54 protein-coding genes (1 of these 54 cut by a window edge) are annotated in these 56944 nt (G+C 67.5%); 34 read left to right on the top strand and 20 right to left on the bottom strand.

Annotation, left to right across the window (positions count from 1 at the left end):
- Together NRB20_RS35785 and NRB20_RS35780 are read right to left on the bottom strand one after the other, a co-directional pair.
- Positions 1-996 carry the 5' portion of a class I adenylate-forming enzyme family protein gene (locus NRB20_RS35785; RefSeq protein WP_153415872.1) on the bottom strand. It extends 498 nt beyond the left edge of the window, so 996 of the gene's 1494 nt are visible here — the first part of the coding sequence; it begins with the start codon at positions 994-996; the stop codon falls past the left edge of the window.
- Positions 993-1796: an enoyl-CoA hydratase/isomerase family protein gene (locus NRB20_RS35780; protein WP_153415857.1), complete on the bottom strand. Its 804-nt coding sequence runs from the start codon at positions 1794-1796 to the stop codon at positions 993-995. The genes NRB20_RS35785 and NRB20_RS35780 overlap by 4 nt, the downstream gene beginning before the upstream one ends.
- Before the next feature lie 101 nt (positions 1797-1897).
- Here NRB20_RS35780 and NRB20_RS35775 point away from each other — a divergent pair, with 101 nt between their 5' ends.
- Positions 1898-2776, top strand: a complete 879-nt coding sequence (locus NRB20_RS35775) for an enoyl-CoA hydratase/isomerase family protein (RefSeq protein WP_153415856.1) — start codon at positions 1898-1900, stop codon at positions 2774-2776.
- A gap of 261 nt (positions 2777-3037) precedes the next feature.
- Positions 3038-3730, top strand: a complete 693-nt coding sequence (locus NRB20_RS35770; protein WP_153415855.1) for a hypothetical protein — start codon at positions 3038-3040, stop codon at positions 3728-3730.
- A gap of 33 nt (positions 3731-3763) precedes the next feature.
- On the opposite strand, the gene NRB20_RS35765 is transcribed toward NRB20_RS35770, so the two are convergent.
- The 4 genes from NRB20_RS35765 to NRB20_RS35750 all read right to left on the bottom strand — a co-directional run bounded on the left by NRB20_RS35765 (position 3764) and on the right by NRB20_RS35750 (position 7467).
- Positions 3764-4525 carry a TetR/AcrR family transcriptional regulator C-terminal domain-containing protein gene (locus tag NRB20_RS35765; RefSeq protein WP_153415854.1) on the bottom strand — a complete coding sequence of 254 codons (762 nt, stop codon included), beginning with the start codon at positions 4523-4525 and terminating at the stop codon, positions 3764-3766.
- A 2-nt stretch (positions 4526-4527) separates the two neighbouring features.
- Positions 4528-5319 (bottom strand): enoyl-CoA hydratase/isomerase family protein, encoded by a 792-nt coding sequence (locus NRB20_RS35760; RefSeq protein WP_153415853.1) that lies wholly within the window; start codon positions 5317-5319, stop codon positions 4528-4530.
- A 96-nt stretch (positions 5320-5415) separates the two neighbouring features.
- The gene (locus NRB20_RS35755; protein ID WP_319945832.1) at positions 5416-6627 is read right to left on the bottom strand and encodes a cytochrome P450; all 1212 of its coding nucleotides are present in this window, start codon (positions 6625-6627) and stop codon (positions 5416-5418) included.
- A 54-nt stretch (positions 6628-6681) separates the two neighbouring features.
- A complete protein-coding gene (locus tag NRB20_RS35750; RefSeq protein ID WP_153415852.1) occupies positions 6682-7467 on the bottom strand; it encodes an SDR family oxidoreductase in 786 nt (261 codons plus the stop codon).
- Between the two features lie 151 nt (positions 7468-7618).
- On the opposite strand from NRB20_RS35750, the gene NRB20_RS35745 reads away from it, so the two are divergent.
- From NRB20_RS35745 to NRB20_RS35700, 10 genes are all read left to right on the top strand, one after another.
- Positions 7619-8854 (top strand): cytochrome P450, encoded by a 1236-nt coding sequence (locus NRB20_RS35745; protein WP_153415851.1) that lies wholly within the window; start codon positions 7619-7621, stop codon positions 8852-8854.
- 91 nt (positions 8855-8945) lie between these two features.
- Positions 8946-10439: an acyl-CoA carboxylase subunit beta gene (locus tag NRB20_RS35740; protein WP_153415870.1), complete on the top strand. Its 1494-nt coding sequence runs from the start codon at positions 8946-8948 to the stop codon at positions 10437-10439.
- A gap of 131 nt (positions 10440-10570) precedes the next feature.
- A complete protein-coding gene (locus tag NRB20_RS35735; RefSeq protein ID WP_153415850.1) occupies positions 10571-11779 on the top strand; it encodes an amidohydrolase family protein in 1209 nt (402 codons plus the stop codon).
- Between the two features lie 127 nt (positions 11780-11906).
- Positions 11907-13529 (top strand): AMP-binding protein, encoded by a 1623-nt coding sequence (locus NRB20_RS35730; protein WP_319945831.1) that lies wholly within the window; start codon positions 11907-11909, stop codon positions 13527-13529.
- Positions 13530-14363, top strand: coding sequence for an amidohydrolase family protein (locus NRB20_RS35725; RefSeq protein ID WP_153415848.1), 834 nt, complete (start codon positions 13530-13532; stop codon positions 14361-14363).
- A gap of 2 nt (positions 14364-14365) precedes the next feature.
- Complete coding sequence (locus NRB20_RS35720) at positions 14366-15403, top strand: acyl-CoA dehydrogenase family protein (protein WP_153415847.1); 1038 nt, start codon at positions 14366-14368, stop codon at positions 15401-15403.
- Between the two features lie 16 nt (positions 15404-15419).
- Positions 15420-16604: an acyl-CoA dehydrogenase family protein gene (locus tag NRB20_RS35715; RefSeq protein ID WP_153415846.1), complete on the top strand. Its 1185-nt coding sequence runs from the start codon at positions 15420-15422 to the stop codon at positions 16602-16604.
- A 31-nt stretch (positions 16605-16635) separates the two neighbouring features.
- The gene (locus NRB20_RS35710) at positions 16636-17442 is read left to right on the top strand and encodes an enoyl-CoA hydratase (RefSeq protein ID WP_153415845.1); all 807 of its coding nucleotides are present in this window, start codon (positions 16636-16638) and stop codon (positions 17440-17442) included.
- A 25-nt stretch (positions 17443-17467) separates the two neighbouring features.
- Complete coding sequence (locus tag NRB20_RS35705) at positions 17468-19282, top strand: thiolase C-terminal domain-containing protein (RefSeq protein WP_319945830.1); 1815 nt, start codon at positions 17468-17470, stop codon at positions 19280-19282.
- Positions 19283-19377: 95 nt separating this feature from the next.
- Positions 19378-20382, top strand: coding sequence for an aromatic ring-hydroxylating oxygenase subunit alpha (locus tag NRB20_RS35700; RefSeq protein ID WP_319945829.1), 1005 nt, complete (start codon positions 19378-19380; stop codon positions 20380-20382).
- Positions 20383-20467: 85 nt separating this feature from the next.
- Here the strand turns inward: NRB20_RS35700 and NRB20_RS35695 are convergent, their stop codons facing one another.
- Both NRB20_RS35695 and NRB20_RS35690 read right to left on the bottom strand, forming a co-directional pair.
- Complete coding sequence (locus NRB20_RS35695) at positions 20468-21766, bottom strand: amidohydrolase family protein (RefSeq protein ID WP_319945828.1); 1299 nt, start codon at positions 21764-21766, stop codon at positions 20468-20470.
- Positions 21767-21841: 75 nt separating this feature from the next.
- The gene (locus tag NRB20_RS35690; RefSeq protein WP_153415844.1) at positions 21842-23062 is read right to left on the bottom strand and encodes a CaiB/BaiF CoA transferase family protein; all 1221 of its coding nucleotides are present in this window, start codon (positions 23060-23062) and stop codon (positions 21842-21844) included.
- 187 nt (positions 23063-23249) lie between these two features.
- Here NRB20_RS35690 and NRB20_RS35685 point away from each other — a divergent pair, with 187 nt between their 5' ends.
- From NRB20_RS35685 to NRB20_RS35670, 4 genes are all read left to right on the top strand, one after another.
- On the top strand, positions 23250-24788 hold the full coding sequence (locus NRB20_RS35685) for an aldehyde dehydrogenase family protein (protein WP_319945827.1): 1539 nt from the start codon (positions 23250-23252) through the stop codon (positions 24786-24788).
- A 270-nt stretch (positions 24789-25058) separates the two neighbouring features.
- Positions 25059-26237 (top strand): thiolase family protein, encoded by a 1179-nt coding sequence (locus NRB20_RS35680; RefSeq protein ID WP_153415843.1) that lies wholly within the window; start codon positions 25059-25061, stop codon positions 26235-26237.
- Positions 26238-26284: 47 nt separating this feature from the next.
- Complete coding sequence (locus NRB20_RS35675; RefSeq protein WP_319945826.1) at positions 26285-27046, top strand: crotonase/enoyl-CoA hydratase family protein; 762 nt, start codon at positions 26285-26287, stop codon at positions 27044-27046.
- A 27-nt stretch (positions 27047-27073) separates the two neighbouring features.
- Complete coding sequence (locus NRB20_RS35670; protein WP_319945825.1) at positions 27074-27844, top strand: SDR family NAD(P)-dependent oxidoreductase; 771 nt, start codon at positions 27074-27076, stop codon at positions 27842-27844.
- An 87-nt stretch (positions 27845-27931) separates the two neighbouring features.
- Here NRB20_RS35670 and NRB20_RS35665 read toward each other — a convergent pair whose 3' ends face one another.
- A complete protein-coding gene (locus NRB20_RS35665; protein WP_153415842.1) occupies positions 27932-28561 on the bottom strand; it encodes a hypothetical protein in 630 nt (209 codons plus the stop codon).
- 429 nt (positions 28562-28990) lie between these two features.
- Here NRB20_RS35665 and NRB20_RS35660 point away from each other — a divergent pair, with 429 nt between their 5' ends.
- The gene (locus NRB20_RS35660) at positions 28991-29677 is read left to right on the top strand and encodes a sigma-70 family RNA polymerase sigma factor (protein WP_153415841.1); all 687 of its coding nucleotides are present in this window, start codon (positions 28991-28993) and stop codon (positions 29675-29677) included.
- A 68-nt stretch (positions 29678-29745) separates the two neighbouring features.
- Here NRB20_RS35660 and NRB20_RS35655 read toward each other — a convergent pair whose 3' ends face one another.
- Positions 29746-30204, bottom strand: coding sequence for a DUF3237 domain-containing protein (locus NRB20_RS35655; RefSeq protein WP_153415840.1), 459 nt, complete (start codon positions 30202-30204; stop codon positions 29746-29748).
- Positions 30201-31874 (bottom strand): CocE/NonD family hydrolase, encoded by a 1674-nt coding sequence (locus tag NRB20_RS35650; RefSeq protein ID WP_153415839.1) that lies wholly within the window; start codon positions 31872-31874, stop codon positions 30201-30203. The genes NRB20_RS35655 and NRB20_RS35650 overlap by 4 nt, the downstream gene beginning before the upstream one ends.
- 199 nt (positions 31875-32073) lie before the next feature.
- On the opposite strand from NRB20_RS35650, the gene NRB20_RS35645 reads away from it, so the two are divergent.
- Positions 32074-33111, top strand: a complete 1038-nt coding sequence (locus NRB20_RS35645; RefSeq protein WP_194290131.1) for an LLM class flavin-dependent oxidoreductase — start codon at positions 32074-32076, stop codon at positions 33109-33111.
- A 190-nt stretch (positions 33112-33301) separates the two neighbouring features.
- Here the strand turns inward: NRB20_RS35645 and dinB are convergent, their stop codons facing one another.
- Positions 33302-34534 (bottom strand): DNA polymerase IV, encoded by a 1233-nt coding sequence (gene dinB / locus NRB20_RS35640; RefSeq protein ID WP_153415837.1) that lies wholly within the window; start codon positions 34532-34534, stop codon positions 33302-33304.
- A gap of 36 nt (positions 34535-34570) precedes the next feature.
- On the bottom strand, positions 34571-35194 hold the full coding sequence (locus tag NRB20_RS35635) for a TetR/AcrR family transcriptional regulator (protein ID WP_153415836.1): 624 nt from the start codon (positions 35192-35194) through the stop codon (positions 34571-34573).
- Positions 35195-35285: 91 nt separating this feature from the next.
- Between NRB20_RS35635 and NRB20_RS35630 the strand changes: the two genes are divergently transcribed.
- Positions 35286-36008 (top strand): carboxymuconolactone decarboxylase, encoded by a 723-nt coding sequence (locus NRB20_RS35630; protein ID WP_153415835.1) that lies wholly within the window; start codon positions 35286-35288, stop codon positions 36006-36008.
- On the opposite strand, the gene NRB20_RS35625 is transcribed toward NRB20_RS35630, so the two are convergent.
- Entirely contained in the window at positions 36001-36804 is an 804-nt protein-coding gene (locus NRB20_RS35625; RefSeq protein ID WP_153415834.1) for an LLM class flavin-dependent oxidoreductase, read from the bottom strand. The two genes, NRB20_RS35630 and NRB20_RS35625, sit on opposite strands and share 8 nt — an antisense overlap.
- A 199-nt stretch (positions 36805-37003) precedes the next feature.
- On the opposite strand from NRB20_RS35625, the gene NRB20_RS35620 reads away from it, so the two are divergent.
- Positions 37004-37495: a peptidylprolyl isomerase gene (locus NRB20_RS35620; RefSeq protein ID WP_153415833.1), complete on the top strand. Its 492-nt coding sequence runs from the start codon at positions 37004-37006 to the stop codon at positions 37493-37495.
- 261 nt (positions 37496-37756) lie between these two features.
- Here the strand turns inward: NRB20_RS35620 and NRB20_RS35615 are convergent, their stop codons facing one another.
- On the bottom strand, positions 37757-38623 hold the full coding sequence (locus tag NRB20_RS35615) for an NmrA family NAD(P)-binding protein (protein WP_153415832.1): 867 nt from the start codon (positions 38621-38623) through the stop codon (positions 37757-37759).
- 85 nt (positions 38624-38708) lie between these two features.
- Here NRB20_RS35615 and NRB20_RS35610 point away from each other — a divergent pair, with 85 nt between their 5' ends.
- The 3 genes from NRB20_RS35610 (at position 38709) to NRB20_RS35600 (ending at position 40357) form a co-directional block, all read left to right on the top strand.
- A complete protein-coding gene (locus NRB20_RS35610) occupies positions 38709-39440 on the top strand; it encodes a TetR/AcrR family transcriptional regulator (protein WP_153415831.1) in 732 nt (243 codons plus the stop codon).
- Between the two features lie 67 nt (positions 39441-39507).
- Positions 39508-40008, top strand: coding sequence for a pyridoxamine 5'-phosphate oxidase family protein (locus tag NRB20_RS35605; protein ID WP_153415830.1), 501 nt, complete (start codon positions 39508-39510; stop codon positions 40006-40008).
- Positions 40009-40039: 31 nt separating this feature from the next.
- On the top strand, positions 40040-40357 hold the full coding sequence (locus NRB20_RS35600) for a hypothetical protein (RefSeq protein WP_153415829.1): 318 nt from the start codon (positions 40040-40042) through the stop codon (positions 40355-40357).
- A 44-nt stretch (positions 40358-40401) separates the two neighbouring features.
- On the opposite strand, the gene rplL is transcribed toward NRB20_RS35600, so the two are convergent.
- Positions 40402-40788, bottom strand: a complete 387-nt coding sequence (rplL, locus tag NRB20_RS35595) for a 50S ribosomal protein L7/L12 (protein WP_153415828.1) — start codon at positions 40786-40788, stop codon at positions 40402-40404.
- Between the two features lie 149 nt (positions 40789-40937).
- Here rplL and NRB20_RS35590 point away from each other — a divergent pair, with 149 nt between their 5' ends.
- From NRB20_RS35590 to NRB20_RS35580, 3 genes are all read left to right on the top strand, one after another.
- On the top strand, positions 40938-41225 hold the full coding sequence (locus NRB20_RS35590) for a hypothetical protein (RefSeq protein ID WP_153415827.1): 288 nt from the start codon (positions 40938-40940) through the stop codon (positions 41223-41225).
- Between the two features lie 99 nt (positions 41226-41324).
- Positions 41325-42323, top strand: coding sequence for an LLM class flavin-dependent oxidoreductase (locus NRB20_RS35585; RefSeq protein ID WP_153415826.1), 999 nt, complete (start codon positions 41325-41327; stop codon positions 42321-42323).
- Between the two features lie 222 nt (positions 42324-42545).
- Entirely contained in the window at positions 42546-45878 is a 3333-nt protein-coding gene (locus tag NRB20_RS35580; protein ID WP_194290129.1) for a tetratricopeptide repeat protein, read from the top strand.
- Here the strand turns inward: NRB20_RS35580 and NRB20_RS35575 are convergent.
- Positions 45856-46746, bottom strand: a complete 891-nt coding sequence (locus NRB20_RS35575; protein WP_153415824.1) for an alpha/beta fold hydrolase — start codon at positions 46744-46746, stop codon at positions 45856-45858. The two genes, NRB20_RS35580 and NRB20_RS35575, sit on opposite strands and share 23 nt — an antisense overlap.
- Before the next feature lie 95 nt (positions 46747-46841).
- Between NRB20_RS35575 and NRB20_RS35570 the strand changes: the two genes are divergently transcribed.
- The 3 genes from NRB20_RS35570 (at position 46842) to NRB20_RS35560 (ending at position 48365) form a co-directional block, all read left to right on the top strand.
- The gene (locus tag NRB20_RS35570; protein ID WP_319945824.1) at positions 46842-47219 is read left to right on the top strand and encodes a winged helix-turn-helix transcriptional regulator; all 378 of its coding nucleotides are present in this window, start codon (positions 46842-46844) and stop codon (positions 47217-47219) included.
- A gap of 154 nt (positions 47220-47373) precedes the next feature.
- Entirely contained in the window at positions 47374-47574 is a 201-nt protein-coding gene (locus NRB20_RS35565) for a hypothetical protein (protein ID WP_153415823.1), read from the top strand.
- Positions 47575-47642: 68 nt separating this feature from the next.
- The gene (locus NRB20_RS35560; protein ID WP_153415822.1) at positions 47643-48365 is read left to right on the top strand and encodes a response regulator transcription factor; all 723 of its coding nucleotides are present in this window, start codon (positions 47643-47645) and stop codon (positions 48363-48365) included.
- Here NRB20_RS35560 and NRB20_RS35555 read toward each other — a convergent pair.
- Positions 48279-49688 carry a sensor histidine kinase gene (locus NRB20_RS35555; RefSeq protein WP_319945823.1) on the bottom strand — a complete coding sequence of 470 codons (1410 nt, stop codon included), beginning with the start codon at positions 49686-49688 and terminating at the stop codon, positions 48279-48281. The genes NRB20_RS35560 and NRB20_RS35555 overlap by 87 nt on opposite strands.
- A gap of 188 nt (positions 49689-49876) precedes the next feature.
- Here NRB20_RS35555 and NRB20_RS35550 point away from each other — a divergent pair, with 188 nt between their 5' ends.
- From NRB20_RS35550 to NRB20_RS37790, 5 genes are all read left to right on the top strand, one after another.
- A complete protein-coding gene (locus NRB20_RS35550; protein WP_153415821.1) occupies positions 49877-54391 on the top strand; it encodes a WXG100-like domain-containing protein in 4515 nt (1504 codons plus the stop codon).
- 11 nt (positions 54392-54402) lie between these two features.
- Positions 54403-54759, top strand: a complete 357-nt coding sequence (locus NRB20_RS35545) for a hypothetical protein (RefSeq protein WP_194290128.1) — start codon at positions 54403-54405, stop codon at positions 54757-54759.
- A gap of 79 nt (positions 54760-54838) precedes the next feature.
- On the top strand, positions 54839-55303 hold the full coding sequence (locus tag NRB20_RS35540) for a YbaB/EbfC family nucleoid-associated protein (protein WP_194290127.1): 465 nt from the start codon (positions 54839-54841) through the stop codon (positions 55301-55303).
- Positions 55304-55314: 11 nt separating this feature from the next.
- The gene (locus NRB20_RS35535; RefSeq protein WP_153415818.1) at positions 55315-55620 is read left to right on the top strand and encodes a WXG100 family type VII secretion target; all 306 of its coding nucleotides are present in this window, start codon (positions 55315-55317) and stop codon (positions 55618-55620) included.
- 68 nt (positions 55621-55688) lie between these two features.
- Complete coding sequence (locus NRB20_RS37790) at positions 55689-55865, top strand: hypothetical protein (protein ID WP_194290126.1); 177 nt, start codon at positions 55689-55691, stop codon at positions 55863-55865.
- Here NRB20_RS37790 and crcB (NRB20_RS35530) read toward each other — a convergent pair.
- On the bottom strand, positions 55827-56189 hold the full coding sequence (crcB, locus tag NRB20_RS35530) for a fluoride efflux transporter CrcB (RefSeq protein ID WP_319945822.1): 363 nt from the start codon (positions 56187-56189) through the stop codon (positions 55827-55829). The two genes, NRB20_RS37790 and crcB (NRB20_RS35530), sit on opposite strands and share 39 nt — an antisense overlap.
- Before the next feature lie 3 nt (positions 56190-56192).
- Entirely contained in the window at positions 56193-56696 is a 504-nt protein-coding gene (gene crcB / locus NRB20_RS35525) for a fluoride efflux transporter CrcB (RefSeq protein ID WP_319945821.1), read from the bottom strand.
- Positions 56697-56944: the final 248 nt, after the last annotated feature.

The raw sequence follows: 56944 nt of genomic DNA, 5'->3' as shown, positions 1-56944 counted from the left end.
GCCGGTGGGGCGGCCTACGCTGCCGCGTTTGGTGTGCCAGTAGCGCTGGTGGTCGCGCAAGGTCCAGCCTGCTACGCCGCCGCCGAATTCCGTGGCGGCATAGGAGGTCAGGACGGGGATGCCGAAACGTTCGGTGAAGGCGTCGGCATCGTCGGCTGAGAGCGGGGCGGTGCCGGAGGTGACGACGCGGACTCCGGCCAGGTCGGCCCGGGTGAGGTTCGAATGCAGGACGGTGCGTACGGCGGCGGGGACCAGGGAGACCGCGGCGGGGCGGTAGGTGCGGACCGCGCGGGTCCAGCGTTCCAGGTCGAAGCGGGGGAGCAGGACGAACGGGCGGGCCGCGGTGATGCATTGCAGGACCCGGAAGACGCCGCCGATGTGGACCAGTGGCGCGTTGACGATCGCGACGCCGTCCCGAGGGTGTTCGGGGGCCGGCGCGTTCTCCGGATCGGCCCCGATGACGCTGCGGGCCAACATGTCATAGGTGATGTCGACACGTTTGGGCGGCCCCGTGGTGCCGCTGGTCAACATGTGTACCGCCACACCGGATTGTGCTGTGCCGGTGTGCGTTCGGGCCCCGGGAACGGTGACGAGTATCGGCTCTTCCGTCACGCCCGAGATCGACAAGGTGGCCGCGCCCGGTGCCGGTGCGACCAAGGTGTCCAAATCTGTTGGCGCGCCGATGATCAGAGGCAGACGCAGTGCGGCGATATCCGCTCGGGTGCGATCGTCACCACGTGCGGGGTTGATCACCGCGACCGCGCCGCCGCCGAGCAGTACGCCCAGTAGTGCCGCGACATGTTCGGGGCGATTGCGCAGGAGTATTCCGATTCGCCTGCGGCCCACGGGATATGCGGTGACGAACAGTCGGATGCGGTGTGCGAGCTCGCCGAGTTCACCCCAGGTGCACCACATCTCATCGAACTCGATCGCTCGCGAGTCGGGGTGCAGTGCAAGGGCTTCGGCGATTCGGCGACTCAGGACGTGCGGAGTCATCTGCACTGCCATTTCGGCAACCTCTTCTCCACGAAGGCTTTCGGACCCTCGAGCGCGTCCTCGGTACGGGTGACGCGCTCGCGGAACGATTCGGCGAGCATCTCGGCCTCGTGCAGCGGGACATCCAGGCCCTTGAGGATGGCCAGCCTGGTGCCGCGAACCGCCAGGGGCGCATTGGAATTCACGATGTCGGCGATCTCGTGTGCGCGTTCGAGCAGCCGATCGTGTGCGACGATCTCGGTGATCATGCCCAGCTCGTAGGCGCGTTGTGCGCTCATCCGCTCGTGTTTGCCGGTCAGCGCGACGCGCAGTGCGACCGTGCGGGGCAGAACCCGTGCCAGGCGCACCATCTCGCGCCCGGCGACCAGGCCGATGCTCACGTGCGGGTCGAAGAACTGCGCGCGTTCGGAGGCGATCACGATGTCGCCGGTGGTCACCCAGTCCAGCCCTGCGCCGCAACACAATCCGTTGATCGCCGCCAGCACCGGCTTGGTCATCGTCCGGAACGGCGGGGTGCCCTCCTGCGGGGCCTCCCACTGCTCGTAGGTGGACAGGTACGGCCGCTCGTTGATCACCTTGCCGTCGCCGGGGATGGCCTTGACGTCCGCGCCGGTGCAGAAGGCGCGGCCGTTTCCGGTGATGACGATCGTCCAGACCCGCTCGTCCCGCTCGGACTCGTCGTAGGCGGCCCGAAGTTCGGTGATCATGAAGGGGCTCAACGCATTCAGGGCATCCGGGCGGTTCAGGGTGATCGTGGCCGTATGCCCGTCGACGCGGTATTCGATGGTGTCGAACGGCATGGTCTTCCTTCGCGTGCGAACCGATACTGATATAGATACAGTATAAGGTACCGTTGATCTCCCGCGAGCGGGGATTCCGGCATCGACGAGGAAGGCATCCGATGAGCAGTTCCAGTACCGCCGACGGCCGAGTCCGCTACGAGGTGGACCCCGACGGCCGGATCGCCACCGTCACGCTGAACAATCCGCGGCAACGCAATTCCTACGACGCGGCCATGCGGGACGGGCTGGCCCGCTACCTCGACGACGCGGCGCAGGACGACGACATCGTGGTCGTGCTGCTGCGCGGGGCCGAGGGGGTGTTCAGCACCGGCGCGGATATGAACAACGCGTACGGCTGGTACGGGGAGGGCGAGCGCAAGGCGCGCCCCAGTCAACGTCGCCGACTTACCGTGGACCGCAAGACATTCGGCTTCTACCACGACCTGCTGGGCTACCCGAAGGTCACCGTCGGCGAGATCAGCGGCTACGCCCTGGGCGGCGGTTTCGAGATGGCGCTGATGACCGATATCGCCGTCATCGCCCGCGACACCCGCATCGGCATGCCCGCGACCCGCTTCCTGGGCCCCGCCCTCGGCAGCCTGCACATGTTCTTCCACCGTCTCGGCCCCGTCCTGGCCCGACGCCTCCTGCTGACCGGCGACATCATCGAGGCGAGCGTGGTCGAGAATCTCGGAGTCTTCACCGAGACTTGCGATCCCGCCGCGGTGACCGCCCGCGCGCATTACTGGGCGGAAAAAGCTGCCAAGATGCCCGCCGACGGCGTCGTCATCGCCAAGGAAGCCTTCCGCCTGGTCGAACAGAGCCAGGCGTACCAGGGCGAAGAGGTGGCCAGCTACCTGTTCCACGCCTTCGGTACCAACCTCCAGTTCGCCCCCGGCGAGTTCAACTTCGTCAAAACCCGAGCCGAGCACGGGACCAAGGAGGCATTTCGGTTGCGCGACAAGCATTTCGAGGTTCCCGAGCCGGACGCTTACTGAGTCTCGAGTCGGATCCGCACCATTCATCGTGCACGGCTCGATTCGGGCGACGCACCTTCGATCGCGATGCTGCCGTTCGCCATTGGACCTGCGAAAATTGTGGTCTCGCAGTGCGGCGATGCGAGACTTCAAGGTGTACAGCATCTTTCGATCAGGTTGCGTCGATTGTGAAGTTGTCCGAGACTCGTGGGGTGAGTGCCATACTGGCATGGATTCGTTCGGTGAATTGCCAGGTGATCATGCGTGTGGACGGAGTCATCCATGCTCGCGAGAGTTATCGGCCGGTGGCTCGATCGCGGGCGGACCGACCCACTGCCACCTCCAGCGCAGGTTCCTGCCCCCGAAAAGCCGCCGTGGTATCGAGATCCGGTTTATCTCGCGCCGATCGCGACCGTCATCACCGGCATCATCACGGCGACCTTGGCGCTACTGCCGCAATACTTTCCGCACACGACGCCGAAGCCGCCTCTCGCTCGCTACGTCGATCCGCAGGCATGCATGACGACGACCTGGCCGCAGCCCGCGGCCGATGTGCTGTCTCATGTGCACGCCGGGAAAAATTTGGCCGGGTACGCGAAGCTGCGGGCTCAACCCTGTTGGCGTGCGGTTGATTTGACCGAGACTGCGCAGTTCACCCCCGGGACGGGAATCGCGGTGGTGTGCTGGGTCGATGCGGACTACACCTACGACACCTCCAGAGTTCCGCGCTACGACTGGTATCTGGTGGCTGATCCCGCCCGTGCGGGTTCGACGATCGGCTGGACGCAGGCGTGGCCGTACGCCGCACCCGACCGCGCGGCTGCGCAGTGCGCGCAACCGCACCTGGATCAACCGCGCTCCTGGTGGGCGCAGCCGATCCTGACGATCGTCGCGGGGATCTTGACGTTCGTATCGGCAGTTGTGGCATTCCTCGCCATCAGACGCCGCCGACACTCGACGTCTCATATCAAGTGATACGCCACCACAGCCCTGTGGTCCCTACCTCCACTAGCCCTCAGCGCCTTCATCATTGGCGTGCAGCGACCCCGGAGAGCGTGAAATTCCTACGGCGTTGTCGGCGATGAGGTGGGCGGTGTGGTCGAGGATGCAGTGGAGGCCGTATTCGAAGTTGCGGTCGTCGGGGGCGCCGGAGCGCATGCCCTTGGCCATGGCTCGGGCCAGTAGGGGGGTGGTGTCGGGGTTGATGAGGATGCTGTCGTAGTAGGCGCGGGCGGGGCTGTCCTGGTTGCGGTCGTAGAGGCGTTGCAGGACAACGGATCCGCGGATGTGGAGGTTGAGGGCCGAGTAGGTGTCCAGGGCCTGGTCGACGGAGAGGCCCGCGTTGACGAGGCTGGATACCGTGCGTTCGACCTGGTCGGCGCCGATGCGGCCGGCGTGCTGGCTCAGGGCCGAGCGGATCAGGATGAGGTCGCACAGGATGGGGTTGTCCAGGAAGGTGCGGCGCAGGGTGCGGGCGTGGGTGGCGAGGGTTTCGCGCCAATTCGCCGCTTCCACATAGGGATACGGGACAGCGTAGACGTACTGGCGCAGGGCCCGGTCGGTCATCGCGTTGAGCAGGTCGTCCTTGCGGCGGAAGTACCAGTAGATGCTGGTGACGCCGACGTCGAGGTGGCGGCCCAGCAGCGGCATGCTCAGGCCGTCGATCGAAACCGTTTGCGCCAGTTCGAAAGCGCCGTCGATGATGTCCTCGGGGTTGAGGGAGCCGCGTTCGCGCCGTCGGCGTTTGTCGGCGGCCGCGCGTCCGGACATGATCAACCTCCCGTGCCGCGGGGCCCGGTGAACACCGGATCCCGCTTCTCGGCGAACGCCGCGAACGCCTCGAGGACGTCGACGCCGGACAGATTCGCGGTCTGCGCCCGCACCTCGCCCTCCAGCGCCTCGGGCAGTGTCAGTTGGAAGCTGTTGTCCACCAACGCTTTCGTCTGCGCCAACGCCAGCGGAGGACCGGCCGCCAGACGTGCGGCGAGCACCTCGGTGAAGGCATCCACCTCGTCCTCGGGACGTATCCAGGTGACCAGTCCGAGCGCATAAGCTTCCTCGGCGCTGATCATGTCCGCGAGCAGCGTGAGACGTTTGGCCTGCTGCAACCCGACCAGCCGCGGCAGCAGCCAGGTGCCGCCGCAATCCGGCGAAAGCGCTCGGCGAGTGAAGATCTGGCAGAAGCGAGCCTCGGGCGTCGCCACCACCAGATCGCATCCCAGCGCCAGATTCCATCCCGCTCCCGCCGCCACCCCGCGCACCTTCGCGACGGTCGGCACCGAAAGCCCGTGCAGCTGTTCGATCACCGCGTTGATCGCGCGCATCTCCTGTGCGGGATCGGGAAATTCGTCCATCCCGGCCGTATCGGAGATATCGGCCCCCGAACAGAAATTGCCGTCCGCGCCGGTCAGTACGACCGCGCGAATCCCGGAATCCGATGTGATGGCACGGAATTCGTCACCCAGCGCCGACCACAGTTCCCGGGTGATCGCGTTCTTACGGTGCGGGCGGTTCAATGTCAGCGTCAGCACGCCACCGGTACGTTCGGTCGACAACACACTCATGACCGCACGCCTCGACGCTGGACTACTCGATTCGACATGATCACGGCAGTTCCCCGATCGGTTGCGGCGGAGGAGATTTCAGAGAAGGGGCAGGACTCAGCGGAGCACATCGAAGGTCACCGGGAGGCTGTTGGGAGACCGGAAAGGCTGCCCGAAGATATGCGGATCCCCCTCGGCCAGCAGCGTGAAATCGGTCAGCCGATCCAGCAGACAGTGCAGCGCGACACGAGTCTCCATGCGCGCCAGGTGAAGTCCGAGACAAGTGTGCGCACCGGCGGTGAAACTGATGTGCGGCACATGTTTTCGGAAGATGTCGAACTCTTCCGGCCGCTCCCAACGGTTCTCGTCGCGATTGGCCGACCCGAGACACACATCCAACACCGCCCCCCGCGGAATCGCCGTCCCCTCGAGTTCGGTGTCCTCGGTGACGTAACGCTGCACCAATGTCAGCGGCGTCTCGTAACGCAACCCCTCCTCGACCGCGGGCCCGATCAGATCCCGGTCCCGCCGCACCGCCTCGAACTGCTCGGGATGCGAAAGCAGCAGGTACAGCAGGTTTCCCGAGGATCGATAGGTTGTCTCCAGACCCGCCGGAAGCAGCAACCGCAGGAACGAATAGATCGCCTCCTCGGACAGCTTCTCCCCATCGATCTCGGCGGCCACCAGATCGCCGATGATGTCCTCGGTCGGCGTCCGCCGCCGCTGCTCGATCTGTTCCACGAAGTAGTCCTTCAGATCCACCGAGGCCCGCATCGCCCGCGGCACCTTGTCCGCGTAACTGATGATCGCCACCGCGGCCTCGCGGAAGAACGGCAGATCCGCCTCGGGCAGGCCGAGCAGCCGGGCGATGACGCGGGTCGGGAACTCGAAGGTGAACTCCCGGATCAGATCAGCGCGTCCGCGTTCGGCGAATTCGTCGATCAGCGCATCGCAGATCGACCGCACTATCTCCGGTTCCCAGCGCATCAGCGACTGTGGTTTGAACGCCGTGGTGACCAGCGCGCGATGCGCCTTGTGCCGCGCGCCGTGCATGGCCAGGATGGTCGGTCCCATGAAGACGCCGATGGTGGAATCGTAGAGCGCGGAACTGAATACGCGATTGTTGCGCAGCGCCGAACTCACCGCCGAATAGGAGACCGCGGCGTAGGTGTCCTTGGGGCGCAACGATTCCGGGGTGCGGGAGTAGTCCATGACCGTGCCGTGGAATACCCCGCCCTCGCGGCGTCGGGCGGCGAAATACGGGTAGGGATCACGCAATTCGAGGGTGTCCCCGGTCTGCGCGGCTGGGTCTGCGATCGGGCTGTCCACGGCTCACCTCTACGTTCGTCATGAATACTGCTGGGCTACAACTGAATCGGCGCACTACAGCTGGATCGGCGGACCGGCGAGCATCGGTGCGACGAAGCCGCCGTCCACGTGGATGTCCTGCCCGTTGATCCACCGGGCTTGCGGCGAACCGAGGAAGTCGATCACCGGCACGATGTCCTCGACCGCGGCGTGCCGCCCGACCGTCGCCTTCACCGTGTCCAGGACGTCCTTGCCCATCGAGGTCTCGAAATCGGCCAGGATAGGGGTCTCGGTCGGGCCGGGACTGACCGTGTTCACCCGGATCCCGTACTTCTGCCAGGCCGCCGGGGCCAGGCGTTTGGCGAAGATGATCGCGGCCTGTTTGGACGTGCTGTACACCGGATACGCCGGGTCCTGGCCCGCCTGCCACCGCTGGACCTCGTCGGGATCGGTCGTGTCCAGCAGCCCCGCGAGCGCGGGTATGCGCTCGGTCCATCCCAGCGCCGCGACCGAGGCCACGGTGACGATCGCGCCGCCCTCGCGCAGCAGCGGCAGCATGCCCTCGGCCAGCAGCCGCATACCGAGGTAGTTCACCTTCAACACGTCGGTCGCCGGCGCGGTCCCCGGCACGCCCGCGACATAGGCCAGCAGATCCCAACCGGGCCCGATCCGCGTCAGCAGCGCGGCGATAGCGGAAGTGTCGCGCAGATCGCACAATTCGTGCTGCGCGGCCGGAGTGTCGTTGGGGCGCAGGTCGATTGCCAGCACGTGATCGCCGTTGCGATGGAAGTGTGCGGCGGTTGCGGCCCCGATGCCCGAGCCCGCGCCGACCACGACCACCCTGCGTTGTCCGGATCCCATGAATACCACCGCTCCGTCCCGTCAGGTCGTTATAGAATGCTTGACAGTAAGGGTCACTATAAATCACTACAGTGGTCGCCACAACGGACCGATGCGCCTGCGTAGCGGCCCGATGCAGGGCGAGAAGTGCCACGTAACGAAAGAGTCGCTCATGAGCATGCCGACCATCGACGACGCCGCGAAGGTACTGGCCGATCCGAACTCCTACACCGACGAGACGGGACTGCACGCCGCGCTGGCGCGGCTGCGGGCGAAGGCTCCGATCGCCCGGGTCGAGGTTCCGGATTACCGGCCGTTCTGGGCCGTCACCAAACACGCGGACATCCTGGCGGTCGAGCGCGCCAACCGGCTGTTCACCAATTGGCCGCGCCCGGTGCTGATGACCGCCGCCTCGGACGATATGGGCGCGGCGGCCGGAATCCGCACGCTGATCCACATGGACGATCCGCAGCACCGGGTCGTGCGCGCCATCGCCGCGGACTGGTTCAGCCCGAAAGCCATGAAGGCCATGGGTGATCGGATCGAGCAGCTCGCGAAGCAGTACGTCGATCGGATGCGCGAGGCCGGTGGGGAATGCGATTTCGTCAGCGAGGTCGCGGTGAATTTCCCGCTGTACGTGATCATGTCGCTGCTGGGGGTGCCGGAGAGCGACTTCCCGCGGATGTTGAAGCTGACCCAGGAGCTGGTCGGGAACGACGACGACGAACTGCGGCGCAGTGCGTCCTCGGACGAGACGATGAATGCGCTGCTGGACATGTTCGGGTACTTCCAGCACCTGACCGCCACCTGGCGCGAAACCCCCACGGGCGACCTGGGTTCCACCATCGCCAACGCCCGCATCGACGGCGAGCCGCTGTCCGATATCGACACCATGTCGTACTACGCGATCATCGCCACCGCCGGGCACGACACCACCAGCAGCAGTATCGCGGGCGGCCTGCACGCCCTGATCGAACATCCCGAACAGCGCGAAATGCTCAGTGCCGACCCGGATCTCATCCCGCTGGCCACCGAGGAGATCATTCGCTGGGTCACCCCGGTCAAGGCGTTCATGCGCACCGCTGCCGAGGACACCACGCTGGGTGGGGTGCCGATCGCGGCGGGGGATTCGCTACTGCTGTCGTATGTTTCGGCGAATCGGGACGAGGAGGCGTTCACCGATCCGTTCCGTTTCGACATCGAGCGCGAACCCAACAAGCATGTGGCGTTCGGGTTCGGTGTGCACTTCTGTCTCGGCGCGGGGTTGGCGCGCATGGAGATCAGCAAATTCCTCGCCGAACTGCTGCCGCGACTGAAGTCCATCGAGCTGAACGGCGAGCCGCGGTTGAGTGCGACGACGTTCGTGGGCGGGCTCAAACATCTGCCGATCCGCTACTCCCTGATCTGAGCTCACGATGACGGTATCCGATGTGGCGCAGGCGAACAGCCACGTGGTCGAACTACCGCCCGAGCGGCGGACGGAAGGTCGGAATGCAGCAATGAACAGTGGCGGGACATGGGACGAGACCCTCACCGATCTGGATCACCGCCGGGCGCGCGTGCAGGAGATGGGTGGGGCCGAGCGGGTCGCGAAGCATCGTGGCAAAGGCAAGCTGGACGCGCGGGCGCGGATCGAGCGACTGCTGGATCCGGGGACCTTCCAGGAGTTCGGCACCCTGGTCGGGGGTGAGGTGGCCGCCGACGCGGTCGTCACCGGGTCAGGGCTCATCGACGGCGCACCGGTGATGGTCGGCGCGGAGGATTTCACCACGCTCGCGGGAACCATTGCGCCGGGCAGTAATTCGAAGCGCTACCGGCTGGCCGAACTCGCGGTGCGCAATCGGGTACCGCTGGTGATGTTGTTGGAGGGCGCGGGATTTCGGCCCACCGGCGACCATTACGGCCGCACCCCAACGGATCTGCTGGCCCAGGCGCGGTGCTCGGGCCGGGTGCCGATGGTGACCGGGGTGCTGGGCGCGTCGGCCGGACACGGTGCGCTGATCGCCCCGGTCTCGGACTTCGCGATCATGAGCCGACACGGCGCGATCTTCACAGCCGGGCCGCCGGTGGTGAAAGTGTCCACGGGAGAGGACATTTCGAAGGAGGACCTGGGTGGCCCGGATGTCGCGGTGCCCAGCGGGCTGATCCACAATCTGGCCGAGACCGACGAGGCGGTACTCGACGAGATCCGCCGCTATCTGTCCTACTTCCCGTCGAGCGCGTGGTCTTATCCCTCGATGCGTCCCGGCGACGACACCGGGCCGCGCGCCACCCCGGAACTGCTCGAGATCGTCTCCCGCGACAATCGCCGCACCTACGATATGCGCACCGTGCTGGACGTGGTGTTCGACGATGCCGACTGGTTCGAGGTGCAGCCCGATTTCGGCGAGGCGATCATCTGCGCGCTGGCGCATCTGGGCGGGCATCCGGTCGCGGTGGTGGCCAATCAGCCGCAGGTGCTGGCCGGATCGATCGACGCCGACGCCGCGGACAAGGCCGCGCACTTCATCACCGTCGCCGACTCGTTCCATCTGCCGATCGTGTTCCTGGCCGACAATCCGGGCATGCTGCCGGGCAGCGAGTCCGAGCAGGCCGGTGTATTGCGCAGTGGGGCAAGGATGTTCGTGGCGCAGACGGCGGCCACGACGCTCAAACTGCATCTGACGCTGCGCAAGGCGTACGGATTCGGTTCGATGGTGATGTCGCTGATCAGTTTCGACAATCAGCTCGGCACCTTCGCCTATCCGGGCGCGACGATGGGTGCGATGAGCGCCGCGGCGCTGAGCAATGCGTCGAATGCCGAACAGGATGTGGCGGCGGCGCTGCGCGAGATGGAATTGCAGGCGTCGTACCACTCTGCGCAGCACATGGGGTTCGACGAGCTCATCGGCCCCGCGGAGACGCGCAACGCGCTGCTGATCTCGCTACAGCGCGGAATCTATGCCCGGCAGGCGGCCGCGGAGCCGGTGACCCGCTCGGTCATCGTGCCCTGAGCGATGTACACAGCCCTACTGAAAGGTATACAGTAGTAATATCTATTCGACTTGCGGCAGATCGCCCGGCGACGCTGGGAGCACCGAGATCAGCTGTCGCGCCGGGCCGTTCGACGAACGAGAGGACCGTGATGACCGCGCTGGACTACAAGGCGATCGATGTCGACAACCACTACTACGAGCCGCTGGACGCGTTCACCCGGCATCTGGACCGGAAATTCCGCCGTCGCGGGGTGCAGATCGTGCGGGACGGCAAGTACCACACCGCGATCATCGGCGACCGGGTGAACCGGTTCATCCCCAATCCGACCTTCGATCCGATCATCGTGCCGGGCTGCCTGGACCTGATCTTCCGAGGTCAGGTGCCCGAGGGCGTGGATCCGGCGACGCTGATGAAGGTCGAGAGCCTGGAACTGCGACCGGAGTACCGCGAGCGCGACGCGCGCGTCGCGGTGGTCGACAAGCAGGGCATCGAGACGATCTTCCTGTTCCCGACCTTCGGGTGCGGTGTGGAGGAGGCGCTGCGGGGCGATATCGAGGCGACGATGGCCTCGCTGCACGCGTTCAACCTGTGGCTCGACGAGGACTGGGGCTTCGACCGCGCGGACGGCAGAGTCGTTGCCGCGCCGATGATTTCGCTGTCCGATCCGCAGGCCGCGGTCGCGGAGGTGGAGTTCGTGCTGGCGCGGGGTGCGCGGCTGGTGCACGTGCGGCCCGCGCCGGTGCCCGGGGTCGGTAGGGCGCGCTCGCTCGGTGATCGCGCGCACGATCCGGTGTGGGCGCGGCTGGCCGAGGCGAACGTGCCGGTGGCATTTCACCTGGGGGACAGTGGATATCTGAAGATCGCCGCGATGTGGGGCGGTAAGGACACCTTCGAACCGTTCGGCGGTCCGGGTGACGCGCTGGACAAGATCCTGGTGGACGATCGCGCCATCCACGACACCATGGCCTCGCTGATCATTCACGGCGTGTTCGACCGGCATCCGGCGTTGCGGGTGGCCAGTATCGAGAACGGATCGGACTTCGTCGGGCGGCTGTGCAAGCGAATGACCAAGCTGGCCAACCAATCTCCGAAATCCTTCCCGAACGATCCGGTGGACGCCCTGCGCGAGCACGTGTGGGTCGCGCCGTACTACGAGGACGATCTGCCGCGGCTGGCCGAGACGATCGGGGTGGAGCGGATCCTGTTCGGATCGGATTGGCCGCACGGTGAGGGGCTCGAGGAGCCGGTCGCGTTCACCGACGAGCTCACCGGTTTCGACGCGGCCGATGTTCGGAAGATCCTGCGCGACAACGCACTCGAATATCTGGGTGCGCCGGTCACGGCGTCCGCCCGGTAGTTCGAGCGGGTACGGAACCGATGTACGAGCGTCCGGTGTACGACCGTCCGGCCACCGCAATCGCCCGCTGTGGGAACGGGATCGGACCGGTCGGCGGGCAGATGCGGCACACGATCGGAGATCTCCGGTGAGCGAGTGGAGTATCGGCGCGGTGTTCGACGCGGTGGCAGCGGCGGTGCCGGATCGGACGATGACCGTCTGCGGCGACCGTCGCCGGAACTTCGGTGAGGTCGCACAGCGCACGCGCAGGTTCGCAAATTTCCTGGCAGGCAACGGATTCGGGGCGCATACCGCGCGTGCTGATCTCGCCCGCTGGGAATGCGGCCAGGATCGCGTCGCGCTGCTCATGCACAACGATCAGTACCTCGATGTGATGATCGGCTGCCTGAAGGCGCGCGCGGTGCCGGTCAACGTCAATCCGCACTACACCGCGCGGGAGATCCGAGACCTGCTCGCGTACATCGGACCTCGTGCGGTGGTGTATCACCGCAGCTTCGGGCCGATCGTTGCCGAGGCCGCGCCGGAGGGGGTCGAACTGCTGATCTCGGTCGAGGACGACAGTGACGTTCCGGAGCTTCCGGGCTCGATCACGTTGGAGCAGGCCATCTCTCGAGGTGCGCCCGATCCGCTCATCGCGACCTCGCCGGACGATCTGGTCATGCTCTGCACCGGCGGGACGACCGGGCGTCCCAAGGGCGTGCTGTGGCGGCAGGGTGATGTGTACGTCTCCTCGATGAACGGCGCGGATCACGAATCATCCACTCCGCTGGGTGAGTTGGCGCGCATGACCGGGCACGTCTGGTTCGCGGTGTCGCCGCTGTCGCACGCGGCCGGGATCTGGACGGCGTTCGCGGGCCTGCTGGCCGGGCAGAGCATCGTCCTCTACGACGACCGGCGCAGCTTCGATCCGCATCTGGCGTTGCGGATCGCCGAGCGGGAGCGGGCCGCACTGCTGACCATCGTCGGCGATGCCTATGCCGGGCCGCTGGTCCGGGCGTTGCGCGAACATCCCTACGAGCTGTCGGCCCTGCTCGCCATCGGCACCGGGGGCGCGGCGACCAACCCGATGCACCGGCACGCGCTGCTGGAGTTGATTCCGCACGTCTCCGTGGTGGAGGGGTACGGCTCGTCGGAGACCGGCGGGATGGGTTTCGGGCGCAGCACCCGCGGTGCGGAGGTCGACGGGTTCGCGCCGATGCCCGGCGGGGTGGTGCTGTCGCACGACCGGACCCGCGTTTTGCGACCTGGTGACACCGAGGTCGGCTGGGCGGCGCGGACCGGTCGGGTGCCACTGGGATATCTGCACGATCGTGTGGCCACCGAACGCACCTTCCCGGTGATCGACGGGGTGCGGATGGCGGTGCCCGGCGATCGCGCCACCGTCGATGCCGACGGGAATCTGCGGCTGCTCGGGCGTGACGCGCTGGTCGTGAACACCGGCGGCGAAAAGGTTTTCGTGGAAGAGGTCGAGGAGGTGTTGCGCGCGCATCCGGGGATCAGCGACGCACTCGTCGTCGGCCGGCCGAGTCCGGTGTGGGGTCAGGAGGTGGTCGCGCTGGTGTGTACCGATTCGGCGGATCCGCCCACGGCGGCGGTGCTGCGGCAGTCCTGCCGGACGCGGCTGGCCGGATTCAAGGTGCCCAAGGCGATCATTCCCGTCCCGGAGATCCGGCGGCTGGGCAATGGCAAACCCGATTACCGCTGGGCCGTGCGGCAGGTGACGCACGATGTCGCGGAGGAGAGGTCGTAGATGCGCACAGTGATCGATTGCCTGGTGAACGTGCATTTCGGGGAGCGGGAACAACCGCCCTGGATGTTGAAGGTCCGAGACGACTATTTCAAGGGCCCGGATTCGCTCTACGCGCAGGTGGAACTGCCCGAACTGCTGGACGAGATGGACGAGCAGGGGGTCGAGCGCGCCATTCTGATGTATTCGATGGCGAAACCGTCGAGTACCGCGCTGGCATTCGCGGAGAAACGTCCGGATCGGTTCTCGCTGGCGATCAACGGGGTCGATCTGCTGCATCCGGTCGCTTCGCTGCGTGAACTCGAGACGCTCGTCCGCGATCTGCCGGTGGTGTATACCACTGCGGGAGCGAGCTTCTGGGGCGACGGGCAGTATCCGCCCACCGACGCGGCCTACTATCCGCTCTACTACAAATGCGCGGAAATGGATCTGCCGCTGTGCATGAACACCGGAATTCCGGGACCGCCGATACCCGGTGAGGTGCAGAATCCGATCTATCTCGATCGCGTCTGCTATCGCTTCCCGGAATTGCGGCTGTGCATGATCCACGGCGCGGATCCGTGGTGGGACATCGCGATTCGCCTGCTGATGAAATACGACAACCTCCGGCTGATGACCTCGGCGTGGTCGCCCAAACGGCTGCCGGAAAGTCTGGTGCATTTCATGCGGACCAGGGGTAAGCACAAAGTGATCTTCGGCTCGGATTGGCCGGTGTTGCGGATGAGCCGGGTGATACCCGAGGCGCTCGCCCTGGATCTGCCGCCCGACGTCCTGGACAACTACCTCCACCACAACGCGCGGGAATTCTTCTTCGCCGATCGGAACAGAGAGTCATGACGATGGACCGTTACGAATTGCGCAGGCAGGATTACAGTCTGTCGCAGGATCAGACCGAATTGCAGGCCGTCTACGCGAAATTCTTCCGCACCCGCAGTCCGCTGGATGTGGTGCGGCGGGCCGAGGACGCCGGATTCGACCGGGATCTGTGGGAGCAACTGTGTGCGACCGGGGCGAGCACGATGGCGTTGCCCGAATCCGTGGGGGGTGACGGGGCGACGCTGGTGGATCTCGCGCTCGTCGCGGAGGAGTTCGGGCGGATGATCGCGCCGGTGCCGTGGATCGATCATGTCTGTGCGACAAGGCTTTCGGCTCGGTTGGGTGCGCTGCCGTCCGGGGATGAACTCGTCACGGGCAGGCAGGTGGCCGGGCTGGATGTGCGGCTGGACGCGGTCGCCGGGGCGCGGTTGATTCCCTCCGGCGCGGTCGCCGATCAGCTGCTGGTTCGTGACGGCGCGGATATCGTTCGGCTCGAATTCGACACTCGCCCTGCGAAAGTCGACAATATCGGGCGTCTGCCGATGGCGTGGATCGATCCCGCCGCCGCCCGCCGGACCGTGGTGGGCAGTGGTCCCGAGGCGCTCGCGCAGTACGAACACGCTCTGGACGAGTGGCGAGTGCTCATGGCCGCCGCGCTCGTCGGCTTGGTGGAGGAAACCCTCACCGTCGCAGCCGAATTCGCCAAGACCCGCTACACCATGGGCGTGCCGATCTCGACGTTGCAGGGGATCTCGCATCCACTCGCCAATATCGCCATCGTCGTGCAGAGCGGACGGAATCTGGCCAGGCGCGCGGCGTGGTTCCTGGAGAACGAACCGGGCGTGCAGGACGGACTCGCCTGTGCCGCCTTCGTTTTCATGGCCGAGGAGGCGGCGAAGGCCGCGACCATGGCCGTGCACGTGCAGGGCGGTCTGGGTGTGAGTGCCGAATCGGCCTCTTCGGCGTATCTGCTGCGCGCGCGGGGCTGGCCGCTGGCGGCGGGCGATTCCGGTGCGAGCGCCGCGCGGGTCGCGGAACTGTTTGCGGCACACCAGGTCTGAGAACAAGGAGAGATCGATGGACTTTTCCCGCGTGGAGCTGACCCCGGACGAGACGGACTACCGCGACCGGATACGCGCATTCCTGAATACCCACGTCACCGACGAGGTCCGGCGACGCGATCGCGAGACCGGTGACAATTTCGACGAGGGTGTGCACCTGGCCATGGGCGCCGCCGGGTGGCTGGCGGCCGAGACCAGCGCCGACGGGATGACTCGGGTGCAGCGGCGGCTGTGGGATCTGGAGCGACGCCGCGTGCACGTCCCGTGGGTCACCTGGGGCACCACCGCGATCGTGGCGGAATCGGTGCGGCAGTTCGGATCCGAGGAACTGCGGCGCGAGGTGCTGCCCCGGGTGGACAGCGGTGAGGTGCGGCTGTGTCTGGGGTACACCGAGCCGGAGGGCGGGTCGGACGTGGCGACCTGCAAGACCCGCGCGGTGCGGGACGGGGACGGCTGGATCATCAACGGCTCCAAGATGTTCACCACCGGCGCGCACAACTGCCAGTACGTCTTCCTGATCACCAATACCGATCCCGGGGCGCGAAAACATCACAGCCTCACCATGTTTCTGGTCCCGCTGGACACGCCCGGCATCGAGATCCAGGGCATCCGGACCGTCGACGGGGATCGCACCAATATCGTCTACTACACCGACGTCCGCATCGCCGACACCTACCGGCTCGGCGAGGTCAACGGCGGCTGGCAGGTGCTCATGCAGCCGCTGAGCGTGGAACACGGTGTGGTCGACGCGGATGCCGATGGGCTACAGGATGTTTCGATCCTGGTGCATCAGGGCACGATGATGGCCACCGCGGTGGATCGCATCACCGAACTCGTCGCCGCGACCGGCCCGGACGGCCGCCGCCTGCTCGACGACGGTTCGGTCGCCTACCGCCTCGGGCGCGCCATCGCCCGGATGGAGGCGTCGCTGTCCGCGCCGACCATGTTCGGCCGCGTCGCGATCGCGCAGGCCATGCGTGATATCTCCCCGGATCTGATGGATCTGCTCGGCGCCGCCGCGGCCCTGCCCATCGACGCCGAGGGGTGTGCCGACCAGGGCGGCGCGGAATACATCTACCGCTGGGCTCCCCTGTGCGGGATCTACGGCGGCACGCTGGAGGTGTTCCGCAACATGATCGCTCAGCACATTCTGGGCTTGGGACGTCCGCACTACTCTCCGGCCCCGGCCAAGGCGAGCTGAGTGCGGCTGTCGTCACGATGAAAGGCCAAGTATGAGTACCGAACTCGTTCTCTACGACGCGGCGGACGGGATCGCCACGATCTCGTTGAACCGTCCGGAAGTGCACAACGCGCAGAACATGGAATTGCTGGATCAGCTCGACGCGGCGTGGAGCCGGGCGGAGCTGGATCCGCAGGTCCGGGTGATCGTGTTGCGCGCCAACGGGAAACACTTCTCCGCCGGGCACGACATCGATCGCCGGACGTGGGACAACCAGGACAGGTGGCTGGTGTCGGAGGTCTACGAGCGGGAGGCGCACCGGTATGTGGGGTACTCGCTGCGCTGGCGCAATATTCCCAAACCGTCCATCGCGGCGGTGCAGGGTGTGTGCATCGCGGGTGGGCTGCTGCTGGCGTGGCCGTGCGATCTGATCGTGGCCGCCGACAACGCCCGGTTCTCCGATCCGGTCGTGGCGATGGGCATCGGCGGGGTCGAATATCACGGGCACACTTGGGAACTCGGTCATCGGCTGGCCAAGGAGATCCTGTTCACCGGTCGCGCGATCGACGCGCAGGAGGCATTGCGGGCCGGAATGATCAACAAGGTCGTCACCCGTGACGAACTGGACTCCGCGACAAGGGAACTGGCTGCGCAGATCGCCGAGAAGCACCCGTTCGCGCTGCGGGCGGCCAAGCGCGCGGTCAATCAGACCCTGGACATTCAGGGGTTCACCGCCGCGGTGCAGGCCGTATTCGACATTCATCAGCTCGGCCACGCGCACGCGATCTCCGAGACCGGGCAGCCGGTGCTGATGGCGCTGACCGAGATGAAAGGCCGTGCCGCGCAGCAGAAGCAGTGAGGCGCGGGCGGACGAAGGAGGTTTCGTGGCCGAGGATGTTTCACGTCCGCTGCCGTCGATCACACCGGAGACGGAGTTCTTCTGGACCTCCGGGGCCGACGGTCGCCTGCGGATTCGGGAGTGCCTGTCCTGCGCGGCGCTGATCCACCCGCCGCAGCCGGTCTGCCGGTACTGTCGCGGTGAGCGGTTGGGTGTGCGGGTGGTGTCCGGGTACGGCACGCTCATCGGATTCACCGTCAACCATCGGTTCGAGCTGCCCGGACTGCCCGCGCCGTACGTCGTCGCGCAGGTCGCGCTCGAGGACGATCCGCGGGTTCGGCTGACAACCAATGTGGTGCAGTGTGATTCGGCGGATTTGGTACTCGGCATGCGCATGGAGGTCGTGTTCGAACAGCTCAGGCCCGGAATGAGCGGGTCTGCCGATGCGGAACAATCCGGGGCAGCGGACCTGCGGTCGGGATCGTCCCGCGCGGGGGGCGTGTGGCTTCCGTTGTTCCGCCCGGCGTCATCGCAGCCGCCGGAACCGCAGCGGCCGGATCCGCCGGCGCGGGCCGCAGCGGAATCGCAGTCGGCACCCCATACTGTCGGCCAACCAAAAGCATTGTCGCCCTTACCTATCGACCAGATCAACCCCGCGCAGATCTCCCGTGAGATTCGGCCCATGGCCTCGCGCAACAAGTTCGAGGATCGGGTAGCGCTCACCGGCATCGGGATGTCCCGGATCGGGCGGCGGCTCATGGCCGACCCGCTGGCGCTGACCCTCGAGGCGTGCCGGGCGGCGGTGGCCGATGCCGGTCTGCGGTTCGAGGATATCGACGGGCTGGCCACGTTCCCCGGTTCCGGGCCGCCGGGGCCGTACACCGAAGGTGGTGTGACAGCGGTGGAATCGGCCCTGGGCATCCGGCCGACCTGGTACAACGGCGGCGGCGAGACGTTCGGTCCGGCCGGTTCGGTGATCGCGGCCATGCTCGCGGTGGCGGCCGGATTCGCCCGGCACGTGCTGTGCTTCCGGACCGTCTGGGAGTCCACCTACGCGGAACTGGTTCGGGCCGGGCGCATTTCGCCGTCGGCCGGGATCACCGACAGCTGGCTCGCACCCTACGGCGCGATCTCCGCGGCCCACACCCTCGCCCAGACCGCGCAGCGGCACTTCCACACCTACGGCACCGATCGCGAGACGCTGGGCTGGATCGCACTGAACCAACGCGCGAATGCCGCGCTGAATCCGGCTGCGATCTACCGTGATCCGCTCACCATGGCCGACTACCTGTCCGCGCGGATGATCACCACGCCGTTCGGGCTGTACGACTGCGACGTTCCGTGCGATGCCTCGGTCGCGGTGATCGTCTCCGCCCGCGAGACCGCCGCGGATCTGGCCCGGCCCCCGGTCCTGGTCGAAGCGGTCGGCACCCAGATCGTCGAACGCCTGGAATGGGATCAGAGCACTCTGACCCACGAGCCGCAGGTACTCGGCCAGGCCGCGCACCTGTGGACGCGCACCGACCTGCGCCCGGCCGACGTCGACGTGGCCGAACTCTACGACGGCTTCACCTTCAACTGCCTGTCCTGGATCGAGGCCCTCGGATTCTGCGAAATCGGCGAGGGCGCGGCGTTTCTCGACCAGGGCCGCGCCATCGCCCGCGACGGTGTGCTGCCGCTCAATACGCACGGCGGCCAGCTCTCGCACGGCCGCACGCACGGTATGGGCCTGGTCCACGAGGCCGTCACGCAGCTGCGCGGAGACGGTGGGGCACGGCAGATTCCGGACGCGCGGGTCGCGGTCGTCACGAGCGGGGGACTGACTCCCAGCGGCGTGCTGTTGCTCCGGTCGGACCGATGATCGGCCGGTTCGAGGCTCGCCAACCCGTGTTGAATATATTACTGTAATACTAACAGTATTGAACTGAAGCATCCTCGGAGAACTGGAGGTGTCCCGTGAAGGTTCCCTTCACCTGGAAGGTGACCGGATGGTTCATGGTCGGATGGTCCGCCGAATTCCCGCTCGGCGAGGCGCGGCCGCTGCGCTATTTCGGTGAGGATCTGGTGGCCTATCGCGGTGAGGACGGTGAGCTGCACATCCTGACCGGGCACTGCCGGCATCTCGGCGCGCACATCGGCCATGGCGGCAAGGTGGTCGGCGACTGTGTGGAATGCCCGTTCCACGGCTGGCGGTGGGGGCCGGACGGCACCAACCGCCGGATCCCGGGGGAGAGCCGGACCAATCGCGGCCTGCGGCTGCGGGTGTATCCGGTGAACGAGCAGAACGGCTGCGTGTTCATGTGGCATCAGCCCGAAGGCGCACCGCCGCAATGGGATATGCCCGATATCTTCGATCTCTTCCCGTCGGTCGGCACCGCGCCCACCGGGTATTACCGGCCCTATCCGGAGTTCTCCCGCAAGACCGAACGCGAGCCCGTGCATCCACAGGTCGCCCTCGAAAACGGCCCGGACAGTTTGCATTTCGAGTATGTCCACGGCGCCACGGTGACGCCGCGCATGCTGGACTGGAGCGAGGACGGGCACACCTGGTCCTTCCTGACCGGCTGGCCCGACGCGCGCAGCGCGGATCCGGACAAGATGGCGATGAAGATCCACGCGCATATGTTCGGCCTGGGTGGATCCATCAGCGCCTTCGAGGGATCGGCGAAACATCGGCTGATCTTCGCCACCACGCCCGTGGACGACGAATGCTCCGACATGTTCTATTCGATCTGGTGGCCGCGCAATCCGGATGCCGAATCCGATGTTCCCCCACCGGAAGTCATCGAGCGGGTGGAGCGGCAGTTCCTGGTCACGGTGTGGGAGGACCTGAGCATCTGGCGTTATCAGAAGTATGTCGAGCATCCGCCGCTCTCGCCCCGGGACGTGAAACCGTATCTGTCCCTGCGCAAATGGGCACAGCAGTTCTACGATGTGCCGCCGGTGGACACCTCCGCGTGAGTCCGTGACTCGTTCGCCCACAAGGAAACAGCAATCGAGGCCCGCCTGACAATCGCAGGCGGGCCTCGATTTTCGGTACTGCGGATCAGCTCGCTGTATGCGCGGTGGCGGCCTTGATCTGGCTCTGGTACGCGCCGAGCTTCTCCTGCGCGGAGGTCACCTTGTGGCTGCGGGCCTGGATGCTCACATCGTGCCCGGCCGCCGCGGCACGTAGCGCGCCGACGGTGGCCTGCTCGCGCGGGATGTGCGCGAAGGGGTCGAAGCTGTACCAGCGCATGGCATTTCGATGTGTCATCTTGTCGATCTCGTCGTCGGGCACCTGCTCCTGGGTGAGCACCTCGTGCAATGCCTCGGGCGCGTCCGGCCACATCGAGTCGCTGTGCGGATAATCCATCTCCCAGGAGATGTTGTCGATGCCGATCTCGTTGCGCAGCCGCACGCCGATCGGATCGCTGATGAAACAGGTCAGGAAGTGTTCGCGGAAGATGTCCGAGGGGACCTTGCCGCCGAAATCCTGTGTGGTCCAGGCGGAATGCATCTCGAAGGTGCGGTCCACGCGTTCGAGGAAGTACGGGATCCAGCCGGTGCCGCCCTCGGACAGCGCGATCTTGAGGTCCGGATAGTCCTTGACCGGCCGGGACCACAGCAGGTCGGCGGCGGCCTGCACGATGTTCATCGGTTGCAGGGTGATCATCACGTCCGGGGGTGAGTCGACCGCGGGCACCGACAGGCGTCCGGAGGATCCGATGTGCACGCTGCACACGGTGTCGGTGTCCACCAGCGCCTGCCACAGCGGATTCCAGTACGGGTCGTGGAAGCTCGGATAGCCCAGTGCCGCAGGATTTTCCGTGAACGTCAGCGAGTGCACGCCCTTGTCGGCGCAGCGCCGCACCTCGTCCGCGCACGCCCGCGCGTCCCAGATCACCGGCAGGGCCATCGGGATGAAGCGGCCCGGATACGCGCCGCACCATTCGTCGATATGCCAGTCGTTGTAGGCGCGGACCAGGGCCAGGGAGAAGTCCGGATCCTCGGTGGCGAACAGGCGCGCGGCGAAACCGGGGAAGGACGGGAAGTTCATCGAGGCCAGTACGCCGCCGGCGTTCATATCCTTGATGCGCTCGTGCACGTCGAAGCAGCCGGGCCGAATCTCGTCCAGCCCTTCGGGTTCCAGGCCGTACTCGTGTTTGGGGCGTCCGGCGACGGCATTGAGCGCCACGTTCGGCACCGTGACTTCACGGAATTTCCAGACGTCCGCACCGTCGTCGGTGTGGACGAGTCGCGGTGCGTCGGCAATGTACTTGGCGGGCAGATGATTTCGGAACATGTCCGGCGGTTCGATGATGTGGTCGTCGACGCTGATCAGGATCATGTCGTTCTTGTCCACGAGCACGCTCCTCGTATGAGTTTACAGTATGGCTTACAATATAGACCGTGGCGGCCCTCGTCGGAGGTGCTCGGTTCAGAGAATCGCCCCGGCGTCCTTGGCCGCGGCGATATCGTCCCAATCCAGTCCCAGCTCCAGCAGGATCGTCTCGGTGTGCTCGCCGTACTCCGGCGAGCGGCTCGGGCGCGGGGGAGTCTCGTCGAATTGCACTGGGGCGCTTACTGTTCGATAGGCCCGGCCGGAGTCGTCGGTGACCTTCATCAGATAGTCGTTGGCGGCGACCTGCGGGTCGTGCAGCACTTCCTGCGGGCTGGCCAGGGTGGACCAGACGGCGGGTTCGTCGGCCAGGACCTTCTGCCACTCGGCCAGATCGCGTTCGGCGAAGGTGCGGCGCAGTTCGGCCGTCGCGGCCTCCTGGTTCGCGACCAGATTGGCCAGGGGGACGAATCGTTCGTCGACGGCCAGGTCGGGTCTGCCGATGCGTTCGCAGAAACCCTTCCAGAAACGATCTGTCTGGAGCAGCATCAGCTGCACCCAGCGGCCGTCGCGGGTCTTGTAGCGGTTCACCGCCGGGTTGAGCGCGGTGCCCGCCTCGCCCGCCGGAATGCGGTCGATGCCGTAGTAGTCGGCCGCGGCGATGTCGGGGGCGATCGCCCACATGCCTTGTGCCAGTAGCGAATTGTCCACGATGGGGGCGTGGCCGGTGCGTTCGCGGTGGAACAGTGCGGCGGTGACGCCGCCGGCCAGCGTGATCCCGCCCTGTAGGTCGCCGAACGCGGGTCCCTGGGTGACCGGGTATTCGGTGCCGGTGGGGGTGAGCGCGTAGGCGACGCCCGCGCGGGCCAGATAGCTGGCCGCGTCGAATCCGCCGCGGTCGCGTTCGGGGCCGCGGCTGCCGTGGCCGCTGCCGCGCGCGATGATCACCCGGGGGTTGAACTCCCGGATCCGCTCGACGGTCAGTCCGGCGCGTTCGAGTGGGGCGGGGAGCCAATTGGTCAGGAACACATCGGCTTTCGCGATCAGCTTGCCGACGATCTGGTGGCCGCGTTCGGATTTCACGTCGACGCCGATGCTGCGTTTCCCGTGATTGCCCAGCTCCATCATGAAGTTGGCGCGCACCGGGGCGTGCGCGGGATCCAGGCCCCCGACCACCAGATTGCGGCACGGATCCCCGCCCCGGGTGTCCTCGATCTTGATGACGTCCGCGCCCCAATCGGCAAGTGCGGCACCGGCGCTGGGCACATAGGTCCACGACGCCAATTCGACTACCCGGATGTCGTTGAGCAGGCCCGACATGGGTGCTCCCTTCCGCTGTGTTGCCTGGTACCGATTGCCCGGTACGGTGAAGTACTATACGGTAAGGATTACAGTTAATCATCCAGGATGAGAGTTGTCCGGGTGATCGGGCCGTGATCCGGTCCGGTAGGTGACGCGCCGTGACCGGTCGCGATATCCGTGTTTCCGCTGGCAGTCAGGAGTGGACGTGAGCGAGATCGTCGGAGAAACCTCCTCTCCCAGTGTGGAATTGGGCCTGGACGCGGGCCGGCGAGCCGAATCGCGCATGCTGGTGGACGGCGCGCTGGTTCCCGCGGCCTCGGGCGCGGAATTCGACAATGCCGCCCCGGCCACCGGGATGGTTCTCGGCGCGACGGCCGCGGCCGGCTCCGAGGACATGTCGCGCGCGATCGCCGCCGCGCGTCGCGCCTTCGACGAGACCGTGTGGCCGACCGACCGCGCGTTGCGGCGACGCTGCCTCGAGCAATTGCAGGCTGCGCTCGAAGCCGAAAAGGGTGATCTAGGAACCGAACTCGTCGCCGAGGCCGGATGTCCGGTGATGACTCTGGGCACCGCGCAGGTGGATTGGCCGTTGGCGGAATCGCTGCGCTATCCGATGCGGCTGATCGAGGAATTCGCCTGGGAACGGACCCTCGACGGCGGTGGCCTGTTCGGAGATCGCAACGTACGCACCGTGATTCAGGAACCGGTCGGTGTCGTGGCCGCGATCTGCCCGTCCAACTTTCCGGTCGAGGTGATGCTCAACAAGCTGGGCCCCGCACTCGCGGCGGGCAATACCGTTGTGCTCAAACCGGATCCGCACACGCCGTGGAACGCCACCCGCCTGGGCCGGATCATCGCCGAGCACACCGAGTTTCCGCCGGGTGTGGTGAATATCGTGCCGACTCCGTCGAATGAGGTCGCGGCCCTGCTGGCGACCGATCCGCGAGTCGACATGATCTCCTTCACCGGATCGACCGCGGTCGGCCGCACACTCGTACGGCTCGGGGCCGACACGATGAAACGCACGTTCCTGGAACTGGGCGGCAAATCGGCGCTGATCGTGCTGCCGGACGCTGATCCCGTCGCGGCGCTGCGCAGTGCGGCGGGCGTCTGCGTGCACGCGGGCCAGGCGTGCGCGGCGACCACGCGAATGCTGGTGCACCACAGCGTGTTCGAGGAGATGGCCGGAAATGTCGCGGCCGCCTTCGAGACGATCCCTGTCGGTGATCCGGCACTGCCGCACACGCTGGTGGGCCCGCTGATCAGCCCGGCCGCGCAACGTCGTGTCCTGGACGCCTGCACGCGCGCGGTCGCCGACGGCGCGCGCCTGATCACCGGCGGTCGCATTCCCGATATGCCACCCGACCTCTCCGGCGGAAACTGGTTCAGCCCAACGGTATTCGCCTGCGAGGACCCCAGTCTGCCGATCGCGCAGGAGGAGATCTTCGGCCCGGTCCTGGTGATGATCCCGTTCGTCGACGACGAGGACGCCGTACGCATCGCCAACCACAGCGTCTACGGCCTGGCCGGTGCGGTGCTGTCGGGCTCGGCCGAGCGCGGCGCGGCGATCGCCCGACGCGTGCGAACCGGCGCGATCGGCGTCAACGGCGGCATGTTCTACGGCGCGGACGCCCCCTTCGGCGGCTACAAGAACAGCGGCATCGGCCGCCAATGCGGCCTGGAGGGCTTCGCCCAGTATCTGGAAACCAAAACCCTCGCCCATCGCACGCCGCGGCAGCGCTGACCGGAAAGGTGCTGGATCTTGCGGAAATCGGACGACAACGTTGCGGTCGGGCCTGCGGCCGAGGGTTCCTCGCGCCCTCGAACGACCGATTACGTTTCACGACAGGCGATTACGCGAGAGCCATGCCGGTGTCCGCTGAGTGGGATGCGGCCTTGCGAACTCTGGACGCGGCGGCTGTCGACAGATACTGTAGGTCATACTGTATAACGTAAGAACATAGCGGACGCCGTGCCACGTGGTGCGGCCCGAGTGGTGCAGAGGTTGAGAGGTATGGCGAAACCCGTCATCGTCAGCGCGGTCCGGACCGCGATCGGACGATCCTTCAAGGGGGCTCTGGCGAATGTGCCCTCGGAGACGTTGGCGACCACCGTACTGCCCGAGGCGGTGCGCCGGGCCGGGATCGATCCGGCGGTGGTCGACGATGTCATTCTGGCCGAATTGAATTACGGCGGTGGCGATCTGGCCCGCTATGCCGCGGTGGCGTGCGGTATGGAGACCGTGCCGGGGCAGGCGGTGAACCGGCACTGCACCGGCAGCCTGACCGCGATCGCCAACGGCGCGGCGCACATCGTGGCCGAGATGGAACGGGTGATCGTCGCGGGCGGCGTGCAGTCGCTGTCCACCGCGCCGCTGATGAAGTGGCGGGTGCCGGGCAAGGCCGAGCTGGAATTCGTGGAGCCGTGGATGCCGCCCTCGCATCCCGAGACGCCCGACGCGCCGACGATGGACATGTCGATCACGGTCGGCTGGAACACCGCGAAGAAGGCGGGCATCAGCCGCGCGGAGATGGACGCGTGGGCGTTGCGCTCGCATCAGCGGGCGATCGCGGCGATCGATGCGGGCAAGTTCGTGGACGAGATCGTGCCGCTCGAGGCGCAGCAGTTCGACGGTTCGGTGGTCGATTTCGCGGTGGACGAATTTCCCAGGCGCGGAACGACTCTGGAACGGTTGGCGGCCCTTCCCGTATTGCATCCGGAGATCGACGGATTCTCCATCACGGCGGGCAACAGCAGCGGCATCAACGACGCGGCCGCGGCGGTGACGCTGGTCGGTGACGACTTCGCGGCCGCGGAGGGGCTCGAGGTGCTGGGCACGGTGCGGGCATGGGCCAATGCCGCGATGACCCCGGCGGACAACGGCCTGGCGGCGGGCAAGGTGATCGGCAAGGTCCTGGATCGTGCGGGCCTGAAGGTCTCGGATGTGGCGCTGTGGGAGATCAACGAGGCGTTCGCCTCGGTGCCGATCGCGGCCTGTCGCGAACACGGTATCGATGAGGAACTGGTGAACTTCTCCGGCAGCGGATGCAGTCTGGGGCATCCGATTTCGGCCTCGGGGGCGCGCATGGTGACCACGCTGCTGTACGAGCTGCGGCGACGCGGCGGCGGTATCGGTGTGGCGGCGATGTGCGCGGGCGGCGGCCAAGGGGGTGCATTGGTGCTCGAGGTCTGAGCTCGCTCGTTGTCCGACGAAATATGAACAGATAGGTGGGTTTTCCGGTGTCCGATGAAGTGCTGCGGGAACGCCGCGGGCGCACGCTGGTGATCACGATCAACCGGCCGCAGGCGCGCAACGCGATCAACACCGCGGTCAGCCAGGGGCTGGCCGACGCGATCGACGAACTCGACGAGAGTCTCGAACTGTCGGTGGCCGTGCTGACCGGCGCGGGCGGGAACTTCTGTGCGGGAATGGATTTGAAGGCGTTCACGGCCGGTGAGGTGGTGATCGTTCCGGGTCGCGGACTCGGGTTCACCGAACGTCCACCGGTCAAACCGATCATCGCGGCGGTCGAGGGGTACGCGCTGGCCGGTGGCACCGAACTGGTGCTGGCGACCGATCTGATCGTGGCCTCCCGCACTGCGAAATTCGGTATCCCCGAGGTGAAACGAGGACTGGTCGCGGCCGGTGGCGGGCTGCTGCGCCTGCAACATCGCATCCCGTATCAGAAAGCCATGGAGCTGGCGCTGACCGGTGACAGCTTCACCGCCGCAGAGGCCGCGGGCTACGGCCTGGTCAACGAATTGACCGAACCCGGTGCGGCACTGGAGAAGTCGCTCGCGCTGGCCGCGCGGATCACCGCGAACGGTCCGCTGGCGGTGGCCAAAACCAAAGAGGTACTGGCCAAGTCGAGCGACTGGTCCACCGAGGAGATGTGGCGCAAACAGCTCGAACTCGTCATTCCGGTGTTTCAGTCCGCGGACGCGCAGGAGGGCGCGCGAGCGTTCGCCGAGAAGCGCGAGCCGAAATGGACCGGCGCGTAACAACAATCGTGCAGACAGGAGAAGACCGTGTCCTTCGAGGGTGAAGTCGTAGTGGTGACCGGCGGTGCCGGTGGATTGGGTGCGGCGACGGTGCGTCGGCTGCACGGCGCGGGCGCCGCGGTGCTCATCGCGGATGTCAACGACGAGAAGGGAAATGCGCTGGCCGACGAGCTCGGCAACAAGGCGGCCTACGTGCACACCGACGTCCTGGACGAGGACACCATCCAGACCGCGCTGGCGAAGGCCGGGGAGCTCGGTGTGGTGCGTTACGCGGTGATCGCGCACGGTGGTTTCGGTGTGCTGGAGAAGGTGGTGAACCGGGACGGGAGCCCGCACACCTTCAAGGGTTTCACCGATACGATCGCGCTGTACCTCAGCGGCACCTACAACGTATTGCGTTTGGCCGCAGCGCATATCGCGGCCCTCGACCCCAAGGCCGAGGGGGAGCGCGGTGCGATCGTGATGACCAGCTCGATCGCCGGATACGAGGGGCAGGTCGGCCAATCCGCCTACGCCGCGGCCAAGGGTGGTGTCATCGGGCTGACTCTGGCCGGCGCCCGAGACCTGAGCTCGGTCGGCATCCGTCTCAACACCATCGCCCCGGGCACCATGCGCACCCCGATCATGGAATTCCTCGGCGAGGAGAAACTCTCGAATTTCGCTGCGGCAGTGCCGTTCCCGAAACGCCTGGGCGCACCCGACGAATACGCCTCACTGGCACAGCATCTGCTGGAGAACCCGTATATCAACGGTGAGGTGGTGCGCATCGACGGCGCACAGCGTTTCCAACCGCGCTGAGTGCGTCGATTCTGCTGCTGCCCAAGCTGTTCGGGGCCCATGTCCACTGTAATCCGCTGCGGGAGCACGGATCAGGGGACATGGGCCCTACGCGGTATCAGCGGGTCCCGATGCCGACCCGAGTCGCCAGGCCGCATAGACGAAGGCGACCTGGGCCGCGGTGTTGGAGAGTTGTTCGACCCATTGCAGCGGGATGGTCTGGCCGTCCCGGGACGCCAGGAATCCCAGCAGGAAGAAAGCCGCCAGCTGTACGGCGAACAGGACCGCGGCCAGGGCGACGCGGCGGGCGCGCGCGGTGCTGATCAGCTGCACACCGGCCACGGTCGCGAAGATCATCGTGCCGACCAGGAAGACGCTCGGCGCTCCTTTCAGAACGCCGCCGACCGCGCATGCGGCGATGAGCAGCGGTACCAGGATTCGTAACCAGGTCGGCGTCGGACGCGGCGGCAACGCCAGGCACAGCAGCCCGAATCCCACGGCGAGCAGCGGGAACAGTGCGCCCCGCAACCAGGCGTGATCGCCGAGGTCCAGGGCGGCGAGCAGCTTGGCGGTGGCTTTCGCGAGACCGCCGCAGCCGATGAGCGCGGCCGCGACGGTGACGGTGGTGCGTCGGTCGGGGACCGTGCGTCGCAGCAGCAACACTCCGACGGCGGTGAGCAGCACCGGCGCGAAGTCCTCGACGGCCAGCGGGATCGGGTAGTTCACGGGCGCGTTCATACTGTGTAGATTCTGCAACAGACGAGTGCCCGGTGTGGCCGCGCGGGGCGACTCTCCGGACGTAGAACACGTTTTCCGCACGGGCACTGCGCTATTGGAAGCCGCGGCTCGACGCATCCCGAGCGCCGCGGCGGCTCGGGCACGGGGCGTTTACCCGCGCTGGGAAGGTCGAAAGTCCTCTGTTGCAGGGACGAAGACCATCAGATGCGCGCTGGCCCCTTTCGCGGCAGCGAACGGTGGGCATACTTGATTCCTGGCAGTCGTGCGATCGGAATGTGAAACATGTTCTGCCGTGGGATCTTTCAGCTTCGCCGGGGCGGAGATCCGGTTCGGGGCCGGATATCGCACGTCCTGGTTCGAGCTGCTCGAAAACAGTTGGGGTCGATTGTGATTGACGCATTGCGCGAACATCGTGCGGGTGCCGCCGCGATGGCTGTCACCGAGCCGGGCTCCGGGCGGCTACCGGAGTCGGCTCCGGCGACATCCGGACTGATCGTTGTTGCGGGAGAACGGGATCGGCGGCCCGAGGTCACGGCGCGGCCGTCCGCCTTCGACGCCGAACTGGACGCGGTGGTCGGCGCCGCGGTGCGCGGCGATCGGCAGGCGCTGGTGCGGGTGCTGGAGATCGTCCAGCAGCCGGTGGTGCGCTACTGCCGGGCGCGGATCGGATACGCCGAACGCGGGCAGATCTCCGCCGACGACGTCGCGCAGGAGGTCTGTCTGGCCGTGGTGACCGCGCTGCCGCGCTACCAGGATCAGGGTCGGCCGTTCATGGCCTTCGTCTACGGGATCGCCGCGCACAAGGTCGCCGACGCGCGCCGCAACCTCGCCCGCGACAAGTCGTACGCGACCGACGAGGTCCCCGAGGTTGCCTGCCTCGATCAGGGTCCCGAGCAGCGGGCACTGGAATCCGAGGAGACCCGCCGGATGAACGCCATGCTGGCCACGCTGCCGGAACGCGCCCGCGAGATCCTCATCTTGCGGTTGGTGGTGGGCCTGTCGGCGGAGGAGACCGCGACCACCGTGGGCAGTACGGCCGGTGCGGTGCGAGTCGCCCAGCATCGCGCCCTGGCGAAGCTCAGGGTGCTCGCGCAGGCCGAGGAGATGGTGCGCTGAGCGGGTCCGGCGGCGAAGTGGACGCGTCGCCGAGGTACGGGCTGGGACCCCGCCGCGAACTGCGGGGGTCAGGTCACGCGGTAGGCGGCGTAGCGGACCCGGTGGGCTTCGCGCACGTAGGAGGCGACGTAGAGGGATCGCTCGAATTCGGGGCGGGCGGCGGATTCGATGGTCACCGTGGCGCGGAAGTAGTAGTCCGCGGGATCGACCGGATCGCCGCGCAACAGCGCGTCCAGCACCTCGGGCGGGCCGCTGCGGACGCCGACGGCGTGCAGATACAGCAGGTCGCCGTCGTCGGCCTGCGCGGTGTAGCGGCCGTCGATCTCGATCGCGCCGTCGGGACGCACCAGCTGCCAGTCCGCGCCGCCGCGCAGGATCCGGCCCTCGAACGCGCCGCGGACCGCCCCGCCGATGATCGGGATCACGCGCCGATGCCCGGCCCGGGTCTGACCGTGATCCTCGAGCGGCCCCAGATCCGCCTCGACCTCGAACGCCCACTCCAGGGCGGGAACCGGCGGCGCGCTCATCGCGTCCACACCGGTAGCGAGATACCCGAGGCGTGCGGGCCCGAGTGCGAGATCTCCTGGTGCGCAACGATTGTCGAGGCGGCATCGAAGGCGGGTTCGCCGGTGCCGGGGTTGCGCGCGTAGCGCGGATGCGCCCCGGAACTCACCTGGATCCCGACCCGATGTCCGGCCGCGAAATTGTGGAACGTCGGCCACAATCGCAGCTCGACCTCGCGGAACCCGTCGGCATTGGGTTCGGGATCGGTGGCAGCGGTGCCGATCGAACCGATCCGGCGGATACCGTCGCACACGGTGATGGCTCGGCCGTCGGGATGCACATCGGTGATCCGCACGAAGACGTCGTAACTCGGTGCGCTGGAACGGATTCGGATGTGTGCGAGCGGCTCCCCGGCGATCTCCAGCGCGGTCGCGAGCGGTTCGGAACGGAAGGCCACCACATCCGGGCGGGATTCGTGCTCGGTGTTGTCCTCGGGCCCCTTGGCGGGCCCCAGGCTCGGACCGCCCAGCGCCGGAGTCGGCTGTTGCGGATCGTAGGTGTAGCAGGTCGCACCGCCCGCCGGAGCCTCGGTCGAGAGCCCGCCGTCCGCGTGCAGCAGCCAGTCCTGCGCGGCGGTGCCCCGCGGCGGCCACTCCTGGAAGTCGTGCCAGATCCGCGTACCGGTCTCGAACGCGCGCACCGGGGCCCGCCCGGCCGGTTCACCCTGGAAGACCTCGCGCAGGAAGCCGACCGTATCCCGGTGTGCCGGAACGGCTTTGCCGCGCGACATGTGACTCCACGGGCCGATCGTCAGGCGCGGCGGATTGCCCGCCTCGACCAGCTGCCGGTAGTTGCGCAGCTGCCACGGCAGGAAGATGTCGTACCACCCGGTCACCATCAGCACCGGCGCGGTCACCTCGGGCACCGAGGCGGTGTGCGACTGTGAGGTCCAGTACTCGTCGGTGAGCCGCTCGTGCCGCACCCAGTCCTGATACCAGTCGATCGCGTGCCCGGTCGCGGCGCTGTCCCCGCGACTCAACGGCAGTACGTCGAATGCCTTGTCCAACTTGGGATCCGGCAGGGCGATGCCGAGCAGCGCCAGCCCGCCGCGATCCATGAAATCCATCATGCGACTCCATCCCAGTGCGTTGTGCATTGCGAAAGCACCGTTGTCCCAGGTGATTTCGCCGAAATCGGGCATGGTGATCTGTAGTACCAGGGCCTCGGGGGCGTGGTCCGGATCCTCGCGCTGCATCCGGCCCGCGACGGCCCACTGTGTATAACCCATATAACTTTCGCCGAACGTCGCGAGATGTCCGGTGAACCACGGCTGCGCGCGGACCCAGCGATGGGTGGCCGTGCCGTCGCGCTGTTCGTCGTGCTGCGGGGTGAACTTTCCCTGCGAACCCCAAGTGCCACGGCAACTCTGGAAGAAAACGGTGAAACCTTCGTACGCCAGGACGCGGGCCGCGCCACCGAGCACACCGCGGCGTCCGTACGGTCCGCGGATCACGATCGTCGGCAGCGAACCGTCGGCATCGACGGGCCGGTACAGATCGCCGAGCAGTTCGACACCGTCCGGCATCGGCACGCGCAGGTCCCGGGTGGTCTCGATATCGTGGGTTCCCAGTTCGACGCCGCGTCGGGTGCGCGCATCCAGTGCGCGGGTGAGCCGCTGTCGTAGTCCGGTCATGCGATGCCTCCTTCGCGGCACGACGAGGGATCCCGCGCGGTGTCGTACCGCCTCCGGGCTCGCTCGCACACCGCCTCCTCAAACGGGCCCGAGGGGAGGAGCCGGGACTTCCGGGCCCTGTCGTCGCGCCTCGAACATCCCCGAGGCTATCGTCCGAAGGGGGGATGTGGGTGCAGCACGACACGACGGAAGGTGTGCCATGGAGATCGCGGTCGGCCTGGATCGGGGCCTCGGATTGTCCTGGGATCAGTACCGTGAACTGGGCAGACATGCTGCCCGCCAGGGATATCGGAGTGTGTGGACCAACGCCATGATCGGCCGCGAGGCGACGCACATCTGCGCGCAGTGGTCGGCCGCGACCGCCGATCTGGTGCCCGGCGGCATCGGCACCGGGATCTCGGTCGTGCCGATCGGCTACTGGTCGGTGCCCGCGCTGGCCTCCTGCGCGGCGACGGTCGGTGAGATCAGCGGCGGGCGATTCGTGCTCGGGATCGGGTCGGGCGCGTTGCATTCGCCGGAATTCCGGCGGTCGCTGGGGCTGCGGGACGAGTTGCGGCCGCTGGGCACGATGCGCGAATGGCTCGTCACGTTGCGTGCGCTGCTGGCCGGTGAGACCGTCGAGCACGAGGGGCGCGCGGTGAATCTGCACGGCGTCGCGCTCGGGTCGACACCGCCGAAAGTGCCTGTGGCACTGGGGGCTCTGGGCCCGAAGATGCTCGCTCTGGCCGGGGAGGCCGCCGACGGCGCGGCACTGAACTGGTGCACGGCCGAGCAGGTCGCCGCCAACCGGGAGCTCGTGGCGGAGGGTGCGCGGGCGGCCGGTCGTGATCCCGGCGAGGTGTCGATGATCGAGTACATCCGCATCTGCGTCGACGAGGACGAGGATCTCGCGCGCCGCGGTCTGGTCCGGGCCCTGATCGGATACGCGCTGGCCGCGCCCGGGGCGAACAAGTCGCTCGGGTATCGCGGGCACTTCGGGCGGATGGGTTTCGACGACGCGTTGACCGAACTCGAGGAACGTCGCGATCGCGGCGCCGCGCTGGACGAGCTGATCGAGGCGTTCCCGGTGGAGCTCGCGCGGCAGGTCGGTTACTACGGACCGGCCTCGGGTGCGGCGGCCGGATTCTCCGCTCTCGCAAAGGGTTTGGACACCGCGATCGTGCGAGTGGTGCCCGCCCGGCCGGGCATCGAATCGATTACCGCCGTCATGGACGCGTGCCCCCCTTCGGAGTTGTGAGCGGATCGCCGACGGGTGCGGCCGGATCGCCGCTGTCGGCTGCGCGGTGTCGTGACACGAGCATGGTCGTGCGGCGTCCAGCTGTCCCGGGATCGGGGCTTGTCGTTCTCTGGAACGCCGCGAGAATGTTTGTGGCGCTGGGTAATTGCTTCGTCTTCGGGAATGCTTTGCTCGCCGTGGACATGTGTGGTCAGTCCGGGAGTAGTGGCACCGAGAGTCCCTCGCCCCGGTGCAGCAGGGCCGCCCGGGTGACCGTGCCCGCGCCGAAGCGGTCGCGGAGTTGGTCGAGGGTGGTGTCCAGGGTGCTGTCGGGGCGGGGTTCGAAGGGGAGGGTGAGTTGCATGGTGTGGGCGTCGTCGAGGTTGGTCAGGGACAGGCCGATCAGGGTGAGGCCGCGTTCGCGGATCATGGGCACGGCCGCGCGCAACAGGGTGTGCGCGGCCTCGTCGATGACGCGCCCATGGTCGGTGGCGGCGGGCAGCGAATGTGATCGGGTGGCCCGGGTGAAATCGTCGAATCGCAAGCGCAGCACCACTGTTCGGCAGACTCGATCGGCGGCACGCAGGCGGTGGCCGAGGCGATCGGCCAGTCCCGAGAGGTAGGACTCGATCTCCTCCGGGGTTCGGGTGCGGCGGCCCAGCGCGCGTTGGGCGCCGATGGATCGGCGGCGATGGCCGGTGTCGACGCGACGGGGATCGCGGGCCCACGAGAGCGCGTGCAGATGTCTGCCCGCCGCGGGACCGAGCAGCCCGGACAGGCCCTGCTCGCCCAGTTCGGCGAGTTGCCCGATCCGGGTGATGCCGTGCTCGTGCAGCGTGCGCGCGGTGACTTCGCCTACGCCCCAGAGCCTTTCGACCGGCAGCGGATGCAGGAAATCCAACTCCCCGTCGGGCGGCACCTCCAACAACCCGTCCGGCTTGCTGACCGCGCTGGCCACCTTCGCGAGAAATTTGGTCCGCGCCACCCCTACCGAGATCGGCAGCCCCACCTCCGTGCGCACCCGCTCCCGCAATGTGTGGGCGATCTGCACCGGACTCCCGACCAGCCGCAGCAACCCGCCGACGTCCAGGAACGCCTCGTCGATCGAAATCCCCTCCACCTCCGGCGTGGTATCCCGAAAGATCTCGAACACCGCCCGACTGGCCCGCGCGTAAGCCGACATCCGCGGCGACACCACGATCGCATCCGGACACAACCGCAACGCCTGCCGACCGTTCATCGGCGTCCGTATCCCGCGCGCCTTCGCCTCGTAACTGGCCGCCAACACCACCCCACCCCCCACGATCACGGGCCTCCCGCGCAACCGCGGATCATCCCGCTGCTCGACCGAGGCATAGAACGAATCCAGATCCGCATGCAGGATCGACGCCCGCGCAGCACCACCCCCGGACCCCTCTGACACTCCAGATCTCGACACGAACATATGTTCGCATAGGGGTCCGACAAGTTCGGTCCCCGACTATCCAGCTGATCCGGAGCAATCGAGCCCGACGAGTTTGGTGAGGAAGCGGTCGAGCTGTTCGGCGGCCGGTGGCCACCGCATATCGGGTTCGTTGATGCGCTGGGAGAGCATGCCGTTCACCGCGGTACGCAGGTCGATGGCAACCGTGGTCGCATCATCGGCGGGAGCGATTCCCGCGTCCATGCAGCGTTGTACGGCATCGACGGTGCGCTCGACCATCACCTGTTTGAAGGGCATACCGAGCTTGCGATGCACCGAACTCTCGTGCAGGACCTTGTACAGGCCGGGATGTGCTTGGGCCCAGGCCGCCTGGGCCAGCATGCGTGCGCGCAGGCCGCGGCCGGGATCTCCGGCGGCGGCGTCGGCCGCGTCCCCGACGCCCACCAGTTCCTCGTGGCATCGCTGGGTCACCGCGAGCACCAGTGAATCCCGGTCGGGGAAGTGCAGATACACCGAGGTGGCCGCGATTCCGATGGTGCGGGCGACCGCCCGCAGTGACAGCGCCTCGTCATCGGCGAGTTCGTCGAGCATCTGCATCGCGGTCTCGACGATCTCCTCCCGGAGTTTCTCGCCGTGCCCGCGAGCGTTCGAGCGGCGTCGCGGGGTCGAGATCTCGTCCATGACCGGCATTGTAATCGGACAGGCATTGCGCTACATTCATAGCGCTACAGATGTAGCGCAACAGATGTTCACAATTTGAGGAGTGGTCACCATGACCGCAATCACCCCGCCCTCCGGAATCGATGTCGGCACCCTGGACGCGATGTTCGCGCAGATGGGCGCGGCTACGGTCAGGCACGCGAACGAGGTATCGGGTCTGAACGACCGGGAGAAGACGTTCTTGCGCCTGACCGCCGACGTCTGTGCCCAGGCCCTCGGGCTGCCCTTCGAACGTCACCTGCGCACCGGCCTGGATCTCGGCGTGACCACCGCGGACGTGCGTGCGCTGCTGCGCCTGATCTCCTACGACACCGGCTATCACACGGCGCTGGCCGCACTCGATCGCCTCGTCGAACTCGAGACGGCGCTGGGCCTGCCGCGGCCGGAGGTCGCGGAACTGCCCGCCGAATTGCTGGCCACGGGGTCCGATGCCGCGCCGTCGCCACTGCCGGACTCGGTGCGCGCCATCCTGACCGGGCTGGATCCGCACTTCCTGGACCACTTCGAGCTCCAGTCCCGGATGCGCTTCCCGTCGGGGCCCGATACTCTCACGGTCCGCGAAAGAGCCTTCGCCACAATGAGTATCGACATCTACTACCAAACCCTCGGCGATACCTTCCGGATCCACATCCAACGGGCGTTCGGTGGCGGCGCGACCATCGACGACGTTCGAGACGTACTGCGCTTCGACGCCCAGTTCGGTGTCACACGAGCCTGGCAGGCGTGGAAGGCGTTTCACGCCCACGCGGGCGCGGCGGGGTGGGATCTCAGCTGACGGCGAGTTCGGCGACGATGGGGGCGAAGCGGTCCGCGACGTGGGCGCCGAAGATGAAGTAGGAGAAGCCGAGTTCTTCGCGGCGGCGTTGGATCTCCTCGGCGGCGGCCGACGGGTCGTCCGGGAGGGCGGTCAGGGCGTCCATGGCGTGCAGGGCGGCGGTGTCGGTGTCGGGCGGCGCCATGTGCGGTGCGACGGTGTCGCCGACGACCGGGATACCGAGGGCCAGTTCGATGTCGGTGTCGGTGCGGAACTCGCGGGTGAGGCGTTCGACGTCGGCGCGGGTTTGATCGCCCAGGGCGAAGGTGACCGTGTCCGCGACCTCGGCGGCCAGTGCTCGGGCCTGCGGGCCGACGACGGCCATCGCCACGGGTGTGTGCCGGTCGGGGCCATCGAAATCTCTCAGCGCGCTTACGGTTTCGCGGATTCGGGCCAGTCGCTCGCCGGGTGGGACGCCCGGTTCGCCCTTGGCGCGGAGTTCGTCGTCGATGCCCGGACGTCCGGTGCCGATGCCCATCTCGAAGCGGCCGTCGGTCAGCAGCGACAGCGAGTGCGCCTCCCAGGCGGTCAGCCAGGCCGGGCGGAACGGGGAGGCGTACACCCAGGTGCCCACGCGCAGGTCGGTGAGGGCCGCGGCGGTGGCCAGCAGCGGGGCGGGCGCGGGTTGGGTGAGCGGGAAATCGGGGACCAGCAGGGTCGAATAGCCGCTGTCGGCGATGCGACGCGCCTGATCCCGCCACGTGGGCAGATCGGTCATGAGTGGGGCGACGACCCCGAATCGAAACGGTTTCGGCATGTCCGGATTCCTCTCGATGGGCGGCGAGGGCACCGGCCGTGCTGTGCGGCCCGCGAACATCGCCTGCGGTGCGTTCAGAGGGATCGACGTCGAATCCACTCGAAATTCATCGGTGCGGCCGCGATCGCACACCGTTTCGGGCGGGCGCCCAGAACCCGGCGGGACCGGTGTCGTGGGACCGATGTTAAGAATATTGCCCATGAGCGACAACGTGTACTTCCAGATATCCGCCAACGGCGAAGATCTCGGCCGGGTCGTGTTCCGGCTGTTCGACGACGTGGTGCCCAAGACCGCCCAGAACTTCCGCGAACTGGCCACCGGCCAGCACGGTTTCGGCTACAAAGGCGCGCCGTTCCATCGCGTCATCCCGGAGTTCATGCTCCAGGGCGGTGACTTCACCAACGGCAATGGCACCGGTGGCAAGAGCATCTTCGGCGAGAAGTTCGCCGACGAGAACTTCCAGCTCAAGCACGACAAGCCGTTCCTGCTGAGCATGGCCAACGCGGGCCCCGGCACCAACGGTTCGCAGTTCTTCATCACCACCGTCGTCACCCCGTGGCTGGACGGCAAGCACGTCGTCTTCGGCGAGGTCGTCGAGGGCTCCGAGGTCGTCAAGGCGGTCGAGGCGCTGGGCAGCCGCTCGGGCAGCACGTCGAAGAAGATCGTCATCGAGGACAGCGGCGTCGTCTGATCATTCGGCATCCGGACCGCGGCTCGACGTGATGTTCACGTCGAGCCGCAGTCGTTTCGACAGGTGCGGCGCACCGAACTCGCTGTCGCCGACCGGGAAACCTGATCGGGCGCGAGCGAATTCACCGCCGACCGGCGAGGTACTTCTGATCGCCCGAGATCACGCAGGCCGGGCAGATGCCAGCCGGTCGGATGTGCGGCATGCCGACCGGGCTTTCGATGGCCGATTCATGGTGCGGCACAGCAGATTTCGACGCGATGATCAGGCTTGTGCCGCGAGTTGGTCGCGGACCATGGCATCGAGATCCATGGGTGCACGGCCGATCAGTTTCTCCAAAGTCGGGTCCACCGTGGCGAATTCGCCCGCGCGGGCGGCGGTGAACATGCCGAGGAACAGGTCGGCGAGTTCGGCGGGGAGGCCGGAGCTCGTCAGCTGATCGCGGAATTCGTTGTCGGGAACGGTGATTCGATCGATGTCGCGGTTCAGCAGGGAACTGGTGTGGGCGGCGAGATCGGTGAAGGTCGCCGCGCGGGCGGCGGTCAGGGGTGGGGTGGGACCGTCGAAGGTGGTTTCCCCGGCGAGGATGGCGGCGATGGCTTCGGCCAGGTCGTCGTGGGCGGTCCAGGCGACGGGTCCGTCGGCGGGGACGGCGACGCTGCCCGATGACGCGGCGTGCGCGAACCAGTACAGCGCGCTGGTGATGTAGAAGCCGTTGCGCAGGGCGGTGTAGGGGACGCCGCAGGTGCGCAGGATCTCCTCGGTGGCCGCGTGATCGCGGCAGGGCTGGAAGTGTGAATCCGGGTTCGCGCCCGCGTGACTGGTGTAGAGCACGCGTTGCGCCCCCGCGGCGACCGCGCCGTCGATGGCGGTGCGATGGGCGCGCACGGCTTGTTCGCCCAGTCCGTCGACCGAGACGACGAGCACCTGCGCCGCACCCTCGAAGGCATGCGGCAGGCTCGCGGGATCGGCGAAATCGGCTGGGCGGACGCGAATTCCGCGATCCGCGAAGTGCTGCGCCCGGCCGGGATCGCGGGCGGTGACCCCGATCCGTTCGGCGGGTACCCGGGTGAGCAGTCGTTCGACGATGCGGCCGCCGAGTTGTCCGGTGGCTCCGGTCACGATGATCATCATGCGCTCCTGTGTTTCCGTTGATATCAGAATCAGGGTATCATTGATATTAACGATGGAATCGGCATCGCGCTATCGTTGATATATGTCGTCACGTCCAGCCGCCGGGGACGCCCCGGCCGAACCGCGCGCCGCGGGTCCGGAGCAATCCCGGCAGCGGGTCATCGAGGCCGCGATCGATCTGCTCGAACGCGAGGGCCGCGACGCGGTCACCACCCGTGCGGTCGCGGTCGCCGCCGGAATGCAGGCCCCGGCCATCTACCGGCTGTTCGGCGACAAGGACGGGCTGCTCGAGGCGGTGGCCGAACACGGTTTCGCCACCTTCCTCGCGGCCAAACATCTGGACCCCGAACCCGCCGACCCGATCGCGGATCTGCGCGCGGGCTGGGATCTGGCGGTCGAATTCGGCGTGGCCAATCCCGCCCTCTACACGCTCATGTACAGCGAACCGCAGCGCGAATCCGCCGCCGGTCGGGCCGGGATGGAGATGCTGCGGGCCCGTGTCCACCGCCTCGCCGCGGGCGGGTGGCTGCGGGTGAACGAGGAACTCGCCGTCATGACCATCCACGCCTCGGGCCTCGGCGCGGTCTTCACCTGGCTGTCCCTGCCGCCGGATCGGCGCGACCCGGAGCTGCTGCGCGTACTGCGCGAGTCCATGGTCACCGCGGTGACGAATCAGCAACCGGCGGTTCGGGATTCGACCGTCTCCGGAACGGCCCGCGCCCTGCGTGCTGCGCTGCCCGAACACACCTCACTCAGCGCCGCCGAACAACACCTGCTGACCGAATGGCTCGATCGGCTCGGTTCCGCCGAATGATGCGGCAACCGGATCGCATTCGAGTGACTACCGTCGTCGGTGACGGTCGACGGCGCGAAGGGATGGCATGGGGCTCGAGGAGCAGTGGGATCGGATTCGTGACGTGGTGTCGCGGGGTAAGCGGTCGACGGGGCATTTCGCGATCGCCTCGGTCGATTCGGCGGGTGCGCCGCATGTGACGCCGGTGGGGACGGTGTATCTGCGGGACGACTGCACCGGTTTCTACTTCGATCAGTACACCCGCGTGCTGGCGGACAATCTGGACGCCGATCCGCGGGTGTGCCTGATGGCGGTGGACAGCGGTCGGATGTTCTGGATGCGGGCGCTGGTCACGGGGCGTTTTCCGGCGGGGCCCGGGGTGCGGTTGTACGGGACGGCCGGGCCGCGACGTCCGGCCGAACCCGCCGAACTCGAGCAGGTCCGGCGCAGTGTGCGCCCGGCGCTGCTGTCGCGGGGCGGCCGGCTGCTGTGGGGCGACTTCACCCATGTGCGCGATCTGACCTTCACCGATTTCCGGCCGGTGCGTTATCCGGTGATGATGTCGCATCTGTGGCAGGGGGTGCCCTGATCGGCGCGCGCGGCGGTGTGAGGAGGATGTCGTGAGGGACGGGACGCGGGAGGTGCTGAGGGTCGTCATCGATACCGCCGATCCGGACGTGCTGGACGTGCGCTGGTCGCCCGCCTCGGAAACGGCCTCGCACAAGATATTCGAGTACGCCCGGGTGTTCCTGATCGAGCCGGATTCCGCGCGTCGGTATCTGGATCTGGTCGACGGGCGCGCACAGGCGTCGGTGCGGCTGCCCGCGGATCTGCCGCCGGGGGAGTACGCGATCGAGATCGACGCCTATGCCGGGGCGAGTTGGGGCGACGGCAAATTGGATGCGCGCGGCCGCAGCGCGAGCTTCACCGTCGGCTGACCACGCGGACACTGCGGTCGGACTACCTTGCGGCACAGCACCATTCAGCGCAGCGCGACCCGCGCACCCGCCGCCTCCAGCTTGCCCTTGGCCACCTCGGCCGAAGCCCGATCCAACCGTTCGCCGATCGGCGTCGGCGCGGACTCCACGAGATCCTTGGCCTCCTTCAACCCCAGCCCGGTGATGATCTCGCGTACGGCCTTGATCACCTGAATCTTCTTGTCCCCGAAGGATTCCAAGATCACATCGAACTCGTCGGGCTCGTCCGCCACCTCCGCCGGGGTGGCCGCGCCGGGGCCCACGGGAGCCAGGATCTGCGGGGCTGCGGAGACGCCGAACTCCTCCTCGAACGCCTTCGTGAATTCCGAAAGTTCCAGCAGCGTCATACCTTTGAAGACCGCGAGTAGTTCGGCGATGCTCATCTCGGCCATGATTTTCCCCTTGCGCTGTGACCATGGCGGTATTCCCATGATAGGTGCGCGCTCACGGCGTCGGCGCGAAATGATGTGCGATCGGGATGAATCGGAATATCCCGTCGCGGCTGCCGCTCGTTTCGGCCGCCAGGTGAGAAGATCCCTGCATGAGTGAGAGTCTTCGGTTCGTCTCCACTGCCGGTGAACTCGACGCATTACCGTTGATGTCGGTCATCATGGCCGCCAAACCGGCACGGTCGGTCTTCCAGAAATGGCTCGATCAACAGGGCGGTCCGCCGACCTGGGTACGCACCATGAGCAGCGACCGCTACACCTGCGAGGAGCTGAGCGTCGGCCCGTTCCCGCTCTCGGCCCCGCGACAGTTCCGCTTCGTGGTCCTCTACGACCCGTCGGTCGACGGTCACCCCGGCGAATGGGATCCGCACACCGAGTGAGTCGCGGTCGGAACGCGCGGTCGTGGAATGCGTGGCGGGTCGGGTGACGTTGCATCCGGAGAGTGTCACCGGTTCCCGATCCGCGAAAGGCGGCGACGTATGCCCCTCGCCCTGTCCATCCTCGATCTCGCGTCCATCGCTCCCGGTCGCAGTGCGCGGGACAGCTTCGACAACAGCGTCGCCCTGGCGCGGGCCGCCGAGCGCAGCGGATACCGGCGGGTCTGGTACGCCGAGCACCACAACATGGGATCGATCGCGTCGAGCGCCACCAGCGTGTTGATCGGGCATGTCGCGGGGCAGACCGAGAGCATCCGGCTCGGGGCGGGCGGGATCATGCTGCCCAACCACTCGCCGCTGGTGATCGCCGAGCAGTTCGGCACGTTGGAGACGCTGTATCCGGGCCGGATCGATCTCGGGCTGGGGCGCGCGCCGGGCAGTGATCAGAAGACCATGTACGCGCTGCGCCGCGACCACGCCTCGGCCGACACCTTCCCGCAGGACGTCCTGGAATTGCAGGGCTACCTGACCGGTGATTCGCGCATTCCCGGCGTGCAGGCCGTGCCGCGGGCGGAAGGCGTTGTGCCGCTGTACATTCTGGGCTCCTCGCTGTTCGGCGCACAGCTGGCCGCGCAACTGGGACTGCCCTACGCGTTCGCCTCGCACTTCGCCCCCGACGCGCTGCACCGCGCGGTCGAGGTCTACCGCGAACACTTCCTCCCCTCCGAGCAACTGGCCGAACCGTACGTGATGGCCGGGGTGAACGTCTTCGCCGCCGACACCTACGAGGACGCCGCGCAGCAGCGGGCGGTCTCCTACCGCGCCCGCGCCCGCATGATGGTCCGCCGCGGCGCGGGCGACGCGTCGTTCACCGACGAGGAGATCGACGCCTTCCTGGCCAGCCCCAACGGCCGCCACCTCTCGGAAATGACCAGGTACACCGCCGTCGGCCTCGCCGAGGACGTCCACGCCTACCTCACCGAATTCGCCACCTCCATCGGCGCGGACGAACTCATCCTCGCCCACCACGCCACCGACATCACCGACCGCATCCGCTCGGTCGAACTCACCGCCACCACAGCCGCCGCAACGACCTCATGACCTGACCGCTCGGGAGACGCGGCGCCGGTGTCGCCGGATTGATCGGGAATGTCGGATTCCTTGCGGGGCGGTGGTTTTGCGGAATCGCCGTGCCCCCGAAAGTACGGTGCTGAACGGTGTTCATCCGGGGGCGGGGCAGTGTTAACTTGGCCGGGGCGTCGGGCGGTTCCGGCGCTGGAATCTTGTTGTTCCTGGTCGAAGTGGAAGTTTCGGGGGCCGCCGATGTCGATCGGGGAATCGATCGCTCAGGTACCGGCGATCGGTGAGATACCGGACGAGCCGATGGGGTTCGTCGAGCGCGAGGTCGTCGGGCGGGTGCGCGCGGCGCTCGGGCGCAGTCCGGTGGTGGTGCTGGGCGCGCCCGATGACGCTGCGGGAGTTGGTCGTACGCAGGTCGCGGCCGCCTGTGCCCGGACGGCGATCGCGCTGGGTGAGGGTGTGGTCGGGTGGGTGTCCGCCGCCACCGAATCCGAGTTGCTCACCGGTCTGCTGGCGGTCGCCGAGGGGCTCGGGGTCGCGGTTCCGGGTGATGCGGTCGGGTCGGCGCGGCGCTTGGCCGCGGCCCTGGCCGAACGGCCGGGCGCGAGTCTGCTGATCTTCCATACCGTCGCCGATCCGGAGACGGTGCGGCCGTATCTCCCGGCCGGGCCGTCGGCGCGGGCGCTGATCATCGGAACATCCGGTGCCGCAGCGGAATTGGGTGAAACGATACTGGTCGAACCGTTCGCTCGCGCGGAGTCGGTGGCGTACCTGCGCCGCCGGGCACAGGTGCACGACGACGTCGGAGCCGATGCGGTGGCCGCTGCGCTGGGTGATCTGCCGCTCGGTCTGGCGGTGGCGGCCAGCGCGATTCGCCTGCGCCGCCGTCATCCATCACACCGCCTGGACTATCCCGGATACCTCGAACTGCTCGGGTCCGGCGGCCTCGATGCCGCGCTGGCCATCGCGGTGGAAAGCCTGCTGCTGGACGACGAGTCCGGCCTGCTGCGGCGACTGCTCGAGACGGTGGCCGTGGTGCCCGGCCAACGGGCCCCGCTCAGCGCGCTGTACGGCCTGGTCGAGGACGCCGACGACGACGCCGGCCGCGAACTGGTCGAGATGGCGATCGACGACTGCCTGCGCGGCGCGCTGCTGGTCTACTCGACCGATCGCCGCACGGTCCTCATGCATCCCCGGCTGGCCCTGGTGCTGCGGGGACGGCTGGGCGCGAGCGGGGCGTTGGATTCGGCCATCGAGACGGTCCGCGCGCTCGCGACTTCGGACGACGCGCCCGAACCGGCCGCCACCGACGTCGCCGCGCTGCTGCGCATCCTCACCGAACGCACGGCCATGCGCGGCGAACTGCACCCCGACACCGCCGCGGCCCGCAACAACCTTGCGGTCGCGTATCACCTTGCCGGAAGCCATGATTCGGTGGTCCGGCTGTACGAGAGCGCGCTGGCCGTCGCGGAAGGTGAACTGGGCGAGGAACATACCGGGACGATGTCCGTGCGCCGGGGCCTGGCCCGTGCCTACCGCAGCGCCGGGTGGCACCTGGAAGCCATCGCTCAACTCGAGCGCGTGGTCGCCGGTCAGGAACTGCTCGCGGGCCCCGACGATCCCGAAACACTCACCGCCCGTGAGTATCTCGCCACCAGCTACCTGCGAGCGGGACAGCACGAGCCGGCGCTGACGCTGCTCGAGCGCGTCGCCGACGACCGGCTGCGGCTGCTCGGCGCGACGGATCCGCTGGCACTGCACGCGTGCGAACACCTCGTCCGGGCGCACGTCCAGACCGGCGACCACGACACCGCCCTGCTGCTCCAGGAGGGACTGTGCGTCGAGTGGGAGAACCTGCTCGACCCCGACAGCCGGGACCTGCGGCTGCACCGCGCGGAACTCGGACGGATGTACCACGAGGCGCAGCGCTACGAAGAGGCGTTGCCGCTGCTGGAACAGGCCCTGGACGCGGCCGAACGCGCCGCCGAGCCGGACCATCGCGACATCGCCGACGCCTGCACGCTGCTCGCCTCCGCGCTGTCCGGTCTGGACCGGGCCGCCGCGGCGGTGCCCCTCTACGAACGCGCCCTGCTGGCGAACGAACGCGGGCACGCCGGGGACAGCGAGCGGACCCGCGCATCCCGAAAACAGCTCGCACAGGCGTACATTGCTGTCGGCGATCGTGCCGCCGAGGGCGTCGCGCTGCTGACCGAACTCCTCGCGGAACGGGAAAACCATTACAGCACAGACGATCTCGAGGTGGCCAAGCTACGCTGGGACCTGGTCGGCGCACATCTGAAGGCGGACCGGCACGACGCGGCGATCCCGTTGCTCGAACGGCTGCTGGCCACCTATCAGCGGTGTGTGCCCGACCGCGAGGACCAGATCGCCAACGTGTGCCTGTCCCTGGCGCGCAGCTATCGCGCCCAGCAGCGCTACCTCGACGCGATTCCGCTGCTCGAACGCGCACTCGCCGACCGCGCGGCCCGGTTCGGCACGGTACACGCCGACACCGACGAGATCCGAATGTTGTTGGGCGCGAGCCTGACCGGCGCTCACCGGCACAACGACGCGATTCCGGTCCTGGCGCGGGTACTGGCCGATCGGGAGGCCCGCCTCGGCTCCGACCACGCCGACGCCGACACCGTCCGGCTCTTCCTGGGCTCCGCGTATCGCCAGGCCGGACGGCACGAGGAATCGATTCCGCTGCTCCAGCGGTTCTACTCGCTGCGCGAACGTCGTTACGGCACAGACCATTCCGACACCATGACCGCCGGGCAGATGCTCGCCAACGCCTACAGCGAGTCCGGCCGCAACGCCGATGCCCTGGCGTTGAACGAAACTCTCGCCGTCCGGCGGGAACGGACCTGGGGCCCGGACCACCAACTGACCCTCACCGTTCGCAACAACCTGGCCTTCGCGCTCGGGCGGGCCGGGCGGTTGCGGGAGGCGGTGACGATGCACGAGAGCATCCTGGCCGCCCGCGAACGCACCCTCGGCCCGGACCATCCCGATACGCTCGTATCCCGCAACAACCTGGCCGACGCCTACCAGTCGACGGGCCAGAAGGATCTGGCGATCATGCTGTTCGAACAGGCGTTGTCCGCGCGTGAACGCGTGCTCGGCCCCGACCACTCCGACACCATCGCCTGCCGCGGCAATCTCGCCATCGCCTACAGCGGCGTGCGCCGGTACGAGGATTCGATCGCGCTGCACGCGGCCAACACCGAGATCCACACCCGGTTGCGCGGTCCCGAACATCCCGAGACGCTGATCAGTCGGCATCATCTCGGCGCGGTCCAGATCAGTGCTCGGCGCTTCACCGAGGGCATCGACATGATCGCGACGACCCTGACCGCGCGTCGGCGTGTGCTGGGCGCGGAACATCCCAGCACCCTCAACACCCAGCACAACCTCGGCGTCGCCTACCACCTGTACGGCGACCACGAACAGGCCGTCCAAATCCTCGAACAGACCCTCGCCGTTCGCACCCGCGTCCTGGGACCCGACCACCAGCTCACGATCGCCACCCGAAAGTACTTGGACGACAACCTCACTCGCCGCTGGAACAAGTGAGCCCGGCACTCTCGGCCGCTACCGGCTCGAGGAATTCGGCCAGTATCGGCAGCAGCGCGTCGGGCCGGTGCAGCGGGATGATGTGGCCGCACTCCGGGATCAGGCGGGCGGTCAGATCGTCGGCGACGGGCCGGAGTTGGTCGGCCAGCGTCGCACCGACCGGCTGTGCGCCGATCGCGAGGGTCGGCACGGTCAGGCGGGTCGCGGCGACGGCCGCGCGGAGTTGCCCGGCCGTCTCGGGCAGCGCGCGATAGTAGGAGAACGCGCAGCGCAACGCCTCGGTCCCGGTGTACGCCGCGACGAAGGCGTCCCGGATCGGTGCGGGAATGCCGCGCCCGAGGGTGCCATTGTGCAGAAACCAGTCGATGTACTCGGGTTCGTGACCGGTGAGCACCCGTTCGGCCAGACCGGGGACCGCGTGGAAGCCGAACCACCAGGGCGGGCCCGCGCGCAGGAACGTCTCGGCTCCCGGCAGGGTGCCCAGCAGTGATTCCATAAGCACCAGCCGATCGACCGGACCGGGTCGGCGCAGCGCGAGCAGGAATGCCGCGGGCACGGCGGCGTCGATCGCGACCACCGTGGCGCGGGATTCGCCGAGCGCGGTCAGCAGGGCGGCCGCGTCGTCGGCCAGGGTGCGCGCGTCGTACCCGTCGGCGGCACGGGTGCTCGCGCCGAAGCCACGCAGATCCGGTGCGATCACCCGATGTCGTTGTGCCAGTGGGCCGATCACCGCGCGCCACAGCTGCCAGGTGTGCGGAAATCCGTGCAGCAGCAGGATCGCGGGCCCGCTGCCGGCCAGCGCCACGGAGATCTCGATGCCATTGGCCGCGACCTGTCGAACCTCGATTTCGGATCGTTCCCCGGACATCCGCACCTCCTGGTCACTTACGGTTACCAAGTGACCATAGGTAGGATGGCAGGTCCGGCCAAGAAGGCACTTTCGACACAGGTGGTGAGCTCCAGGTGACTGCCCCGCCCGGCCCGCGCGGCGATCTGTTCGACCCCCGCTGCCCGACCCGGCGGCTGCTGGATCGCCTGGGCACCAAATGGGTGTCGATGGTGGTCAAACTGCTCGCCGAGGCCGCGCCCGGGGAGATCCGGTTCGCCGAATTGCGGCGTCGGATGCCCGGCGTCTCGCAGAAGATGCTGTCGGTGACGTTGCGCGATCTGACCCGCGACGGCCTGGTCGCGCGCCGCGTCGAAGCCACCGTGCCGCCGCGGGTGCACTACCGGCTGACCGAGTTGGGGTTGTCGCTCGAGGTGCCGCTGGCGGCGCTGCGCGGGTGGGCGCAGGACCACATGGCGGAGATCGATCGGGCCCGTGACACGCCGGAGGTGTGAGCGGCGCGCGTGCGGGTAATTCGGTGAAAGCGCCCCGCCCGGTGGTGTTCGCGGGTCAGGATCTAGTGGGCGAGACGGGCCGGGCGGATGATCGCGATCCGCGGGCACGATGGCGCTTTCGCAGTGTTGCGAGCCGGGCGTACAGGAGGTACCGATGCGACGACGCATCTCGAAAGCCGATGTGTGGCACCACATCATGTCCGGACTCATCATGCTCGGGGGCACCCTCGGCGGTGCCGAGGTCTACGGCGAATACCTGCGCGAGCAGCATCGGTCCACGCAACCGGAACCCGACTGGGACTGGTCGATCCCGAACCGCTGGTACGACGAGGCCCGCCACTCCGGCAGCGCCTGACCGCCCCGCGACGCGCCGAACCGGGGTGTGCCGCCGGGCTCGATCCGCGGATGCTGCATGCTGGGGCGATGCGGGTGCTGGTGGTCGAGGACGAACCGCGCTTGGCGCAGACGTTGCGTCGTGGGCTCGAACTGGAGGGTTTCCTGGTCCAGTTGGCCGCGACCGGCACCGACGGGCTGTGGTGGGCCACCGAACACGACTTCGACGTCATCGTGCTGGACATCATGCTGCCGGGGCTCAGCGGCTACGAGGTGCTGCGCCGGGTGCGCGAACAGGACGTGCGCACCCCGGTGCTGATGCTCACCGCCAAGGACGGTGACTACGACCAGGTCGACGCCCTGGACCTGGGCGCGGACGACTATCTGACCAAACCGTTCTCGTTCGTCATCCTGATCGCCCGCCTGCGCGCGCTGCTGCGGCGTCGCGCACCCCAGCAACCCGCGCAGTTGCGTGCGGGCGATCTGGTGCTCGACCCGGCCCGGCGCTCGGTGCATCGCGGCGAGAGCGTACTGACCCTCACCCCGCGCGAATTCGGACTGCTGGAATTCCTGTTGCGGCACAAGGGAAATGTGCTGACCAAGGCCGAAATCCTGCGCAACGTCTGGGATGTGCACTACGACGGCCCCGAGAACGTGGTCGAGGTCTACGTGGGTTATCTGCGCAAGAAGATCGATACGCCCTTCGGCCGCACCAGCATCGAGACCTTACGCGGAGTCGGCTACCGGATGCTCGACCCCGACGGGACCGGCGACGGGCAACTCCAGCACGAAACGGGCGCCACCCCAGGGTGATTCGCCGATCGTCACCGAACCATTGTGCGCGGCAACGATTTCCGTGACGATGGCCAGCCCGAGTCCGGAGCCGCCGGTGCTGCGGGCGCGGTCGTCGTCCAGGCGCACGAAACGTCCGAACACTCGCTCGCGGTCCGCGGGCGCGATACCGGGACCGTCGTCGTCGACCAGGATCCGGGCGCGGTTCTCGTCGCTCTCCAGCGTGATCGCGACCCGGGCGCGCGCGTGTGCGGCGGCGTTGTCGGCGATATTGCGCAGCACCCGAGCCAGTCGCGGCCGATCGCCGATCACCCGCACCGGCACGATCGCGGTGTGCACCCACACGTCCCCGCGCAGCCGCAACGTCGACGCCTCGGCCGCGGCCAGATCGTCCAGATCCACATCGCCGGTGCGCAATTCGAGGCCGTGCTCGTCGGCGGCGGCCAGGGTCAGCAGGTTCTCCACCAGTTGGCGCATCCGCTCGGTCTCCGGCAGCAGCGCGCCCTCGATCAGGTCGCGGTCCAGCACCTCGGGGCGATCGCGGGCCAGCTCGAGCGCCGCGGTGACCGTCGCCAGCGGACTGCGCAACTCGTGCGAGGCGTCCCCGACGAAACGCTGCTGCGCCTTGTGCCCGGCCTCGACCCGGGCGAGCATCTCGTTCATCGTCTCGGCCAGCCGGGAGATCTCGTCGCGCGCCACGGGCACCGGCACCCGCTGCGACAGGGCCGTGGCCCCGATCCGCGCGACCTGCGACCGGATCGCCTCCACAGACCGCAGTGAGCGTCCGACCAGCAGATATGTCGCGGCTGCGGCCGCGATGACGACCAGCGGACCGCCCATCGCCAGCAGTACCGCGACCTCGGTCATGGCATGTTCCACCGATTCGGTGTCCGCCGCGACCAGGATCGTGTAGTTCCCGGTCGAGGTGTTCACGATGCGGGCCGCGATGCGCAGATCCTCGTCGTACCCCTCGGCCGCGGGCAGTCCGACGGCCTGGGTACCGAACGCGTCGCTGTCGGTGAGGGGTGTGCGCAGTTTGTCGGCCGAGCGCCAGGCGATCCGTCCGTCCGCGGCGATCACCTGCACCGCCACCACCTGGCCCTCGATGGCGAGCAGTCCCTCCGGAACGCGGTGACCGTCGCTGTGTTGCAGCTCCTCGGCGATCTGCGTGGTGCGGGTGTCCGCCGACACGTCCAACTGGTGGGTCAGCGAGCGACGCAGCAGCCCGAGCATCGCCCCGGCCGCGATCAGCAGCACCACGCCGACCACCAGCGCGGCCGTCACGGCCGAGCGGATCCGCACACCCCAGCGCGAGGGCCGCAGCCAGACCGGACTCCGATTCACCTGCCCATCATGCGATATCGCGCGCGTTCCGGTGCACACGGTTCCCGGCGGTTCGCGGGTGCGTTGCGGGCCCGATGCGGGCGTGGATCGATCGCCTTGCCGAATTTCCTTGTGCGCCACCGGTTATTCACCGAAATCCGCTGTCCTGGTAGGAAGTACTCGGCGGCGGGGGTGGGGGAGGTGACTTCATGACTCTCTATCTGCCGCCCGAACTGCGCTGGCTCGGCTGGATCGCCGGTAGCTCCTGGCCCGACGGCGACGAGGACGCCATGTGGGCTCTGTCGCGCGAGTGGAAGGCCGCCGCGGACGCCATCACCGCGCTGGAGAAGGACGTCCAGAACGCGAAGGCCGACACCATGAAGGCGTATCCCGCCGGTGCGGGTGCGGACAGCATGGGTGCGAAGTTCGACGATCTGATCAACGGTGAGCACTCGCTGAAGACGTTGGCGGAGATGTTGCAGGCGGTGTCCGACTCGACCTTCGAGATGGGCACCCAGTTGCAGGCGACCAAGCTGACCATCATCATGTCGCTGGCCTGGCTGGCGGCCGAGATCGCCTGGGCGTGGTTGTTCCCGCCGACCGCCCCGGCCGTGGAGTCCGGCGCTATCGCCACCACCCGCTCGCTCCTGAAGATCGCCGAGGACTACGTACAGAACTTCGTCGAGAAGCTCGCGCAGAAGATGCACCTGGCGGCGTACAAGGAGCGCTACTACTTCAAGGAGATGCTCAGCGGCGGCAAGTTGCTGCTGCCCAGCGCCAAGGGCGTCGGCGTCTACACGGTCAAGATCCTGGAGAGCGCGGCGACCTCGGCGGCGATGGACGGCGCGGTGCAGCTCGGTCAGATCTGGGCCGGTAAGCGGCACGGTTTCGACTGGAAGGAATTCGGCGTCTCGATCGGCGCCTCGGCCGCCGGTGCGATACCCGGACGCGAAGTCGCTCGCTACATGGGTTTCGGGATCGATAAACATCTGGGCAGTTCGCTGGCCAAGATGAACATCCCGTTGGGCAAGAACATCGCGTACCCGGCGGGCGCGGTCCTGCGCGGTGCGAGCATCGGTGCGGTATCGGGTGCGACCGGCACCTTGTTCGGCAATATGGTCGCGGCGGCCGCCTACGGGCCGTCCGCGTTCGGGTCACCCCAGGGCTGGGTGGGTGGTATTTCGCGTGGTGCGATCGTCGGTGCGGCGCGTGGCACGTTCATCAAGCGGACCACGCCGACCATGGACGATATGCGGTATTCGGCGTGGATGGGTAAGGAGGCGTCGAACAAGAACAAGCGGGATCCGCATCCGAGCAAGGCGGCTCCGACCAATCCGGGAGATGGTGGGGGTGCTGGTCAGAACGGTGGCAATGGTGGCCTGAACGGCGGTAATGGTGGCGGTCGGAATGGTGGCGGCGACGGGCTGAACGGTGGTGGGAACGGGGGTAACGGCCTGAACGGCGGCAATGGGCTGAATGGCGGTGGAGGCCAGAACGGGGGCAATGGTCTCAACGGGGGCGGCGGTCGGAACGGCGGCGCTGCGCTGAACGGAGGCGGTGCTCAGAACGGTGGCGGCCGGATCACGGCTGGTCCTGTGCGGCAAGGTGGTTCGGATGGCAACGCCATCGCGATGCAGCCCATCGGTCGGGGTGGCGGTGGCGCGCAACAGATGACGTCGGGCCCGCGCGGGACCGGTGGGCTCCAGGACGGCACGTCCACGGTGAGCCGTCCGGGCGGCAACAGCTCGCAGCTGGGTGGCAGTTCGAACCTGCACAGCGGTGTGGCGCAACATGATTCGTCGACCGTCTTCCGTCCGGGCGGCAACAGCTCGCAGCAGGGCGGAAGTTCGAATCTGCACGGCGGGTCGACGCAGCAGCACGATTCGTCGACGGTGATCCATCAGGGCGGCAACACTTTGCAGCGCGGCGGGATTCCGGGCGTGGGTGGAAACCGCAGCGGTCAACGCGGTTTCGCCTTCGACGGCGGCAACGAGACGTCCGGTCTCGGTGGTGGCCGCAACAACTCGGAGATGCTCCGCCCGATCACGTCGACCCAGGACGGCCAGTCGTCACCGGGAGGCGGTGGCCGGTCGCAGCAGACACCCGGAGCCGGCGGCAGCAGATCCGAAATGCCTTCCAGCTCAGGCGGTGTCAGGTCCGGTCCGAGTTCGGGGCTCGTCGGCGGGCGGTCCGGCGGGAACGCGCTCGGTGAGTCGAACATCGTCGGCGGCCGTTCGCGCCAGCACGGCGGCGGACTCGGCGATGGGTCCACGAACAATACGGTCATCCGGACCCGGCCGGGCGGACTCGGCGGCGGCAACGATCGATCGCTGTTCGAACCCACACCATCGCGCGAGGGCAACCAGATCAGGTCGTTCGGGGAGCACGAATACGGTTCGGGCAGTAGCCGATCCAACTCCGGCGACCACGAGATCGGCGTATTCCAGCGCGGTCCGCGCGGCGGCATGTTCCGCCCCGGCGACGACGCGCTGTTCCAACCCGGTGGCGGTCGGCGACCACTGTCGCCGATCCGCGGCAACTCCGACGAATCGATCAGCGAGACAGATACTTTCGGCTTCCGCCCGAACTTCGAGGAGACGATCTTCCCGGGCGGCGGCTCCGCGCCCGCCTCGCTGGGCGGCAACAGCCACAGCGAGGTGATCAGCCCGATCGGCAACGGCGGCTATCGCGGCGGCGGGTTGTTCCGCGGCGGTTCCGCACCCGGTTCGATGCGTGGCGGCGAGGATCAGCTGTACCGCCCGAACGAGCGGCAGACGCCGGTGCCGCAGCCGACGAGGCGGCCACCGACCTCGTGGGAATCCTCGGTGGACGGCGGATTCAAGGCGTCGCCGCCGCGTGGCGGTTCCGCACCCGACGAGTCGAACCTGTCCGGCGGCGGCTCCATCTCGCGCCGCGGCGATTCCGATCAGATCTCCGACTACGAGAAGCTGCTGCGCCCCGACAGCCGCGGCGATTCGGATCAACTGTCGGATTACGAGGTGCTGCTGCGGCCGAACAGCCGGGGCAGCTCCGACCAGCTGTCCGACTACGAGGTGCTGCTGGGTCCGAATACGCGGGGCGGGCACGGCAGTATGCGCGGTTACAGCTCCGACGAGGATTCGCTGTACGCGCCGCCGCCCCGGAGCGGCACCGAGCGTCCGGGGCAGACGCCGGTGCCGCCGCGCGATCAGACCGGCTCGGAACCGCCACCCCGGCCGTCCCGCAACCCGAACCGCCCGGCTCCGGTGCCGCTGCGAGATCAGTCGGAGGCTGGTCCGTCGCGGAATCAGACTGGTTCGGAACCGCCGCCGCGGCCGTCGCGTAATCCGAATCGTCCGGCTCCGGTGCCGCTGCGAGATCAGTCGGAGGCTGGTCCGTCGCGGAATCAGACTGGTTCGGAACCGCCGCCGCGGCCGTCGCGTAATCCGAATCGTCCGGCTCCGGTGGTGCTGCGAGATCAGTCGGAGGCTGGTCCGTCGCGGAATCAGACTGGTTCGGAACCGCCACCTAGGCCGTCGCGTAATCCGAATCGTCCGGCTCCGGTGGTGCTGCGAGATCAGTCGGAGGCTGGTCCGTCGCGGAATCAGACTGGTTCGGAACCGCCACCTAGGCCGTCGCGTAATCCGAACCGTCCGGCTCCGGTGCCGCTACGAAACCAGACGGGCTCCGAGCGGACTCCGGTACCTCCGCGCGGCCAGTTCCGTCCCGGCCCCTCGAATTCCGGCGGTCGCCGCGACGACGACAGCCAGTCGTGGTATAGCGACGACGAGCACATGAGTGGCGCGATTCGGGTGTCACCGGAGCGCGGCGGCGGGACTCTGAGTTTCGACCGCGACGGTGCCCTGGTCTATCACCCGGGTGACAGTCACGGCGACCACGGGACCTTCATGAACAACCGGCCCGGTCGTTCCTACAGTTTCGGCGGTTTCGAAGCGGGTCCGTCGCGCATTCGCCCGGGTGCGCACGGCGACGACTATTCGCTCTACGGCTCAGGCAGTATGCGCGGCCACGGCGGCACCTCCGACGATTCCTCGCTCTACCACGCGCCGTCCGGACGCGGGAGCGACGGCACGGGCGGCCCGCCACCGATTCCGTCGCGCAACCCGGCGCGGCAGGGCCCGACGACGGCTCCGCCACCCCCGAATCGCCCCGCGCCTCCGCCGCCACCGAACCGTCCGGCACCTGTACCGCCCCGTGTGAATCGTCCGGCTCCGCCGCCACCGATTCCGCCGCGGAACCCGGCACGTATCGCTCCGCCGGCCCCAGCCCCAGCCCCAGCCCCAGCTCCGGCCCCGGCTGCCAAGGGACCGCAGCAGCGGGACGACGACTTCCTCGGCAAGGCAACGGATATGAAGGCCAAGACCCGGCCGAAGCGCAAGTTCGAGTACCTGCCGCTGCCCGGTCCGTACGAGGCTCCGACCGCCCCGGACGCCGCGACCTGGCTGGACGGGGCGAGCGGAGCCGCGGGTCCGAGCGGCGCGACGGGTGCGGACGGTGCGACGGGCGCAGGTACACCGGGTACCGGTGGTCCCTTCGGCGACAATCCGGCTGGCACCAACCCCGGCGGCACGAACCCGGAAGGCACGAACCCCGAGGGCACCAATCCGGAAGGCACCAACCCCGAGGGCACCAACCCGAAAGGCACCAACCCGGAGGGCACCGACCCCGGCGGGAGCGGCCCATCCGGCCCGTCGAACGTGGACGTGGCCTTCAACCTCAAGTGACGATCGGCTGTGTGGTGATGGTCGGCCGTGTGGTGATGGTCGGCCGTGTGGTGATGGTCGGCCGTGTGGTGATGGTCGGCCGTGTGGTGACGATCGACCGTGCGGTGATGGTCGGCCGTGTGGTGACGATCGACCGTGCGGTGATGGTCGGCCGTGTGGTGACGATCGGCCGTGTGGTGATGGTCGGCCGTGTGGTGACGATCGGCCGTGTGGTGATGGTCGGCCGTGTGGTGACGATCGGCCGTGTGGTGACGATCGACCGTGTGGTGGCGGTCGGCTGTGCGGTGACGATGATCGGTCGCGGGGTGATGGTCGGTCGTGTGGTGACGATCGGCCGCGCACGACAACCGAAGATCGCATTGCCGTAGTGCCGGATTCCCTTGTGCGACATGTCGTATTAACCGACATGAGATGTCCTGGATACGTAGAGCGAACGGTGGAGGTGTCATGGTCAACGAGCGGTTGGCGGCCGATACGGCCACGATGCTCGAGGGTCTCCAGGCCCAGATGCGCGGTATCGCCGAACTCCAGCAGCGCCGTTCGGAGCTGACGGCGACGGCATCGGTCGGGGAGGACCGGGTCCAGGTGACGGTCAACGCCGACGGCATGGTCGTGCAGACCAAATTCGGCCACGAGGCCGCGGACCTGAGCTACGAGGAACTCGCCGAATACGTGACCGCGGCCGCGCAGGCGGCGATGCGGGGCGTGCAGAACCGCAGCCGCGAGCTCATGCAGCCGCTGATCGAACGCCGCTCCCGACTGCCGAAACTCTCCGAGATCATCGAGGGCGCACCGGATCTGGAGGACATCCTGCCGCCCGCGCCGCCCCCGTCCACCGAGCCGCCGCAGCCGCGCGACCGGGTCGGGAACGACGACGAACAACGCCCGCTGATCGCCGACACCGACCACTGAGGACGCCGACGATGACCAGTATCGAGATCAATCCCGGCCAGTTGCGAACGGCCGCAACGGATTGCGACAACATCCACAGCTCCGTCCTGAACGTCCTGAACAACCTGAAGGCCGCGACCAGCGGCACCCAGACGCCCTGGGGCAACGATTCGTTCGGCAAGAAGTTCGCCGAGGGCGACAAGGGCTACATCTCGGTCAGCAAGAACCTGCTCGACGGCGTCAACGATCTGGCCACCACCTTCGGCGCCTTCGCCTCCGGTCAGCGCGAGGCCGCCGACGAACTCACCAACGCCGATACCGGGCAGGCCAACGGCTGACGCTCTCCCCATACGGGGGTATCCGACGGCCGTCGTCGTAGCCCTCCACACGGGGCTATCGTGGGGATATGGGTGTCATCGGTGAAATGTTCCCGGGTAGGAAGCTGACCGACGAGGACAGCGAGGCCGGTGACGGCCAGCCACACCGGCCGCGTCTGGAATTCGACCTCGACGGCGGTGTGGTGCGGCTGCCCGCCCGGCCGCGTTCAGCCGAGCAGGGCGTGCGCGACGGTGAATCCGAGTAGCGCCGCGCCCAGCCCGGCGATCACGCTGACCACGACGTTCATCGTCGCGTAGAAGTACGCGCGCTGTTCGAGCAGCCGCAACGTCTCGAAGCTGAACGTGCTGTACGTGGTCAACGCACCGCAGAACCCGGTACCCAGCAGCGCCACCACCGGAATGCCCGCCGCCGCTCCGGTGAGCGCACCCAGGATCAGGCATCCGCTCAGATTGACCGCGAAGGTCCCCCACGGAAACGGGCTGTCGTGCCGGGCGTTGAGCGCGCGATCGGTGAGGTAGCGGGCCGGTGCGCCCAGCATCGCGCCGACGAAGATCAGGATCGGTGTCACGGTTCAGACCTGTTCTTCCTCGTCGAAATCCTTGCTGGGAATCTGCTTGCGCAACAACACTTTTCGCGTCAGCGTGACGGCCGCCAGCACGGCCAGCATGGCCGCGATCAACGTGCCCGCCAGATACCCGAACGCCACGTACACCGTCCCGGGCGCGAGCAGATTGCGCGTCTCCACGGCATAGGTGGAGAAGGTGGTGAACCCACCCAGGAATCCGACGCCTAAAAAGGGCCGCACCAGCCGATGCCCGGTCCACGCCTCGGTGATCAGTACCATCAGCACCCCGATGGCGAAACAGCCCGCGACATTGGTCGCGAAGGTCCCCCACGGAAACTCTCCGGGCCGCGTCGGCAGCAACCGCGCCACCCCGTACCGAGCCTCGGCCCCGATCCCACCGCCGAGCGCGACGACGAGCAATACGATCCCGTGTTCACGAAACCACCCCGGACCCGGATCGGTGGTATCGGCTTCGACGGCAACACCGTCGGAAGGACGCACTTCGGTCACGGACAGACTCCTACTCGAACATGAAAGTACTGGTCAAGTAGGGACTGTTGGCGGTGCGAGACCGCGGTTGTTCCCGCTGGCGGAAAGTGGCGAGCCCCACCGCCACATCGGTACAGACTAACCTCGCGCATTCACCGGAATTCCGACACCGTGTGTCGGTATGAGGAAAGGGTGCTCTGACCTGCGATAATTCGAGTTGTCTAGGTTCGAATATGGCAGTTGCAGGAGCACCCTTTCGGTGAGTCAGT

The organism is Nocardia macrotermitis, assembly GCF_009604405.1.
Taxonomy (GTDB): Bacteria; Actinomycetota; Actinomycetes; order Mycobacteriales; family Mycobacteriaceae; genus Nocardia; species Nocardia macrotermitis.
Note: the sequence above shows the minus strand (reverse complement) of the source record. Positions and strands in the feature narration are given on the sequence as shown.

Excerpts from the sequence above, each read along its gene's own strand:
- NRB20_RS35780 (WP_153415857.1), bottom strand. The coding sequence starts at position 1,796 with ATGCCGTTCGACACCATCGAATACCGCGTCGACGGGCATACGGCCACG.
- NRB20_RS35775 (WP_153415856.1), top strand. The coding sequence starts at position 1,898 with ATGAGCAGTTCCAGTACCGCCGACGGCCGAGTCCGCTACGAGGTGGAC.
- NRB20_RS35770 (WP_153415855.1), top strand. The coding sequence starts at position 3,038 with ATGCTCGCGAGAGTTATCGGCCGGTGGCTCGATCGCGGGCGGACCGAC.
- NRB20_RS35765 (WP_153415854.1), bottom strand. The coding sequence starts at position 4,525 with ATGTCCGGACGCGCGGCCGCCGACAAACGCCGACGGCGCGAACGCGGC.
- NRB20_RS35760 (WP_153415853.1), bottom strand. The coding sequence starts at position 5,319 with ATGAGTGTGTTGTCGACCGAACGTACCGGTGGCGTGCTGACGCTGACA.
- NRB20_RS35750 (WP_153415852.1), bottom strand. The coding sequence starts at position 7,467 with ATGGGATCCGGACAACGCAGGGTGGTCGTGGTCGGCGCGGGCTCGGGC.
- NRB20_RS35745 (WP_153415851.1), top strand. The coding sequence starts at position 7,619 with ATGAGCATGCCGACCATCGACGACGCCGCGAAGGTACTGGCCGATCCG.
- NRB20_RS35740 (WP_153415870.1), top strand. The coding sequence starts at position 8,946 with ATGAACAGTGGCGGGACATGGGACGAGACCCTCACCGATCTGGATCAC.
- NRB20_RS35735 (WP_153415850.1), top strand. The coding sequence starts at position 10,571 with ATGACCGCGCTGGACTACAAGGCGATCGATGTCGACAACCACTACTAC.
- NRB20_RS35725 (WP_153415848.1), top strand. The coding sequence starts at position 13,530 with ATGCGCACAGTGATCGATTGCCTGGTGAACGTGCATTTCGGGGAGCGG.
- NRB20_RS35720 (WP_153415847.1), top strand. The coding sequence starts at position 14,366 with ATGGACCGTTACGAATTGCGCAGGCAGGATTACAGTCTGTCGCAGGAT.
- NRB20_RS35715 (WP_153415846.1), top strand. The coding sequence starts at position 15,420 with ATGGACTTTTCCCGCGTGGAGCTGACCCCGGACGAGACGGACTACCGC.
- NRB20_RS35710 (WP_153415845.1), top strand. The coding sequence starts at position 16,636 with ATGAGTACCGAACTCGTTCTCTACGACGCGGCGGACGGGATCGCCACG.
- NRB20_RS35690 (WP_153415844.1), bottom strand. The coding sequence starts at position 23,062 with ATGTCGGGCCTGCTCAACGACATCCGGGTAGTCGAATTGGCGTCGTGG.
- NRB20_RS35680 (WP_153415843.1), top strand. The coding sequence starts at position 25,059 with ATGGCGAAACCCGTCATCGTCAGCGCGGTCCGGACCGCGATCGGACGA.
- NRB20_RS35665 (WP_153415842.1), bottom strand. The coding sequence starts at position 28,561 with ATGAACGCGCCCGTGAACTACCCGATCCCGCTGGCCGTCGAGGACTTC.
- NRB20_RS35660 (WP_153415841.1), top strand. The coding sequence starts at position 28,991 with ATGGCTGTCACCGAGCCGGGCTCCGGGCGGCTACCGGAGTCGGCTCCG.
- NRB20_RS35655 (WP_153415840.1), bottom strand. The coding sequence starts at position 30,204 with ATGAGCGCGCCGCCGGTTCCCGCCCTGGAGTGGGCGTTCGAGGTCGAG.
- NRB20_RS35650 (WP_153415839.1), bottom strand. The coding sequence starts at position 31,874 with ATGACCGGACTACGACAGCGGCTCACCCGCGCACTGGATGCGCGCACC.
- NRB20_RS35645 (WP_194290131.1), top strand. The coding sequence starts at position 32,074 with ATGGAGATCGCGGTCGGCCTGGATCGGGGCCTCGGATTGTCCTGGGAT.
- dinB (WP_153415837.1), bottom strand. The coding sequence starts at position 34,534 with ATGTTCGTGTCGAGATCTGGAGTGTCAGAGGGGTCCGGGGGTGGTGCT.
- NRB20_RS35635 (WP_153415836.1), bottom strand. The coding sequence starts at position 35,194 with ATGGACGAGATCTCGACCCCGCGACGCCGCTCGAACGCTCGCGGGCAC.
- NRB20_RS35630 (WP_153415835.1), top strand. The coding sequence starts at position 35,286 with ATGACCGCAATCACCCCGCCCTCCGGAATCGATGTCGGCACCCTGGAC.
- NRB20_RS35625 (WP_153415834.1), bottom strand. The coding sequence starts at position 36,804 with ATGCCGAAACCGTTTCGATTCGGGGTCGTCGCCCCACTCATGACCGAT.
- NRB20_RS35620 (WP_153415833.1), top strand. The coding sequence starts at position 37,004 with ATGAGCGACAACGTGTACTTCCAGATATCCGCCAACGGCGAAGATCTC.
- NRB20_RS35615 (WP_153415832.1), bottom strand. The coding sequence starts at position 38,623 with ATGATCATCGTGACCGGAGCCACCGGACAACTCGGCGGCCGCATCGTC.
- NRB20_RS35610 (WP_153415831.1), top strand. The coding sequence starts at position 38,709 with ATGTCGTCACGTCCAGCCGCCGGGGACGCCCCGGCCGAACCGCGCGCC.
- NRB20_RS35605 (WP_153415830.1), top strand. The coding sequence starts at position 39,508 with ATGGGGCTCGAGGAGCAGTGGGATCGGATTCGTGACGTGGTGTCGCGG.
- rplL (WP_153415828.1), bottom strand. The coding sequence starts at position 40,788 with ATGGCCGAGATGAGCATCGCCGAACTACTCGCGGTCTTCAAAGGTATG.
- NRB20_RS35590 (WP_153415827.1), top strand. The coding sequence starts at position 40,938 with ATGAGTGAGAGTCTTCGGTTCGTCTCCACTGCCGGTGAACTCGACGCA.
- NRB20_RS35585 (WP_153415826.1), top strand. The coding sequence starts at position 41,325 with ATGCCCCTCGCCCTGTCCATCCTCGATCTCGCGTCCATCGCTCCCGGT.
- NRB20_RS35580 (WP_194290129.1), top strand. The coding sequence starts at position 42,546 with ATGTCGATCGGGGAATCGATCGCTCAGGTACCGGCGATCGGTGAGATA.
- NRB20_RS35575 (WP_153415824.1), bottom strand. The coding sequence starts at position 46,746 with ATGTCCGGGGAACGATCCGAAATCGAGGTTCGACAGGTCGCGGCCAAT.
- NRB20_RS35565 (WP_153415823.1), top strand. The coding sequence starts at position 47,374 with ATGCGACGACGCATCTCGAAAGCCGATGTGTGGCACCACATCATGTCC.
- NRB20_RS35560 (WP_153415822.1), top strand. The coding sequence starts at position 47,643 with ATGCGGGTGCTGGTGGTCGAGGACGAACCGCGCTTGGCGCAGACGTTG.
- NRB20_RS35550 (WP_153415821.1), top strand. The coding sequence starts at position 49,877 with ATGACTCTCTATCTGCCGCCCGAACTGCGCTGGCTCGGCTGGATCGCC.
- NRB20_RS35540 (WP_194290127.1), top strand. The coding sequence starts at position 54,839 with ATGGTCAACGAGCGGTTGGCGGCCGATACGGCCACGATGCTCGAGGGT.
- NRB20_RS35535 (WP_153415818.1), top strand. The coding sequence starts at position 55,315 with ATGACCAGTATCGAGATCAATCCCGGCCAGTTGCGAACGGCCGCAACG.
- NRB20_RS37790 (WP_194290126.1), top strand. The coding sequence starts at position 55,689 with ATGGGTGTCATCGGTGAAATGTTCCCGGGTAGGAAGCTGACCGACGAG.